The organism is Halioglobus maricola (assembly GCF_009388985.1).
In the GTDB taxonomy this organism is placed as follows: Bacteria; Pseudomonadota; Gammaproteobacteria; order Pseudomonadales; family Halieaceae; genus Halioglobus; species Halioglobus maricola.
Window position 1 is genome coordinate 4,101,571 of the sequence record NZ_CP036422.1, and the last position, 57,671, is coordinate 4,159,241.

Genomic DNA, 57,671 nt, shown 5'->3' on the forward strand with positions numbered 1-57,671 from the left:
CCAGCGCATCAGGCACCGTGAGAATATCGGAAAAGAGGATAGCCGCATCCATTGGGTAGCGGCGCAGCGGCTGCATGGTCACTTCACAGGCGAGCTCAGTGTTTTTACACAGGTCCAGGAACGAACCCGCCTCCTTGCGCGTGGCCCGGTATTCAGGCAGATAGCGGCCGGCCTGGCGCATCATCCATATCGGCGTGCGATCGACGGGCTGGCGCAACAGTGCGCGGAGAAAACGGTCGTTCTTGAGTTCAGTCATCAATGTGTCCTGATAGGAATCGCCGAGGCGGATTAAACGTCCAGGTAATCGAGAATACCTTCAGCGGCCTCACGACCTTCCCAGATGGCAGTCACGACCAAGTCGGAACCGCGAACCATGTCGCCACCGGCAAATATTTTCGGGTTACTGGTCTGGAACTTGTAGGTCTGGTGCTCCTGGGCAACAACACCGTTCCAACTATTGAGTTCGACGCTGACATCATCCAGCCAGCCGGGAGGACTGGGCTGAAAACCAAAGGCGATGATCACCGCATCCGCTTCCAGCACCTCTTCGGAACCGGGAATTGGCTGGGGGCGACGGCGGCCGTCGGCATCGGGCTCACCGAGTTCAGTGGTAACCACTTTGATCCCGCACGCCTGGCCGAAGTATTCGACAACTTCCACGGGCTGGCGATTGTAGAGAAACTCAACCCCTTCCTCATTGGCATTCTTCACCTCGCGACGGGAACCGGGCATGTTTTCCTCATCGCGACGATAGGCGCAGATAACTTTGTCAGCACCCTGACGCACAGCTGTACGCACGCAATCCATAGCAGTGTCACCGCCACCGAGCACGATGACGCGCTTGCCGCGCAGATTCACATAAGCCTCGGAATCCTGCTCAAAACCCAGGTTGTGGTTCACGTTGCCGACAAGGTAAGGGAGCGCCTCGTAAACACCTGGCAGGTCTTCACCCGGGAAGCCCCCCTTCATATAGGTGTAGGTACCCATGCCCATAAACACGGCATCGTACTGATCCAATAGCTCGCTGATCTGCACATCAGATCCGATCTCGGTATTGAGGCGGAATTCAACACCCATACCCTCGAACACCTCTCGGCGACGCACCATGACCTCTTTTTCCAGCTTGAATTCGGGGATCCCGAAGGTAAGCAGACCGCCGATTTCCGGATAGCGGTCGAATACCACAGGTTTCACACCGTTGCGCGCCAGGATATCGGCGCAACCCAATCCCGCAGGGCCAGCGCCAATGATCGCGACCTTCTTGCCAGTGTCGACCACATCGGACAGATCAGGACGCCACCCCATCGCCAGCGCGGTGTCGGTAATATATTTCTCGGAAGCACCGATGGTAACGGCACCAAAGCCATCATTCAGGGTACAGGCTCCCTCACACAGGCGATCCTGGGGACACACCCGGCCGCAGACCTCCGGCAGGGTATTGGTCTGGTGCGAGAGCTCAGCTGCCTCGAACAAATTGCCCTCGGATACCAGCTTCAACCAGTTCGGAATAAAGTTGTGCACCGGGCACTTCCATTCACAATAGGGGTTGCCGCACTCAAGACATCGATGCGACTGCTCAGCCACCTGATCCTTGGTAAAGGGCTTATAGATTTCGACATACTCGGACTGGCGCGACTGAATCGCTTTTTTGTCCGGGTCATTACGACCCACATCGATAAACTGAAAATTGTTTGCCAGGCGATTACTCATAATCAATTACCACTAGTCGGTGTTACGCAGACGGGACAGCAGGCGATCGAACTCAGCTGCCTTGGGCTTAACCAGCCAGAACTTGCCAACGTAATCTTCAAAGTTGTCCAACAGATGGGAGCCCCACTCGGACCCTGTCTCTTCCACAAACTCGCGAATATTATTGCGCAGGTGGTTTCGGTACGGCTCCATATACTCAGCACTGACCCGATGGATTTCCACCAGTTCACTGTTGTACTTGTCAATAAACGTCCGGTCCATATCCAGCACATAGGCGAAGCCGCCGGTCATACCCGCACCGAAGTTCACACCTGTGGGACCAAGCACTGTCACGTTTCCGCCGGTCATATACTCACAGCAGTGATCACCCGCGCCTTCCACTACCGCGTGGGCGCCGGAGTTGCGTACGGCGAAGCGCTCGCCGGCGATACCTGCGGCAAACAGCCGGCCGCCAGTCGCACCGTAGAGGCAAGTGTTACCAATGATCGAGGTTTCCTGCGACTTGAACTCGCTGACCCTGGGCGGGTAGATAACCAGCTTGCCACCTGCCATGCCCTTGCCGACATAGTCATTTGAGTCGCCTTCGAGGTACATGTGCAGGCCGCCGGCGTTCCACACACCAAAGCTCTGGCCAGCGGTGCCGGTCAGGCGCAATACCAATGGGTTCTCTTCCATGCCGGGATTGCCATAGCGGCGAGCGATTTCACCTGACAGACGCGCGCCGATAGAACGGTCACAGTTGCAAACCTCGAACTCAAACTCGCCACCCGTGTTTGCTTCGATGGAAGCGAGGGTAGCGGCTACCATTTTCTCGGCAGTCTCGCCCTTGTCGAAAGGATCATTGGAGGAGACCTGACAGAACTCGGGCTGGCCAGCGGCGGCCTCATCCTTGTGCAGAATCGGCGCCAGGTCCAGGCCTGCCTGTTTGTCAGTATCACCCGGTAGAATCTCGAGCAAATCGGTGCGGCCAATAAGCTCTTCCAGAGACCGCACACCCAGCTTCGCCAACCATTCGCGGGTCTCTGTAGCGATAAAGGTGAAGAAGTTCACCACCATCTCCACGGTGCCGTTGAAGTGATCGTCGCGCAGCTTCTGGTGCTGGGTGGCAACACCCGTGGCACAGTTATTCAGATGACATATACGCAGGTATTTACAGCCCAGGGCAACCATTGGGCCGGTACCGAAACCAAAACTTTCCGCGCCCAGGATCGCAGCCTTGATAACATCCAGGCCGGTTTTAAGACCACCGTCTGCCTGCAGGCGAATCGCACCGCGCAGATTATTACCACGCAGGGTCTGCTGAACCTCCGCCAGGCCCAGCTCAAAGGGTGAGCCAGCGTAACGGATAGAGGTGAGTGGGCTCGCCGCGGTGCCACCGTCATATCCTGAGATGGTAATCAGGTCGGCGTATGCCTTGGCTACACCTGCGGCAATGGTGCCGACGCCGGGTTCGGATACCAGCTTGACCGACACCAGCGCCTGGGGGTTGACCTGTTTCAGGTCAAAGATCAATTGAGCGAGATCTTCAATCGAGTAAATATCATGGTGCGGCGGCGGTGAAATCAGGGTCACGCCTGGCACCGAGTAACGCAGACGGGCAATCAGGTCGTTCACCTTACCGCCTGGCAGCTGGCCGCCTTCGCCGGGCTTGGCGCCCTGAGCCACCTTGATCTGCAGGACTTCGGCATTCACCAGATAATGCGGAGTCACTCCGAAACGACCGGAAGCGATCTGCTTGATCTTGGACATACGCTCGGTGCCGAAACGCACCGGGTCCTCACCACCTTCACCGGAGTTTGAACGCGCTCCCATGCGGTTCATCGCCGCTGCCAGCGCCTCGTGAGCCTCTGGGCTAAGCGCGCCCAGGCTCATACCAGCAGAGTCGAAACGCGGCAGGATATCTTCCACCGGCTCTACATCTTCAATGCTGATACCGCTGCCCTCAACCGGGCGCAGCAGGTCGCGCAGGGTAGCGACAGGGCGTTCATTCACGAGAGCGGCATAGCGTTGGTAATCTGCGTAATCGCCACTGGCTACCGCCTGCTGCAGGGTCATCACGACATCGGGGTTATAAGCGTGGTACTCCTGACCGTGAACATACTTGAGGAGCCCGCCCTGCTCGATGGTCTTGCGAACACTCCAGGCGCGCTTGGAAAGCAGCTTCTGTTCAGCTTCAAGCTGAGCAAACCCGGAGCCCTCTATACGGGAAGCAACACCGCAGAAGGACAGGTCGACAACTTCGCGCGACAAGCCCACCGCTTCAAACAGCTGTGCACCGCGGTATGAGGCCACCGCCGAAATGCCCATCTTGGACATGATCTTCAGCAGGCCTTTGTTGATACCTTTGCGGTAGTTCTTGTAACAGATACTGGGCTCGCCCAGCACTTCGCCACAGCGAATCAGCTCTTCCAACACGCTGTAAGCCAGGTAGGGGTATACGGCTGTCGCACCGAAACCCAGCAAGCACGCGATCTGGTGAGAGTCGCGCGCACTGGCAGTCTCAACCACAATATTGCACTCGGCGCGCAGGCCCTGCTTGATCAGGTGGTGGTGCACGGCGCCGGTGGTCAGCAGGCTGTGAATCGGCAAGCGACCACTGGCAATGTCCCTGTCAGACAGCACCAGAATAGTGCTCCCGCTATTCACCGCCTGTTCAGCTTCGGCAACCACCGCGCGTACACCCTGCTCCAGGCTCATCTCGTCCTGGTTGTAGGTGCAGTCAATTTTCTGCAACTGGAAGCCAGGGCGGTCCAGGTTTAACAGGCTTGTGAACTTACCCTGAGATAGCACAGGGGACGTCAGGATCACTCGATCGGCGTGCTCGGGGCCTTCATGAAACAGATTTTTTTCGCCACCGAGATCAGTCTCCAGCGACATAACGATGGTTTCGCGCAGGGGATCAATTGGCGGGTTGGTCACCTGGGCAAACTTCTGCCGGAAATAGTCGTACAGTGAGCGCTCCTTGCGCGAGAGCACTGCCATGGGAGTATCGTCACCCATGGAACCAACGGCCTCATTGCCCGACTCTGCCAGCGGCCGCAACACCTGGTCGCGCTCCTCATAGCTGACCTGGAACATCTTCATATAAGCATCGAGCTGCTCTCGCTCGATACCGGAAATCATCTCGCTACCGAAGGTCCCCTCGATACGCTGGGCCTTTTCCTTGAGCCAGCGCTTGTAGGGCTGGGCGCTCTTGAGGCGATTGTCGATATCTTCAGTTTGCAGCAACTCACCCGTCTGGGTGTCGACCATGATCATCTGCCCGGGACCGACCCGGCCTTTCGCGACCACATCTTCCGGCTTGTAGTCGTAGGTGCCGATCTCGGACGCCAGGGTGATGAAGCCATCTTTCGTCTTCACCCAACGCGCCGGACGCAGGCCATTTCGATCCAGCATGCAAACAGCGTAGCGGCCATCGGTCAGTACAACCCCCGCGGGGCCATCCCAGGGCTCCATGTGCATGGAGTGATATTCGTAGAACGCCTTGAGGTCCGGGTCCATCAGCTCCATGTTCTGCCATGCGGGTGGAATGAGCATGCGCAGGGCACGAGCCATATCCACACCGCCAGTGAGCAGCACGTCGAGCATATTGTCCATGCTGGACGAGTCTGAGCCGGTGCGGTTTACCAGCGGGGCGATGTCCTTGATATTAGGCAGGCGATCGGTTTCGAAACAGGCGGTGCGCGCCTCTGCCCAGTTGCGGTTACCCGCGATAGTGTTGATCTCGCCATTGTGCGCCATCAACCGGAACGGCTGGGCCAGCGGCCACTTGGGCATGGTATTGGTAGAGAACCGCTGGTGGAACACACAGATCGCAGTTTCCAGTCGCTCGTCGGCCAGGTCGCCGTAGAACTTCGGCAGATCCACTGGCATGACCAGGCCTTTATAGGAAATGACGCGCCCGGAGAGACTACAGATGTAGTAGTCCTCATCTTGTTCACAGGCCATCTCGGCCTTGCGCCGCGCGACAAAGAGCTTGGTGGTGAGTTCTATCTCGGACACGCCAGGGGCATCAATGAATACCTGCTCAATCCGCGGCAGTGATTCAAGTGCGATTTCGCCACAGACGGAATCGTCAGTAGGCACTTCGCGCCAGCCAAGCACTACCAGGCCCTGGTCAGTCAGCGCAACTTCCGTCGCCTCTCGGGCCGCTTTCGCTGCAGCCTCGTCGCGGCTGAGAAAAATTTGACCGACTGCAAACAGGTCGGATAAAGACGCACCGAAACACTCATCGGCCAGCGTGGCCATGAACTGGCGGGGCATTTGCAACAGCAGGCCGCAGCCGTCACCTGTCTTGCCATCCGCGGCAATACCGCCGCGGTGGGTCATGCAGGTGAGGGATTCAATCGCCGTCTGCAGCAGGCGATGGCTGGCATCGCCCGATGTGTGGGCAATCAAGCCAAAACCGCAATTGTCGCGGAACTCTTCAGGTCTATACAGGCCTGCGCTCATAGTCAGTCCAGAATATCTATTGAAAACAACAAGTTACACCGAAACCCCAGCCATGAAACTCAGCTCGGGGCAAAAGGGGGAGCTTATTTTACACAGATGACCTGTGGTGAACAAACACCCTGCTTTTGGGGTCAGGAAGCGCGGGGGAAGGTCTCCAGCAGAGCGGTCAATTCAGACTCGCTGGCATCATCAACAATAGCCGCCTGACCTATGGCTGATAGCAAAACAAGACGCATGCGGCCGTCGATCACCTTCTTGTCGCGACCCATTAAATCGAGAAACTGCCCCGGGGTCATATCGGCCGGCTGCGCTACCGGGAGCTGCATCTTTAGCAATAACTCGCGAAACGCCTCAACTTCAACGCGATCTATCGAACCGCGTCGGGCCGACATTTCTACTGCAAGCAGCATGCCAGTCGCCACCGCCTCACCGTGCAGCCAGTTGCCGTAGCCCTGGGCTGTCTCTATGGCGTGGCCAAAGGTATGGCCAAGGTTGAGGATGGCTCGCAGCCCGCCTTCGCGCTCGTCCGCCGCCACCACGGCGGCCTTACTCGCACAACTGCGCTCTATTGCTTCAGCCAACGCGGCCTCTTCCCGCGCCAACAGCTTGGCAATATGCTCCTGCAGCCAGCGATAGAATGGTTCATCGCATATCAGCCCGTATTTCACAACTTCGGCAAGCCCGGCGGCAAATTCACGGGGCGGCAGGGTCTGCAGGGTATTGGTGTCGATGAACACAGCCTGCGGTTGATAGAACGCACCAATCATATTCTTGCCCAACGGGTGGTTCACCGCCGTCTTGCCGCCGACCGATGAGTCCACCTGCGCCAGCAACGTGGTGGGCACCTGAACAAAGTTAACGCCGCGCTGATAGCAGGCAGCGGCAAAGCCAGTGATATCACCCACAACGCCTCCGCCCAGCGCAACCAGCGTAGTACTGCGGCTGTGGCGATCCGCCATGATCCTGTCGAATATCTCATTGAGGGTCGCCAGCGATTTATGCGCCTCCCCATCAGGCAGGATGATCTCGGTCACGAGGTCACGCTCGCCGATAGCTGCCCGCAGCTTATCGAGATAGATCGGTGCCACCGTATCGTTACTGACGATTACCACCTGGCTGCCGTTGATGTGCTGCCCGATCAGCGCTGCATCGGACAGCAAATCGCGCCCGATGTACACGGGATAGCTGCGTTCGCCCAGGTCGACAGAGAGCGTATGTATGATCAGGGACACGGCGTCACCTCAGAAGATTACATCAGGGAGGGGCATGATAAGCCCCGCAGGCGCGACTGCCTAGCGGCTTGTCAGTTCCCGGACCAGCCGCTGGGCAACCGTGCGGGGGCTACAACTGTCGGTTTCGATGACATGGTCGGCAATTTCACGGTAGAGCGGGTCGCGAATCGCGAAGAGATCGCGCAGTACTTGCTCGGGTTCACCCTTTTGCAGCAACGGGCGCTTGCGATCCTTGCGGGTGCGACGCACCTGCTCCTCCAGAGAGGCATACAGGTAGATAACAAAACCACGGGAACCAAGCACACGGCGATTGTCCGGGCGCATCACCACGCCTCCGCCTGTTGCCAGTACCGCGTCGTCCCACAGGGTCATTTCCTCGACCACTTGTTGCTCTCGATCGCGGAAGCCCTCCTCGCCCTCGACATCGAAAATCCAGGGAATATCCGCGCCAGTGCGCGATTCAATTTCGGTATCGGTATCGGCGAACTGGAGTTTCAGATGGTCGGCGAGGTATTTGCCAATGGTAGACTTGCCGGCCCCCATAGGGCCGACAAGGAAAACTCTATTGAGGGTCATTAGTCCAGCAGAGTGTCCGCGAGGATCTTCGGCGTGATGAAGATCAGGGTCTCTGTCTTGGTCTTGGAGATTGAAGAGCTGCGGAAGAAGGCCCCGATGTACGGGATATCGCCAAAGAACGGCACCTTGTTCACTGACTCAAGATCCTCGGTCTTGAACACACCACCGAGCACCACGGTCTCACCGTTACCGACAAGCACCTGGCTGTTCAGCTCAGTCGTATCGATCGAGGGAATAAAGCCACCGCGACCAGAAGGCACGAGATCACCAACGGAGTCCTGCTTGATTACCAGATCGAGCATGATGCGGTCATCCGGCGTGATATTCGGGGTCACATCCAGCTCCAACACCGCCTCTTTAAACGAGGTCGAGGTGGCGCCAGATGCGGAGGCTTCCTGATAGGGGATCTCGGTACCCGACTTGATATTGGCCTGCTGCTTGTCACCGGTAATCACTTTCGGCTGCGATACAACTTCACCTTCACCGGCAGCTTCCAGGGCGGAGAGCTCGGCAGTCAGGAACAGATCGTCGCTGGTAAAGCCCACCGCAAAGCCACTGGTGCTGGCCACGCCCAGATCTACCAGGAGGGCTCCTGGGTAAGAAACGCTCGGGGTAGTGCCATTGATCACAGATTGATTCAGGCCGGCCACATTAGCGGTATCGCCAGAGATAGAACCAATGTTGCCATTCAGGTCGGGCTCAAGGTAGCCGCCACCCCATTCGATACCCAGGTTGTGAGTGAGGTCAGATTGCGCAATCACAATGCGTGACTCAATCATGACCTGGCGCACAGGGATGTCGACCAACTCAATAAGATCGCGAATCTCTTCCAACTTGGTCGCTGTATCGGTGATGATCAGTGAGTTGGTGCGAGCATCAACAACAACAGAGCCCCGCGACGAGATAAGGCTCCCGCCTTCCTCGGAACCGGCCTTGAACAGCTTCGTCACCTGGCTGGCCTTCGCATAGCGTATGCGCACGAACTCAGACACAAGCGGAGCCAATTCAGCAATCTGTTTGTTCGCTTCAATTTCCTGGCGCTCACGCTCGGCAATCTCAGCCGCAGGAGCAACCATCAGCACGTTGCCCACCATACGTTTGTCCAGGCCCTTGGTCTTGAGGACCAGCTCCAGCGCTTGGTCCCAGGGCACGTTTTGCAGACGCAGGGTAATGCGCCCGCGCACCGTATCACTGGCAACGAGGTTCATTTCGGTAAAGTCGGCGATGAGCTGTAGCACCGCTCGCACCTCGATATCCTGGAAGTTCAACGAGATGCGGTCGCCCACATAGGCAAACTCTTTACGGCGCTCTTCCATCTCCCTGGCACTGAGGGGCTTGACGCTGAGCACGTATTCATTATTCGTCTGGTAAGCGAGGTAATCGAAATCACCGGCCGTCTTCAGCGTCAAGGTGGCGCCACGCTCAGTGGTATTCACATCAACACTCTGCACGGGTGTCGCAAAATCTGTGACGTCGAAACGACGCATCAGGCGTTCGGGCACAGCAGTGTCGATAAACTGTACCTTGATATCGCCGGCCTCACTGAAGACGTTCACGTCCACCGATGGATCAGTCAGCTCGAGCGTCAGACGGCCTTCGCCATCACCCGTGCGCTGGAACTGCAGGTCGCTGATTTCGGACTCGACTTCTGCCACAGGTGTGACCTGAGTCGGCAGGGCAGTAGGATCCGTGGCCGGCTTGACATAGTCGTCGCCATCCTGACCCACGACGAGGAACATGCTGTTCCCCTCAACGCGCGTCTCGTAAGGCACCAGCTTGACAAGATTTACCACCATGCGCGTGCGATCACCCGATTCGAGCACAACAACACCAGTGGCGTTGCCGTAGGGTAAGGAATAGCGTTTGCGGTCCAGTTCCGAACTCGCCCCCGGGAAGTCCATCGCAATACGCGCGGGTTTTTCAATGGTATATGCCGTGGCTTCGGGCGGAGGTTCGTTGAAATCCAGTCGCACCTCGAACTTGCTGCCCGGCCGCGAGCTGAACTCGATATCTTCTATTACCGGCTCCGCCTGGACGGCCAACGCAAACACACCTAATACGGTGCCTGCGATAGGCCGCAACCATTTCCCTGTTGTGATTCTTCCTTTGCCCACGGCCTTTGTCCCCAAGATATGTTTTTTAATTGACATGGCAGTCACTCATGGCCCCGGCTCAAATGCCGGATAACTTTATTGTTCGCGGCCGTTCTACCCAGCCGTCTGCACTACCATCACTCACGATCTCGATCACAGCGACATAGGTGTCGGTGGTTTCAGTGATCTTGCCATGATGACGGCCCAGATAATTCCCGATCGACACGCGATGCACACCCCCACTGGGATCGCGAATCAACACCCAGTTGCTTTCGCGACCGTCCAGGGTGCCGACCATCCGCAGAGAGTCGAAAGTAAATTGTTCCAGAAATTCCTTGGCGCGATTTTCATCGGGCTTGATCGCACTGACTGCCTGAAGCTGGGCGATATCGCGCACTTCAACCGGTCGCTCAAAGGGGCTTCGCAGTGTCGTAGCACTGTAGCCAAAGGCCTCGTAGGCCTTGAAAGTCGGAATCGGCTCGATGACACCACCCGGACGAGCGCGTTTTTGCGCCATAAACGTATCCAGATCAGAAAAGTCAGGCCCACCACAACCAGTCAAAATTAGTGGCAGAACGACGAGCGCGGCATATCGTTTCAGGGAGTTCATCATTTACTGCCCCCATCCCGATAGCGATAAGTCTTCGCAGTAATACTCATTTTCAGGTTATTCGCATTTCCACTGATGGCAAAGTCATGCAGAGTCACGATCCTGGGCAAAGCCGCAAGGCCACTCACAAAGGCCCCCAGATCGTGGAATGAGCCCGAAGCCTGGATAGCGATAGGAAGCTCGACATAGAACTCGCGAGCCCGCTCCGCTTTGAGATCGATGCTGGAAATCGCGAGGCCATTCAACAACCCCTTGTTGGTGATATCTTCCAACAGGCCAGGCACCTCGGTATTGCTAGGTAGCTGACTAACAAGAGCGCCGAAGGTCTCTTCCATCTCCGCCAGCTGTTTGCGATAGGCATCGAGGTTCGCTGCCTGAAAAGCCTTCTTCTCGAAGTCTTTCTTCAGCTTCTGTTCTTGCTTCTCAACCTTGACCAATTGTTTTTGGAGATCTTCGATGTGGTAGTAGTAGCCGCCAGCCAATACCGCGACAAGCACTACGGCCCAGACGATAAACTTGATCGCAAACGGCCAGCTGCCCACGTTCTCGAAATCGAGGTCGTTAATATCAAACTCGCGCAGGGAGCGCATGGTATCTTCAAAAGCCATGATTACTGCTCCCCCTCGTTATCGGTCTTGGGCGGCTGCACCCGGACCGTCAGATTGAATCTATTGGCCTGACCACCAAATTTGGCGGCGGCATTTACTTTGTCCAGATTCGGAGTTGTTAGCCAATCGGAACCGTCGAGCCGGCGCATCAGGCTGGATACCCGGTTATTCGACTCGGCCACACCAGAGATGGAAATCTTTTTCCCCTTGGCATTGAGGCTCGTGTAGAAAACGCCGTCCGGAACGGTACGCACTATCTGGTCAAGCACTCGCACGATCAGAGGCCGGGTGCCCTGCAACTCCTGAATCACGCGCATCCGGTCTATCAGTTGGTTGCGACGTTTTTGCAGCTGGCGAATTTCCCGCACCTGCTTGTCGAGCTCCTTGATGTTCTGGGTCAGGTAGCCATTGCGCGCTTTTTGGTTATCGATCTGATTGTTCACAATCCGATCACCCAGCAGCAATAAGCCAGCCCCGAACATGGCCACCAGGGCCAGGGTCACAAGAAAATCTCGCTTGAGCTCGGCGCGGCGTTCGTCTCTCCAGGGGAGTAAATTAATCTTCGCCATCAGTCAAAACTCCGCAGGGCAAGGCCGCAGGCAATCATCATGGCAGGAGCGTCGCTGCTCAATGCCACGGCGTTTACCTTTGACGAAATTGACATGTCAGCGAAGGGGTTCGCTACCTTGGTGGGAGTGCCGAGCTTGTCCTGAACCAGTTCCGACAGGCCTTCCATCGAGGAAACCCCACCGGCGAGAATAATGTAGTCGACATCGTTGTACTGACTGGAAGAGAAGAAAAACTGCAGTGAGCGCGCGACCTGCTGCACCACGGCGTCTTTGAAGGGTTCCAATACTTCCGGCTCATAGTCGTCTGGCAAGCCGCCCTGCTTCTTGGCAAGGCCGGCCTCTTCAAGGGGCAGGCCGTAACGACGCATGATTTCGTCCGTCAGCTGTTTGCCGCCGAAAAGCTGTTCCCGTGTATAGATCGTCTGGCCGCCATGGAGCACGCTGAGCGTGGTCATGGTGGCGCCGATGTCGACGACCGCAACAGTGGCGTCGTCATCGAGGTCCAGCTGGCTGCTGATAAGCGAGTATGCCCGCTCCATCGCATAAGCCTCGACATCCATGATTTTAGGTGCGATGTCGGCGCCGTCTATGGCGTCGACCCTGGCGTCAATCGTCTCCCGCCTGCAAGCGGCGAGCAGAACCTCTACCTGCCCGGCATGCTCAGGTGACTCGCCCTGCACCTCGAAGTCGATCGCGACTTCCTCAAGCGGGTAGGGGATGTACTGGTCGGCCTCCAGCGTGAGCTGGGTCTCCATGTCATCCTCACTGAGCCCCTCAGGCATATCAATCATCTTGGTGATGACCGACGATCCCGAGACGGCAGCAGCCGCTGTTTTGAGTTTGGTTCTGGACTGGGCAACGACGTTGCGAATAGCGTTAGCAACGCCATCCACATCGTTCACGTTTTTTTCGATCACCGCGTCCTGCGATAGCGAACTTACCGCATAACTTTCTACGCGGTAGCGATCCCCTGAGTAGCTCAACTCTAGCAACTTGACCGTAGTCGAGCTGATATCAAGCCCCAGAACCGGTGTCGCCTTTCTTTTCCCTATTAGACCAAGCAACTTTTTTCCCTATCAGTATCACTAACTTAGGATGTTTTTATACACCGATACATTAATTGGTAGTTATAACACTGTCGTAAATATATCCAAACGAAAAAAAGGCATATAATTACCAAATGAATGCCCACCCCTGCATACAAAAATATAACAAGCCCCTGTTTTGTAAAGAGATTAAATGAGCTTTCTCCACTTTATTCTAAGAATGACTGTTCTTGGGGCCTTTGGCGGGCTCTGGTTACTGGCCGGTGTGTATCTCTACCTAAGCCCCAACCTACCTGACGTAGAGACACTTCGTGACGTCAAATTACAAACGCCTATGCGGGTCTATACCCGGGAAGGTGACCTGATAGGCCAATTCGGCGAGCAGAAGCGCAATCCGCTACCCTTTGACGCCATCCCCGACCAATTTGTCAAAGCGTTGCTCGCGGCAGAGGATGACAGCTTCTTCCGCCATCAGGGCATCGATTTAATGGGGCTGGCTCGGGCTGTATCCGAGCTGGTTCTTACCGGCCAGAAAGGTTCCGGCGGCAGCACTCTCACCATGCAGGTGGCGCGGAACTACTTTCTTTCGCTGGAAAGAACGTTCATGCGCAAATTCAACGAGATTCTGCTGGCAATTGAAATCGAGCGCGCGCTGGACAAACAGGAAATCTTCGAACTTTATTTCAACCGCGTATTCCTGGGCCACCGGGCCTACGGATTCGAGGCCGCGTCCCGCGTGTACTATGGCAAGGGCATCGCTGATCTCAGCCTGGCGCAGCACGCCATGCTCGCCGGCATCCCCAAGGCCCCTTCCCGCAACAACCCTGTAAGCGGCCCCACGGCGGGCAAGGAGCGCCGCAACTGGATTCTTGGCCGCATGCTCGAGCTCGGCTATATCAACCAGGAGAGCTACACCGAGGCGAATGCAGAGCGTGACCCCGCCAAATTGCACGGCGCGCAGTTAACTTTCTCGGCCCACTATGCTGCGGAAATGGCGCGCCAGGAAATGCTGGATCTGTATGGCATGGCCGCCTACAACGACGGCTTCCACGTCTACACCACGATCAGCAGCGAGCTGCAAAAAGTGGGCCGCGACGCCTTGATCAACGGCCTCATTACCTACGATCAGCGCCACGGCTATCGCGGCCCCGAACAGCGCTTCCCTCTGCCTGAGAACAATGAGGTCGACGCCGTCGAATTCTGGCTGGACGCCCTGGGCAACATCGCGGTGATCGCTGGACAAACGCCAGTGATCGTCACCGAAGTCCTGGAAGACAAGGCGCTCCTGCTGTTGGCTGACGGCACCCAGGGAGAGCTTTTCTGGGAAAACGGAATGTCCGATGTTCGCCCCTACATCACCGAAGATAGACGAGGATCGAAACCGGAAGCGCCGTCAGACCTCTTCAAGCCAGGCGATATGATTCGCGTCGTTGAAAACGAGGAAGGGCTCTGGCAACTCTCCCAGGTACCCGCCGCCCAGGCCGCACTTGTGGCCCTGAACCCAAACAATGGCGCCATCGTCACCATCGTCGGCGGCATGGGCTTTGAACTCAGCAAGTTCAATCGGGCAACCCAGGCCCAACGCCAGCCCGGCTCCAACTTCAAACCCTTCCTCTATGGTGCTGCAATGGAAGCTGGATTCACTGCCGCGAGCATCATCAATGACGCCCCGGTGGTACTGGAAGACAGCTCGCTGGAAGATATCTGGCGACCCGAAAACGACGGCGGTGTGTTTCATGGCCCCACTCGTTTGCGCTGGGCCCTCACCAAGTCGCGCAATCTTGTGTCGATTCGGCTGTTACAGCAGTTGGGGGCTCGCAACCTCATCACAGCAGCTGATCGCTACGGCTTCGACACATCCGATTTTACCCCGGACCTGTCGCTGGCCCTGGGCACCCACGCCATGAGCCCACTTGATGTCGCCACGGGCTACGCCATGCTCGCGAATGGCGGCTACCGAGTCGAACCTTTCCTGATTGACAGAATTGACGATTTTCACGGCGAAACAGTGTTCGAGGCCCGCCCTCTGACAGTGTGTCGGGATTGTGAACAAGAACCGAGCCAGAACGAGCAGGCCGAAGAACTCAGCATGGATGAGATCCTGGCCCAACAGACGGCGAACAAAGATCAATTCCCTGCTGCACCGCGAGTGATGGAAGAGCGCGTCAATTACATCCTCAACAGCATCATGGAAGACGTTATCACCCGCGGCACCGGTCGCCGCGCACTGGTTCTGGAACGCAGCGATATAGGCGGCAAAACCGGCACCACCAACGGCCCCATGGACGCCTGGTTCTCGGGCTTCAACCAGGATCTTGCCACCACCACCTGGGTGGGCTTCGACAACTACACCCCGCTGGGTCGGCGAGAATTTGGTGGCACCGCGGCGCTGCCAATCTGGATAGACTTCATGCGCGAGGCGCTGGTTGATAGCGAAGACCGGGAGCGCCCCCTGCCCACCGGCATCGTCAACGTAAAGATTGATCCGCAGACAGGCCTGCTGGCAGGCTCACGCCAGAGCAATGCGATTTTTGAATACTTCCGCCAGGAACACGTGCCGGCCAGCGGTAAAGACAGCAGCAGCCAGAGCCCCGGCAACCAGGGCACCGACGATCTGGTACAAGATATATTCTAGCGGCCGCGGCCGACCGCCCACGGACGACCAGCCACAGAATGGTCGATCAAAGCGTGGGCGCGTAGCCTTCTGGCAATGCGACCCGAGCGACTCCGGATTCGACTGCCGCACGGGCAACCGCCGGCGCGAGACGCCCCAGCAAACGACTGTCCATGGGCTTGGGGATAATGTAATCGCGGCCAAACGCCAGCGATTCGACGTTACAGGCCACCAGAACCTCAGGCTCTACAGGCTCCCGGGTCAATTCGCACAACGCACGCACGGCTGCGACCTTCATCTCTTCATTGATCGCACTGGCCCGGACATCGAGCGCGCCGCGAAATATGAAGGGGAAACCCAGCACATTGTTGACCTGGTTAGGATAGTCCGAGCGGCCGGTCGCAATAATCAAGTCATCACGGGTCGCAAGCGCGAGTTCGGGCTTGATTTCCGGATCGGGATTGGAACAGGCAAACACCACCGGCCGATCGGCCATTGATAACAACATTTCCTGGCTCAGCAGGTCGGCCCCGGAGAGACCGATAAACACATCTGCTCCATTGATGGCATCTGCCAGGCTGCGCTTGTCGGTGTCGTTGGCAAATTCCTGCTTATAGGTGTTCACGCCCTCTCTACCCTGGAAAATAACACCGCGGCGATCGAGCATGTAGATATTCTCTCGGCGAGCCCCAAGGCTCACCAGCAGGCGCATGCAGGCGATAGCTGCTGCACCAGCACCGAGACATGTGACGACGGCGTCCTCGATACGCTTGCCCTGAATCTCAAGCGCGTTAACCAGGCCTGCAGCCGTGACAATCGCGGTGCCGTGCTGGTCGTCGTGAAATACGGGGATATCACAGCGCTCGATCAGCGCTGCTTCAATCTCGAAACACTCCGGCGCTTTGATGTCTTCGAGATTGATACCACCAAATGTAGAAGCGATCCGCTCAACCGTGGCGATGAATTCATCTGCGTCCTCTGTCTCCACCTCGATATCGATGGAGTTGATGCCGGCAAAACGTTTGAACAGAAGCGCCTTGCCTTCCATCACGGGCTTGCTCGCCAGCGCACCGAGGTTACCCAGACCCAGCACAGCCGTACCATTGCTGATAACAGCGACCAGGTTGCCCTTGCCGGTGTAGCGATAGGCGGCGTCCTGATCGGCCGCAATTTCACGACAGGGCGCGGCGACTCCCGGGCTGTAGGCGAGAGCGAGGTCGTGCTGTGTAGCGGCCGGTGTAGTCAATTCCACACTGATTTTACCCGGCGTTGGCAAAGCATGGTAATCCAACGCATCTTGCTTTAGCTGTTCAGACATGGAAAGTCCCCGGAGAAAAAGGATTGAGAGAATAGAGAAAAGCCCCAGACCGGGCAAGGTGATAATTCACGCTAGTACTGGCCTGGATCAAGCATGGTGGAATGCCCCAGGTTTAGCATCCACCAATCGCCGTCCATGGGTATGATCCATCCACGCACTTCTACCTCACGACCCTCCAGGGCCATTAGCTCATGACGCGAGAAGGAGGCCTGGTCACGCGACCGGATTTTCACCCCCAGCTTGCCCCCGAGCTGCACCCACCAGCCATTGTCCTTGAAGGACACTCGCGTGACCTCATCACGTATCAGGGCAAAACCGCCCTGTCCTGAGCGCAAATCCCGCACCGGCCTGGAATCAAATTGCGACTCTGCCCACACACCCGCAGACGCCGAACGAGCCAGGGACTCTGCCGCCGCCAGACACTCGGCGTAGTCAGTATTGGGCGAGATCGCGACATGGAAACCCATACCGCGACGCAGCAGTTCGGCTGACAGGCTTTCCCCGTCAGCGTTAAATGCGTAGGCCAGTAAACGCCCATGCCGATCCCGGGGTTCCGCGCCCTGCTCCAACCAGACGTGACCACTGCTGGTCAGCGCTTGCAGTGCGCGACGAGCGTCCTCCGCCAACGGCTCGTCCGCGCGGCCTTGCCGGCCGAGCTCAGGCGTATTGACGCCCACCAGCCTGAGCCTGTCACCGCCTCGCAGGCGCAGGGTGTCGCCATCGTGGACATGCTCTACCGCCACCTTGCGCAGGGAAGCGCTGTCACGCGCACTGCAGGCCGCCGAACTCGATGCCGGTGCCGGTGCCGGGGCCGCGGCGTATCCTGATAGATCGCAACCACTGAGAGACAGGCATAAAAAAAGCGCCAGGCTCGCATGGAACCGGCGCTTTTCTTGGTCTGCGGCCTGACTTGCGACAGGGTGCAGCACGTTTTGGGCCTTAGCTTTTCTTGGTGCTACGGCTGCCAAAACGCTTCTTGAAGCGGTCTACACGGCCGCCGGAATCAACGATCTTCTGCTTACCGGTGAAGAAAGGGTGGCACTGGGAGCACACATCGACGTGCAGGTCCTGGCACAGGGTAGAGCGAGTTTCGATCTTGTTACCGCAGCTGCATGTCGCAGTGACGGCTTCGTACTTGGGATGTATTTCAGCTTGCATGGTATAGCTCCTTGGTGATGCCGCCACCCGATCTCTGTCGGGCACCGCATCCGGTTACTGGAGAAAAAAGAGGCGCGCATATTACCAGACCCAGCCCGATTAGCAAGTCACCAATTCTGGGGGTTTTCACGGCTCTCAAGCTTCTTTGTCGCCGCTCGCACAGGATTGGTACACTGCCCGTTTTCCCCGGAGAACTATCCCCAGCCATGACTGTCCTGCGCCTGGCCATGCCAACCCCTCTGCGCTCGCTGTTCGATTACCTGCCGCCGGCGGGGATTGAGCTTGCGCAATTGCAGCCAGGGCAGCGCGTCAGCGCCACTTTCGGCCACCGGGAGCTGTGTGGCGTACTGGTTGAAGTACTTGAAAACGCGGCGCCCAGCGAGTACGAAATTAAAGCCGCTGGAGCCATCCTCGATACCAGCCCTCTGTTAACGCCTGGGCTGCAACAGCTGTGCCTGTGGGCCGCAGACTACTATCAGCACCCAATAGGCGAAGTCATGACCGCCGCCTTCCCCACCCGCTTGCGCAAGGGCGGACAGCACCAGAGTCTGGCGATCAAAGCCTGGCAGCTCACGACCCACGGCAAGGGCCTCGCCGAGGGCGCTCTGGCGCGCTCACCGCGGCAAGCTGAGGCCATTGCTGCTCTCAGGCGCGACGGCCCCACCAGCCAGGGAGACCTCGCTGGGGCAGGTATCAAACGCCCGGCCCTCAAAGCCCTTGAAGATAAAGCGCTGGTCGAAACCTGCGAACTAAACCCAGTCCCAAGAGAGGGCCGTGCCCGCCCCGGCCTGACACTCAACCAGCAGCAGTCTCAGGCCCTGAGCGCTATTGCAGCTGCTGGCGACAACTTTACGTGCCACCTCCTGGAAGGTGTCACCGGCTCGGGGAAGACCGAGGTTTATCTGCAAATGATTGCAGCCTGCCTCGCGCGGGGCAAACAGGCCCTGGTCCTCATCCCTGAAATAGGCCTCACCCCGCAAACCGTCGCCCGCTTCGAGCAGCGCTTTGACGCAGAACTGGCCGTGCTGCACTCGGGCCTGGGGGAAGCTCAGCGCAATCGCGCCTGGGAAGCCGCTCGCACCGGTATCGCGCATATTGTGATTGGCACGCGGTCAGCAATTTTTACGCCGCTCGCCCAGCCCGGCCTGATCATTGTCGACGAAGAGCACGATGGATCGTTCAAGCAACAGGACGGCTTCCGCTACTCAGCCAGGGATGTCGCCGTAAAACGGGGGCAGCTGGAGGCCTGTCCGGTCGTTCTCGGAAGCGCCACTCCGTCGCTGGAATCGCTGCATAATGCACTCCAGGGTCGCTATCACCACCACCGCCTTACCGAGCGCGCTGGAGGCAGCAAATTGCCCAAACTGTCGATTCTCGATGTGCGCAAACAACCCTTGCAGGCTGGCATGTCGGAGGGCCTCCTCAATGCGGTCGAAGACACTCTCAGCCGCGGCGAGCAAAGCCTCCTATTTCTCAATCGCCGCGGCTTCGCCCCTACCCTGCAATGCCACGATTGCGGCTGGATTGCAGACTGCCAACACTGCGACGCCAGGCTGACAATGCACCGTCGCCAACGGCGTCTTCGCTGCCACCACTGCGGGCATAACCAGCCGATACCCTCCGCGTGCCCCGAGTGCAGAAGTGAGCAATTACTTACTCTCGGAGTAGGAACAGAGCAGGCTGAGGGCGTTCTAAGGGAGAAATTTCCAATGACAGCGCTGTACCGCGTAGACAGTGATTCCATGCAGGGCCGAGACGCCATGCAGGCTCTGGTCGACCAGGTCAATGGCGGCGAGCCCTGCATCCTGCTTGGCACCCAGATGCTGACCAAGGGGCACCATTTTCCGACGGTCACCCTGGTCGGTGTTATCGACATGGACGCGCTACTCTTCAGCGGGGACTTTCGCGGCGAGGAGCGCGCAGCACAACTACTGACACAGGTAGCGGGCCGCGCGGGGCGCGCAGACCGGCCCGGCCAGGTGATTGTACAAACCCACCACCCGGACCACCCCGGTCTGCAGGGTGCGCTGACCAAAGACTTTCACAATCAGGCTATCGAAATCCTCGCTGACCGAACCGCCAGATCACTGCCGCCCGCCGGCAATATGGCCCTGTTGCGCAGCGACTGCACCGACGCCGCCCAGGGTGAACAATTCCTGCGCGACCTGCGTCTTGCGGCGCAAGCACATATGCCCACCGGGGTCACAATCATTGGCCCTCTACCCGCACCCATGCAACGTCGCGCGGGCCGCTTCCGCGCCCAGATGCTGGTCCACGGAAAAGGTCGACGCGAGGTCCAGCAGGCTACACGACGGCTAATCTCACTGGCCCAGCAACAAAAATCGGGCCGCAATCTGAACTGGTCTGTCGATATCGATCCACAGGATATGTTCTGAAATAGCTCGCCGTCTGGCCATCGGCGCGCCAAGCGGCGATAATACATCCCTCGCGCCGGTCGCGGCACCCGAACAAAACAAGCAGGTACTCTCCCCCGCAATGAAGGAACAACTCTCCCAGCTGATCGAACAGGCGCTGGCGGCACTGGTCGAGCAGGAACAGCTCCCGGCCGACATCGCCCCGCGTATCCAGATCGATCGCACCAAAGACAAGAGCCACGGCGACCTCGCCAGTAATATCGCCCTCACCCTGGCCAAAAGCGCCGGAATGAAGCCGCGTGATCTGGCGCAATTGATCTGTGACGCCCTGCCGGCTTCAGAGATAGTCTCCAGGACCGAGATCGCAGGCCCAGGCTTTATCAATGTCTTCCTGTCCGAGGACAGCAGCCAGGCAGTCATACGCAATATTCTCGACCAGGGAGAGGCCTTCGGCCGCAGCGACACGGGCGCGGGCCGCCGGGTACAGGTCGAATTCGTGTCCGCCAACCCCACCGGTCCCCTCCACGTGGGTCACGGCCGCGGGGCAGCGGTGGGCGACAGTATCTGTCGACTGCTGGCCGCCACCGGCTGGGATGTTGCCAGCGAGTTTTACTACAACGACGCCGGTGCCCAGATCGACAACCTCGCCCTATCCGTGCAGGCGCGCTGTAAGGGCCTGACACCCGACGGCCCTGGCTGGCCGGACGACGGTTATCGCGGCGGCTATATCCTCGATGTGGCGAATGCCTACCTGGCTGGCGAAACCGTGGATGCGACAGACAAACACGTCACCGGCGCCAGCGACCCTGATAATCTTGAGGCAATCCGCCAGTTTGCCGTGGCATATCTGCGGCGCGAACAGGATCTGGACCTGAAAGCATTTGCGGTCAACTTTGACCTCTACTTTCTCGAGTCGTCTTTGTACGAATCAGGCGCCGTCGAAGAGACCGTGGCCAGATTGATCGAACAAGGCCACACCTACGAAGACGGGGGAGCCCTGTGGCTCCGCACAACCGAATTCGGCGATGACAAAGACCGGGTGATGCGCAAAACCGACGGCGGCTACACCTACTTCCTACCCGATGTGGCCTACCACCTCAATAAATGGCAGCGCGGCTTTGAGCGTGTCATCAATGAACAGGGCGCCGATCATCACAGCACCGTGACCCGTGTACGTGCCGGCCTCCAGGCCCTGGATACGGGTATTCCCGAAGGCTGGCCGGATTATGTACTGCACCAGATGGTCACCGTGATGCGCGATGGTGAAGAGGTGAAAATTTCCAAACGCGCAGGTAGCTATGTGACCCTTCGCGACCTGATTGACGAGGTTGGGCGCGACGCTACGCGGTACTTCCTGATCGCCCGCGGCCCCAGCTCACAGCTGACGTTCGACATTGATCTCGCCCTGTCGCAGAGCAATGACAATCCGGTGTACTACATCCAATACGCCCACGCCCGGGTATGCTCTATCATGCGCAAACTCGCTGAAGAAGGCGGAAAATGGGATCGTGAGGCAGCACTCGATAATCTCGATCCGCTGCATGAAGAGATGGAGAAAGCGCTAATGCGGCGCCTTGATCGCTACCCGGAAGTAGTCAGCAACGCCGCCCGCGACAGCGAGCCACATGCCGTGGCTAACTACCTGAAAGACCTGGCTGGCGATTTCCATGCCTGGTACAACGGCCACAAGACACTGGTAGATGACGCAGCACTGCGCAATGCGCGCCTGGCCCTGAGTCAGGCCGTCCGGCAGGTGCTTGCCAACGGACTGGACCTACTCGGCGTCTCAGCCCCGGAGAGCATGTAAACGCATGGCCCAGGATTTTGCTAAAAAGAAGAGCGCTCCGCGCAAGAAGGCACCAGCCCGCAAAAAGCAACCCGCCAAGAAAACCGGCGGCGGTTTCGCGAGTGGCATCAAATGGTATGGCGCAGGCACGTTTACCGGGATTTTCCTGAGCTTTTTGTTCTATCTGGGTACCCTCCCGCCATCGAGCGGCCCGCAAACAACAGGGGCGGAGTCGTCCGCTGCAACCGAAGAACAAGGCCCACCCAAGCCACGTTTCGACTTCTACACCATGTTGCCCGAGCAAAACATTGAAGAAGATATGCCAGCGCCCCCGCCCACAGACACGCTGGCGGAAGCCAACAAGCCGTCGGAGTACTACCTCCTACAGGCGGGCTCCTTCCGCCAGCAGGAAGACGCCGACCGACGCAGAGCCCAGCTACTGCTGTTAGGCCTGGAGCCCAGCATCCGCGAGAGTGACGGCGACAATGGCCGCTGGTTCCGGGTTTACCTCGGCCCCTTCGAAACACGCTCAAAGATGTCCAAGGCCCGCGGTCTGACCGCGGCACAGAATATCGATACGCTGGTCCTGAAACGCAGCGGCTAATCCCACACCCGCGTTCTTGAATTTCTCCATCAGCATCCCCATATCTGCATAACTACTGCAGGAGACTCCGCGTGAAACAATTCGACGGCACAACTATTCTGTCCGTGCGTCGCGGCAACACCGTCGTGATCGGCGGCGATGGCCAGGTGACCATGGGCAACACGGTGATGAAGGGCAATGCCCGCAAGGTGCGCCGACTGTACAAGGGCCAGGTGATCGCCGGATTCGCCGGTGGCACCGCCGACGCCTTCACCCTGTTCGAACTGTTTGAGGCCCAACTGGAAAAGCACCAGGGACACCTGGTACGCGCCGCGGTGGAGCTGGCGAAAGCCTGGCGAACTGAACGCTCCCTGCGTCAGCTTGAGGCTCTGCTCGCGGTAGCCGATCGAGAAACGTCACTGATCATCACCGGCAATGGCGATGTCATTGAACCTGAAGACAACCTCATTGCCATTGGCTCCGGCGGTCCTTTTGCCCAATCGGCGGCTCGCGCCCTGCTGGACAACACCGACCTGGACGCGCGCGATATTGTCGAAAAAGGCCTCGAAATCGCCGGCGATATCTGTATATACACCAATCACAACCGCACCATCGAAGAACTCGATTGCGGTGACACCGACTAGGCTGCACCCCATGTCCAATATGACCCCCCGGGAAATTGTCTCGGAACTCGACAAGCACATCATCGGCCAGCACGAGGCCAAGCGCGCCGTCGCCATCGCCTTGCGCAACCGCTGGCGGCGCATGCAGTTGGCGGAAGAGCTGCGCGCCGAGATAACCCCCAAGAATATTCTTATGATCGGCCCCACCGGGGTCGGCAAAACCGAGATTGCCCGCCGGCTGGCGAAGCTGGCCAATGCGCCCTTCGTGAAAGTCGAAGCCACAAAATTCACCGAGGTGGGTTATGTTGGCCGCGATGTAGAGTCGATTGTTCGCGATCTGGTGGACGTCTCCATCAAGATGCTGCGCGAACAGGAGATCACCCGGGTTCGCTTCCGCGCCGAGGAGGCCGCCGAAGAGCGTATTCTCGACATTCTTCTGCCACCAGCTCGCGACGCGCAGGCCAGCACCGGCGAGAACACTCGCCAGCTACTGCGCAAGAAGCTGCGCGAGGGCGACCTGGACGACAAGGAAATAGAAGTAGACATCAGCACCCCCGCCATGGGCATGGAAATCATGGCGCCTCCCGGCATGGAAGAAATGACCAACCAACTACAGGGCATGTTCTCAAACATGTCCAAAGGTCAGCGCAAAACCCAGAAAATGCCGGTAAAAGCGGCATTTACCGCCCTCTGCGATGAAGAGGCCGGCAAAATGGTGAATGAGGAAGAGCTCAAACAAAAAGCGGTCGAAGCGGCCGAGCAAAATGGCATCGTCTTTATCGATGAACTGGACAAAGTCGCCAAGCGCACCGAAGGAGCTGGTGCCGATGTGTCCCGCGAAGGTGTGCAGCGCGACCTGCTGCCGCTGATCGAAGGGTCCACTGTCAGCACCAAGCACGGCATGATCAAGACCGACCACATTCTATTCATCACCTCTGGTGCGTTTCACCTGGCCAAGCCTTCAGATCTCATTCCTGAACTGCAGGGTCGCCTGCCCATCCGGGTGGAGCTCAGCGCCCTCACACCGGAAGATTTTGAGCGAATTCTCACCGAACCCAACGCATCCCTGACTGAGCAATACCAGGCCCTGCTGCAAACCGAGGGTTTGTCTGTGGAATTTACCCCCGAAGGTTTGCGCCAGATTGCGGAGACGGCCTGGCAGGTAAACGAGAAAACAGAGAACATTGGCGCCCGGCGCCTGCACACGGTCATGGAGCGGCTGCTGGACGAAGCGTCATTTGAAGCGGCCGACGCCGGCCTCTCCGACGATGCCGTGACCGTGGATGCGGCTTACGTTAGCGATAAGCTCGAGGCGCTCAGTGCCGACGAAGATTTGTCGCGTTTCATCCTGTAAGCATGAGCGACTCCACGCGCCCAGAGGGTATCCAGTTGCACACGCGCTCACGCGAGCTTGAGCTGAGCTATAAAGATGGCCAGAACTACCGCTTGAGTTGCGAGTTCCTGCGGGTGCTATCCCCCTCAGCTGAGGTCAAGGGGCACGGCCCTGGCCAGGAAGTCCTGCAAACCGGCAAATTAAACGTCGCCATCACCGCTATCCGCCCGGTCGGAAACTACGCTCTGCAACTGGTCTTCGACGACGGCCACGACAGCGGTCTCTACTCCTGGGACTACCTGCACCAGCTCTGCACCGAGCATGATCAACTGTGGCAAGCCTATCTCGACAAACTCAGTGCCGCCGGCGCCAACCGGGACCCAGACGTTCAGGTCGTGCAGCTCAAGCTCTAGACTGACGGCGGCCGCCCTCTCGGGGTACAATGCCCGCCCTCAGGAGGATTCATGAGCGAGAAACAAAAAACTCATTTCGGCTATCAACAGGTCGATACAGAAGCCAAAGCAGGTATGGTGGCAGACGTGTTCCACTCGGTGGCAGCGCGCTATGACCTGATGAACGATCTGATGTCGGGTGGCGTTCACCGCATCTGGAAACGTTTTACGATCGAGCTCTCTGGCGTACGCAAAGGCCACAGCGTCCTCGACATCGCAGGCGGTACCGGCGACCTCGCGGCCAAGTTTTCCCGCATTGTGGGAGATGACGGTCGAGTGGTGCTCGCCGATATTAACGATTCCATGCTTAAAGTCGGGCGCGACAAACTGCTGGATACTGGCCACCAGGGCAACATCGAGTTTGTCCAGGCAGATGCCCAGTTCCTGCCGTTTCCCGACGATAGCTTCGATTGCATCACCATCGCTTTCGGCCTGCGCAATGTGACCGCCAAGGAAACTGCGCTTCGCTCGATGCTGCGGGTGCTCAAGCCCGGTGGCCGCCTGCTGGTGCTGGAATTTTCAAAACCCGAGAATGAACTGCTCAGCAAGGCCTACGACACTTATTCTTTCCGCCTTCTGCCATTGATGGGCCAACTGGTCGCCGGCGATTCCGAAAGCTACCAGTACCTCGCCGAATCGATCCGTATGCATCCTGACCAGGATACGCTGAAAGATATGATGGAAGATGCGGGCTTCGCCCGGGTGGAATACCACAACATGACCGGTGGTATCGTCGCCCTGCACAAAGGCATCAAGGCCTGAGATGACCGGGGAGATCAATCCCACAATCCACACTGCGGGCCTCGCGGCGTTGGAAGCAGCTGCCAACCGCGCACTGAAGCTGGCACCGGAAGCCGGTGCGCGCCTGGCACCTTTGCACGACGAAGTATTCGCCCTGCACTGTACGGCACCCGCGGTAGCGATCTACCTTCAGCCCAGGGACGACGGAATTGCCTTTATGGGCATCTACGACGGACCCGTCACAACCAGTATCAAAGGCGAAGCCAATGATTTCGCTGAACTCGCCGCCTCCAGTGATCCCGCCGCCACCCTGATCAACGGCAAGCTGGAATTACAGGGTGACAGTGCCCCGCTGATTGAATTGCAGAAAGTGCTCGCAGGACTGGACCTTGATTGGGAAGCACCGTTGGTAGAAGGGCTTGGCGATGTAGCTGGCCACCAACTCGCCGCTGTCCTGCGCGCCACATTCAACTGGGGTCGCCAGGCCGGCACCAGCCTTGAACGTCAGTGGAGTGAATTCATCCACGAGGAAGCGAGACTCACTCCACCGCGATTGGAGTTGGAAGATTTCTACCGCGATGTACAGGAGCTTTCACTGCAGGTGGAGCGTCTGGAATCGCGCATAGCACGCATAACACGCAAAATAGCGGCTGCAAAAACAAACACACAGGGGCGCGGCTAGTATGTCTCGCGCCCTGCGCCTGGCCAAAATCCTGCGCACCGCTGGCCGCTACCGACTGGACGAGTTGGTCGACGCAGACCGCCTTCCCAAATCGCTTCGCTGGGGGCTCAAGGTTTTCCCCTGGCGCCTGGCGAGCAGCCCAAATCTGTCGCGCGGTGAGCGCCTGCGCAAGGCGCTGGAAGAGCTGGGGCCCGTGTTTATCAAGTTCGGCCAGATGCTCTCTACCCGACGCGACCTGCTACCGGAAGACATTGCCTCTGAGCTCGCCAAGCTGCAAGACGATGTACCGCCTTTCCCGGAGGCAGAATCGCTTGCCATTATCGAACGCGCTCTCGGGAGCCCCATCGACAAGCTCTACGCCAGCTTCGAAACCACACCCATGGCGTCGGCCTCCGTCGCCCAGGTACACGCTGCCACACTGCATAGTGGTGAAGAGGTGGTGGTGAAAGTAGTGCGGCCCGATATTGAGCCGATCATCCGCCAGGACCTGGCTCTTATGTATACCCTCGCCAGAGCAGTAGAGCGCTATGTGCCCGATGGGCGACGGCTGCGTCCGGTGGAAGTTGTCAGCGACTACGAGCTGGTCATTCTGGACGAGCTGGACCTGGGTCGGGAAGCGGCCAATGCCTCGCAACTGCGGCGCAACTTCGAAGGTAGTAACCTGGTGTACGTTCCCCAGGTGCACTGGGACTACAGCTGCCGCCAGGTGTATACCATGGAGCGCATCTCGGGTATTCCAGTGACGGACATGGATACCCTGCGCAACCTCAATGTCGACCTTAAACTGCTGGCCGAGCGAGGCGTGGAGATTTTCTTTACCCAGGTACTGCGCGATAGTTTCTTTCACGCAGACATGCACCCGGGCAACATCTTTGTCGACGCCACCGACCCGCAGAACCCAGGCTATATCGCCGTGGATTGTGCAATCATCGGCGCGCTGTCAGAGTCGGACCAGTACTATCTCGCGCGCAACCTGCTCGCTATTTTCCGCCGCGACTATCACGAAGTGGCCCAGCTCCACGTCGAATGTGGCTGGGTGCCACCCAACACAAGGGTGCAAGATTTCGAATCTGCTATGCGCGCCGTGTGCGAACCGATCTTCGAACGTCCCATCAGCGAAATATCCTTTGGCGAGCTGTTGATCTATCTGTTTCGCACGGCCCGCCGTTTCGACATGGAGGTCCAGCCCTCACTGGTACTGCTGCAGAAGACCCTGCTCAACATCGAGGGTCTGGGCCGTCAGCTGTATCCAGAGCTCAACCTGTGGGATACCGCCCAACCCTTCCTTGAGGAGTGGGTGGCGGAACGCTATTCACCCCAATCGATGCTCAAGCGGCTGCAGCGCCACGCCCCCTCCTGGCTCGAGCAATTGCCTCAATTACCCGACGTAGTTATGGACAATCTGCAGCACGCCCGGGAGCTGGAGCAACGCTTCGATCTGCAGCAGCAAAGGGTACAAAAATTACAGCAGGAAACTCAAAAGGCAGTGCGTCAAAGGCGGCGATTCCTGGCGGCCGCACTCGCCTGTGGCGCGGCAGTACTGTTTGCGATCCCCGGTGCCTGGAATCAGCTACTGCAAGCGCCACTCGCCACCTGGCTGCTCGGGGCCCTGGGCCTTGCGCTGCTGTGGCCGCGGGAGTCGTGAGCAAGAGTACCCTGTGCCATAATGGTGCACCCCGATGGAATAATCGAAATGTTCACGCAACAAGTTAAATGGAACGAAGACGGCCTGGTACCGGCTATCGCCCAGGACTGGCAGACGGGCGAGGTGCTGATGATGGCGTGGATGAACGCCGAGGCGCTCGAGCTTACCGCCCGCGAGGGGCGAGGTATCTACTGGTCCCGCTCGCGAGGCGCACTCTGGCGCAAGGGTGAAGAGTCCGGCAATATCCAGCATTTGAAGGAACTCCGCCTGGATTGTGACGGCGACACCGTGCTGCTGAAAGTCGAACAAGTTGGCGGCATTGCCTGTCATACTGGCAGACGCCACTGTTTCTACTTCAAGTATGACGAAGGCGAATGGCGCACAACAGAAGAAGTGTTGCGCGACCCCAGCGAGCTATACGGGAGCAAACAATGAGTGACGTCCTGAGCCAGTTGGCAGTGACCCTGGAGCAGCGCAAGTCCGCGGCGGCGGATGAGTCTTACGTCGCCAGCCTCTATGCCAAAGGGCTGAACAAAATTCTGGAAAAAATCGGTGAAGAAGCCACCGAAGTCATCCTGGCGGCCAAGGATCTTGAAAACGGCGGCAGCCGCGAGGAACTGGTCGGCGAGGTGGCGGACCTTTGGTTTCACAGTATGGTCGCCCTCGCTCAACTCGATGTGGAACACAGCGAGGTCCTCGATTGCCTGGCAGAGCGGTTTGGCCTGTCGGGCCTTGAAGAAAAAGCCTCCAGAGCACCGAAGTAATCGCTAAATTGAATCAACAGAAAGTAGTGGAGTAAGTCATGGGAATAGGTGGAATTAGTGTCTGGCAACTACTGATCATTCTCGCCATCGTTGTAATGCTTTTTGGTACCAAGCGCCTGCGTACTCTCGGTTCCGATCTGGGCAGCGCAGTAAAGGGGTTCAAGAACAGCATGACCGAGGAAGGCGCAGCCGACCCGGAAGAGAAAGCCCCCTCTGACGAAGAAGCGAAGGACAAGTAAGCACCGATGTTCGACATTGGCTTCACCGAACTGGTCATTGTCGCCATCGTCGGCCTATTGGTTATTGGCCCGGAGCGTCTGCCCGGGGCTATCCGTACCGGTAGCGCGTGGCTCGGCCGCATAAAACGCGGCTTCAGCGACATAAAGCGTGAAGTAGAGCAGGAACTGCACAACGACGGCGTCATGCAGGAACTGAAAAAAACCCAACAGCAGCTGAGCGATGAAGCCTCCGGCCTCGCCAAAAACGTGCAGCGAGCGGCCGAAGATCTCAACCCCCTGAGTGAACCCGAAGACCAAGCCGGTGCCGCTAGAAAAGCTGGCCCTGACAACACAGCAGATAAAGCCGAATGAGCGAAGCTGATATCGACGACCAGCCCCTGCCGCTGGTCGCCCACCTGACCGAACTCCGCGACCGCATCTTACGCGCGTTGGTAGCCGTGCTGGTGGTGTTTATCTGCCTGTTTCCGTTCGCCAACGAAATCTACACTTTCGTCTCCGAACCGCTGCGGGCCCTGTTGCCCGAGGGCGCGACTATGATCGCCACCGAGGTAGCCTCGCCCTTTCTCACCCCGTTCAAACTGACCCTGGTTACAGCGGTATTCGCAGCCATTCCCTACATCCTGTATCAGATCTGGAGTTTCGTGGCCCCAGGGATGTACAAGCACGAAAAGCGCTTTGCCATTCCCATGCTGGTGTCGAGCATCGCCCTGTTCTACGCGGGTGCGGCATTTGCCTACTTCGTGGTGTTCCCGCTTATCTTTGCCTTCTTTACCAGTGTCGGCCCGGAAGGCATCACTATCATGACGGACATCAACAGCTACCTGAATTTTGTGCTCAAGCTGTTTTTCGCATTCGGGGTTGCCTTCGAGATCCCGATCGCTGCCATCATCATGATCTGGGCCGGCATCACCGATGCCGACACGCTGGCCAGAAAAAGGCCCTACATCATCGTAGGGTGCTTCATTTTTGGCATGCTGCTCACCCCACCGGACGTGATCTCACAGTCTCTGCTGGCCATCCCCATGTGGATTCTATTTGAGTTCGGCGTGTTCTTCGGTCGCTTCGTACAAAAACGCGAAGAAGTGGACAGCGCCTAAACCGCCGCTTTGCGCTACCATGGTGCCTCGAGCATCAGGACCTGCCCCATGTCGACAACCATCAAAAGCTTTGCCCTCGCTGTACTTTTCGCCCTGCCGGTCAGCTACGCTGCCGCCCAGATCGATCAAACAGACCCCGATGTCTCAGCTCGAGAGCTGATCGAGGCAGCGCAGAAATCCGAACAACTGGTAGAGGAAATATCCTCCACTCATCCAGATGCGCTGCAAGAGCAGGCCTCGCCACTCGCGGCCATGCTCGGACTACGCGAAGCGGTGAAGAAGAACGACTTCGAAGCGGCCAGCAAATTTCTCGATCGACGCTATATCGAAGACGACATCGGCGACTTCAATGACGAGCAGCTGCTGAGAGCACTGGGCTATGTCTGGAACCGCCAGAACATTCTGGATATCACGTCTATCAGCGATGCACCGGACGGCGACCTGGACGACGGCCTTCCCAGTTATCGCGACCAGGTGGGCCTGGTGTCCCTCAAGGAAGAAGATGTTCCCATCTACGTACAGCGTGTTCCCGACGGCAAGGGAGGCAGAATCTGGAAGCTCTCGAACGCCACCGTCGCGCGCATTCCGGATATGTGGGATGAACTCGGTTATGGCGAAACGGCCATCCAACTGTCCGGCATCCTGCCTGAGTTCACATTCCTCGGGATGCAGAACTGGCAAATCGCTGGGGCAATTGTATTTTTCCTGCTGGCCTGGCCTGCGGCGGTCCTGATCAGCTATCTACTCATGCGAATTGCGCTACTGATCCCGAATCGCTTTCCTCTGGGCATACAACGCTTCTTCCGCGGCTCTTTCCGCTTCTTTTTGTTCCTGCATATTGCCCGCTATTTCATCGGCGAGCTGGGCTTATCCCTGACCTCGCGAATACTGATCGAATCCGCCGGCTTCGATTACATCGCCTGGACCGTGTTGCTCATGGGCCTGCTATCACTGTTGCGGGATTACCAGATTCGCAAGATGCAGTATGCCGGCAATACGCACTATGTCGCGCTGCTTAAACCGTTTACCACCATCATCAAGGTATTCGTGGTCACCATCATAGCCCTGTTCTGGGCGAAGCAGGCCGGCTACGACATGTCCACCATTCTCGCCGGTCTCGGCGTCGGCTCGCTGGCTGTCGCACTGGCAGCGCAAAAAACCCTCGAGAACGTGATCGGTGCGATTACGCTCTACACCGCACGACCGGTCAGCGCAGGCGATTTCTGCCGCTTCGGGAATGTCACCGGCACGGTAGAGGAGATCGGTCTGCGCTCCACCCTGATCCGCACCCTCGATCGCTCCATGTTGGTCATCCCGAATTCCGTGTTCTCTTCCGTTGAAATTGAGAACTTTACCGAGCGCGACCGAATTCGCTACTTCCGTCGCTATCAGATGGTGCTGCCCTCGCGAGAGCAGCTCGAGCACGTCCTTGAGGCCGTGCGAAACTTGATGGTGGCGGAAGAGAAAGTGCTGAATGAAACCATCAGTGTCCGTTTCGAGAATATTCAGGAAGGGACCGCTGTCCTGCGCCTGGATGCTGGCGTGGATACAACCAACTATCAGGAATTTCTGTTGGTCGCGGAGCAACTTAACCTGGGCATCGTCGAAATAGGTGCGAGCTCTGGCGCGCGCTTTGGTGGGCCGCGCCAGCTCATCGAATTCGAGAACACAGACGAACACAACGCCAGCTCATGAACCGGCCCAAGGGGCCCATTGGCTCCCTGCTCCCGGTGTTCCGGCTGTTGTGGCCCTATAAGGCCCGATTGCTGGGCGCGAGCCTCGCCCTCCTGTTCACCGCAGGAGCAACACTGGCGCTCGGCAGGGGCCTCCAGGTACTGATCGATGAGGGAATCGGTGGTGGCACCAGTGCCGATCTCAAAGCGGCGATCGCCCTGCTCCTGACAATTGCGGCTGCCATCGCGGTGGGCACGTTTGTTCGCTTCTACCTCGTGTCCTGGCTAGGTGAAAGGGTCAGCGCAGATTTGCGCAAGGCGGTTTTTGACAACATCGTCCGGCTGCATCCCGGTTATTTCGAAACCAATCGCTCCGGCGAGATCATGTCGCGGATCACAACCGACACAACACTGCTACAGACCATCATTGGTTCGTCATTCAGTATGGCTCTGCGAAGCAGCCTGACCACCACCGGCGCTCTGGTCATGATGTTTATCACCAACCTGAAGCTGAGCCTCTATATCGCGGTAGGCGTGCCTCTGGTTTTGTTACCGATCATCGTTTTCGGCCGCAGGGTCAGGCGCCTCTCCAACCAGAGCCAGGACAGCATCGCCAACGTGGGCAGCTATGCCGGCGAGGTTGTCCAACACATTCGCGTAGTGCAAAGCTACACCCGCGAGAAGTTCGAAAGCGAGGCGTTTGCCGGTGAAGTCGAGCGCGCCTTTGCAATCGCAAGAAACCGCATTCGCCAGCGCGCGCTTTTGATCTGCGGGGCGATTTTCATGCTCTTCGCTGGCATGTCCGCCATGATGTGGGAGGGCGGCCAGGACGTTATCAGCGGCAGGATGAGCGGCGGCGAACTTGGCGCCTTTGTGTTCTACGCGGTCATGGTGGGCATGGGCGTGGGAACAATCTCTGAAGTCTGGGGTGAACTGCAGCGCGCCGCCGGCGCAGCTGAGCGACTGGTGGAACTGCTGAATACCCGGAGCCTGATCGCCGATCCGGGTGAATTGACCCTGCCCGACCACCAACAACAACCGTCCCTCGCGCTGGCAAATGTCCAATTCAGTTACCCGACCCGGCCTCAGGTGCTGGCGCTGAAAGATTTCAACCTGGATATCCAGGCAGGCCAGAGCCTCGCTCTCGTCGGCCCCTCTGGTGCGGGAAAATCTACCGTACTCGAACTGCTGCTGCGCTTCTACGATCCACAGCAGGGCAGCGTTACCCTGGACGGGCGCGATATCCGCGAACTCGGTCTGCAGCAATTGCGCTCACACATTGCCCTGGTGCCACAGCAGCCCACGCTTTTTACCGGGGACGTGCGCTATAACATCGCCTACGGCCGGCTGGATGCGGGGGAAGAGGAGATTGTCGCTGCGGCCAAAGCCGCCCACGCCCACGAGTTCATCAGCCAGCTACCCGAAGGTTACGCCAGCCACCTTGGCGAACAGGGCGTTCGACTTTCCGGTGGCCAGCGCCAACGTATTGCCCTGGCACGGGCAATACTCAATGACCCGCAAATTCTACTGCTGGACGAAGCCACCAGCGCCCTTGATACCGAGAGCGAGTACCAGGTACAGCAAGCGCTGGAGGAACTGATGAAAAATCGAACCACGGTAATTATCGCCCACCGCCTGTCGACGATTCTCCACGCCGATCGTATCGCCGTTCTCGATCACGGCCAGGTAGTCGCCACAGGAAAGCACGAGGAGCTGCTGCAGACCAGCGATCTATACGCCCGTCTGGCCAGTCTTCAGTTTCGCGAACCGGGCTAGCGCGCCAGTTTTTTCAGCCGCTGCAAGCGCTCACCGTTAAGTTCGGCAAGGTCGTCAATGGCATCCCGCGACAGCGCCACTACCTCTTTTGCGAAGGAAACGCTCAATCGGGTGTTGTTCGCAACACAGCGCAGAGGTGCCGTCAGCGGCTCCTCCTGGAACATACTGCGGGCGTCTTCCACTGCTGTATGAAAATGATCGCTGGCACTGGCACCAGCTGATTCATAGGCCCGCGAGACCACATCAAGCGACTCCATCAGCGCCTCTATCCCGATCAATTCAGCGACGGCCCCTTTCTCCGCGGTGTGCCGCACGCGGCGACGCAGGCGCCGGGTGAGGGTGCGAAACTCGCGCTGCACAGCCGGCCCGAACACAGGTACAGACACCGATTTGAGCTGGTCATCCGCGGCAAGGTCACGCCAGTCGTCCAGAGACAGTACTTCTTCGATATGAGGGAACACGAGCTTCTCTTCGACGTTCATATGCTCGTAGCAATGCTCTACATAGGCACGTCCGGCCGCCACCAGCTTTTCGTCCGCCAGATCACCCTTGCGCCAGGCACGAATATCCGCCAGTAACTTACGCCCGTTTTTGGCCGTGCGATCGTGGTCTCGCTGCAGCGTATCCACCTCATCAGCAGCCTTGCCATCAAGCTCGGCGACGCGGCTGTAAATCAGGTCTTCCCGGGGATGGTGATACTCATCGGGCCAGCTCACCATATAGTCCATGATCTCGTAAATAACATGAGCATCAGCGTCTCCCCCACTCTCAATCAGCTGCAACTGATCGAGAAACAACTGCATCACACCCGCCATATGGCGGTGTTCGGCGCGCAGGGCTTTCATCAATGGTGGCTCGGGGGCACTTTCAGCGGCTTTACTGGGTGCGGCCATGATCATCCTCTCTCTGTCTTATTGTCAGGATAAGGCCACAGGCTAGCGTGTCCACCGTTTGGCGGCATTGATGCCGCTCATGGGTTCTACAATCTCTCGATGGGTTGATTTTTCAGACTTGCGTTGGGTCTCAATGGACCGGATTGGTGGCCTGGACCGAGATGAGGCCGTGGAGAGGGAATACAAACAAAAACGCCGACCAAAGAGGCCGGCGTTCGAGTGGAATCAAAAGGTCTATCAGCTGAATTCTCGAATCAGCCCGCCGATGGATTCCTTGGCGTCACCAAACAGCATCCGGGTGTTCTCTTTGTAGAACAGCGGATTCTCGATGCCGGCAAAGCCGGAGGCCATGGAGCGCTTCAGTACGAATACCGTGCGCGCGGTATCGACATTGATCACCGGCATGCCGTAGATGGGGCTGCCCTCGTTCTCGCGAGCCGCCGGGTTAACCACGTCGTTAGCGCCGATCACAATAGCCACATCCACAGTTTCCATACGTGGGTTGATGTCGTCCATCTCCAGCAGCTGGTCGTAAGGCACATCGGCCTCAGCCAGCAGCACGTTCATGTGACCCGGCATACGGCCCGCAACCGGGTGAATACCAAAGTTCACTTCCGCGCCGTTTTGTTCCATCAGCTCGGTGAGCTCTTTTACCACGTGCTGGGCCTGCGCAACTGCCATGCCGTAACCGGGAACAATGGCCACAGAAGAAGCCGCTTCCAGAACATAGTAGGCGTCTTCGACCGAGATGGGCTTGATCTCGCCTTCGACCTCGGTAGTGTCCTGTACGCCACTGCCGAAGCCAGAGAACAGAACATTGGAGAGCGAGCGGTTCATCGCTTTACACATAATCTGGGTAAGAATGATGCCGGAGGCACCCACCAGAGAACCGGCGACGATCAGGATATTGTTGTCCACCGCAAAGCCAGCCGCGCAAGCCGCAAGGCCAGAGTAGGAGTTCAACAGCGAGATGACCACAGGCATATCGGCACCGCCGATGGGGATCACAGCCATGATGCCAAAGGCCAGCGACAAGACCACTACCAGGAAGAGCCAGAACGTGGCGTCGGGATTGTTCACAAACATCACGCCGCTGAGGACAATACCGGCCACAATCAGGCCATTTACCATTTGCTGCTTGGCAAACATGACCGCAGCACTGGAAATGCGCTCGCTCAGCTTGCCGTAGGCAACGAGCGAGCCGGTAAAGGTCATGCCACCGATCAGGATCGACAAAACAATGGTGGTGAGGGTAAAGGCATCTGCACCAGGAGCGATGGCAGCCATGCCCACCAGCAGGGAGGCCATACCGCCGAAGCCGTTAAACATGGCCACCATTTCAGGCATCGCGGTCATTTCGACAGTGCGGGCAACATAAGCGCCAATAGCACCGCCAACAACCATGCCGATGACAATCATCTGATAGTCAAGAATGCCCTGATCCAGCAGTGCGGCGACAATCGCCAGCAGCATACCGGAAGAGGAGATCATATTGCCGCGACGCGCAGTCGCGGCGGAGCCAAGTTGCTTCAGGCCAAATATAAACAGGGCCGCAGCAACTACATAGGCGTATTGAATCAAGTTGTCCATGATGCCTTAGCCCTCCTTCTTCTTGAACATGGCGAGCATGCGATCGGTCACCAGGTAACCACCCACCACGTTAATGGAGGCGAGGGCCACAGCGAAGAAACCCAGCCATTGGGCCAGGTCGCTCTCACCGGTACCTGCCAGCGCGATAGCTCCCACCACGGTGATGCCGGAAATCGCATTAGCGCCAGACATCAGCGGTGTGTGCAGGGTGGCCGGCACTTTGTTGATCAGCTCAAAGCCCAGGAAAATGGACAGCATGAGAATGAACGTCAGGAATACTTCTGCGGGAATCATGCTCAACCCTCCCCTTCAATGATGTTCTTGATGGTGTCGTTGGTGATCTCACCGCCGTGGGTGATGATGCAGCCGGGAAGAATGTCGTCATTGAAATCCACAACGAATAGCTTCTTCTCCTCGCACCAGTTGTCCTCGACCAGATTAAACAGGTTGGACGAGTACATCTGGCTGGCATCCCGGGGGACTTCGCCAGCCCAGTTACCTGTGCCAACAATAGTGACGCCGGACCACTCGACAGTTTCGCCGGGGACAGAGCCCTCGACGTTGCCGCCGCTCTCCGCCGCCATATCGACGATCACTGAACCGGGCGCCATGCGCTCAACCACATCCTTGGTAATAAGAACCGGAGGCTTGCGGCCAAACAATTGGGCGGTGGTGATCACCACATCAGACTTGGCGATAATATCTGCCTGGGCCTGCTGCTGCTTTTCCACCTGCTCAGGGGTCAGCTCCTTGGCGTAGCCACCGGCGGTTTCGCCGGTTTCACCCAGGTCGATCTCCAGGAACTTGGCGCCCAGAGACTGTACCTGCTCGGCTACTACCGGGCGGGTATCGAAGGCGGTTACCTTGGCACCGAGACGCTTGGCGGTCGCGATAGCCTGCAGGCCTGCGACACCGGCGCCGATCACGAATACGTTGGCGGGCTTCAGTGTGCCAGCCGGGGTCATCATCATCGGGAAAATACGCGGCAGCTCGGATGCCGCCTTCATTACCATCACATAGCCCGCGAGGTTGGCCTGGGAGCTCAAAGCGTCCATCTTCTGGCTGCGTGTGGTGCGGGGAATCATCTCCATGGAAATAGAGGTTACTCCCGCATCCTTGAACGCATTCACGAGCGCGTGCTCGTTAAATGGGTCCAGGTAGCTGATGTGGATAGCACCACGCTGCATTAGCGCGATTTCTTCTGCAGTGGGTTTGTTCAGGCGCAGCAGCATGTCTGCGCTGGAAAACAGCTCATTCCGGTCAGAGACGATGGTAGCCCCTGCCTCAGTGAACTGCTCGTCGGTGAAACCTGAACCGGTGCCCATTCCGGACTCCACTTGCAGGTTTGCTCCCATGCGGACCAACTTCTTGGCCACATCCGGCGTGATGGGAACCCGGTTTTCACCCGATTGTGTTTCCCTGGGTATTGCGATGCGCATAACGGTGATTACCCCCGATGCTTGTTTGTGTGTTTTCGGCCCTGTGTCGGCTCTTCCGGATGGCGCCTCTGCGGGCCCTGTCCCTACTGCTTTTTACTACCCCGTTTTCGAGGGGGCGCCCACTCTAGCATACGGAGAAAACCGCCGGAACAATGACCACTATTCACGACCTGAATTACCTTCCCGTTCTCCATTGATAGAGAACACCCTGCCATTTTCGGAGCACACCCTAGCGCAGCCGCGCGGGGACTGGCCAATTTACCCAAGTCACCCTGTCAAACAATGACAGAAGAGCCCAATTAAATAGACCGAAGAAACACACCCAGACATGCCTCCCGGCAGCAATCGGGCCGTTTAGTCGTGATATTTCCACCAGGGCGGCAGCAGATCACGGTACTGCTTCCAGGAATAGCGCGCATCGACCAGCAGAGCCCGGCCCTGGTCCTGTGCCGTGCGTACGACCCGGCCCAAGGCCTGATCGACTTTCTGCATGCCCGGGTAAAGGTAGGCGTACTCGAAACCCTGGCCATATTTCTGCTGGTACCACGCCCGCAGCCGCTCGCGCTCTCGTCCCACCTGGGGCAGGCCAACCCCGACCACGGCGACACCGCGAAGTTGGTCGCCGGGCAGATCGATACCTTCACCAAAAACGCCGCCGAGAATACAAAAAGCAACCAGATCTCTCTTCTCGGTAAAGTCCGTCAGCAAGGCCTCGCGCGCTGAATGGTCCAGCCCGGGCTCCTGCTGCCACAAGCTTCGAGCGCCGATATCAATCAATGCCAGGGCATCGCGCATATAGGCATAGGAGGAAAAATAGACAATACAATTGCCCTCGGTGCTCTCCAGCCAGCGCTGGATGTGCTCAGCAAGAGAGTTGAGGCTCCCGGCCCGGGCGCTGTAGCGAGTATCCACGGTGCTTACAAGCTGCACGTCCAGCTGGTCAGGCTCGAACGGGGAATCCAGTCGTCGGCACACCGCGTCATCACCAAACCCCAGCATCTGCCGCATCCAGTACGCGGGTGAAAGCGTGGCAGAGAACGCCACACTGGCGTGCAACCGGTCGTGACCACCGGCCAGAAGCCGCGATGGATCGAGACAATTCAGGCTCAGCATCAGGCCCTGCTCTCCAGCGCCACGTTGCAGCTCGAAAACGAAATCATCGCCCCAATGCTCTGATACGCGCAGCCAATGCAGGACCTTGAAGTAAAAATCACCGTGCTCGGGTACGCGCTGGAACAGGGCGGGCTCCTCCGCGAGTTGTTCGCCGGTGGCGGCCACAAAATCCAACAGCGTGAACTCCAGTTTGTCGGGCAGGGTCTGGCGGTAGTCGCAATCTTCCTCTGCCCATTGTTCTTTCTGCAGGGCCAGCAGGCAGCGATTAAGTCGCTCAAGCGCACGTCGCACAGGTTTCGCGGCTCCCTTTTTTACCCGCATCAGCTGCGATTTAGCCAGCGCCGCACTGTACATACCGCGGGCGCGCTCCGGGAGGTTATGGGCCTCATCCAACAGCACGGTGAAACGCCTGCCCTCTTGTTGCGCCAGCAGGCCCAGCCGAGGATAGAGGCTGTACAGGTAGTGGAGATCGGCGACAACCATATCGACCCATGGCAGCAAGTCGTCTGCCAGCTGATAGGGGCAGACTGAATGTTCGCGCGCGATGTCCTCAATCCCGGCGCGGGACAAAGCCCCGTGCGACACCGCTGCTCGCAAGGCGTCTCCCAACCGATCGTAATAGCCATCGGCGTAGGGGCAGTCCTGGGCATGGCAGGCTTTACCGGGCGAGAAGCATATGCTGTCTTTGGCCGTAAGGCTCAGCCAGGGCATCTCCAACCCCGCATCGGCCAGCAGCTGCAGGCATTCCTCGGCGGCCCGCCGGCCCACAGTGCGAGCCGTGGCGAACACCACGCCCTCATGCTTACCCCGCTCCAGCGCCCGCAGTGCCGGATACATTGCTGCAGCGGTTTTACCAATACCTGTCGGCGCTTCCACCATCAGCTCGCCGCCCTGATCGACGCACTTATAGACGAGTTCGGCAATGTCCCGCTGACCAGGGCGAAACTCCCCATGGGGAAACGCCAAACCTGCCAGGCTGACGTCGCGCCGCCGCCGCGAACGCGCTAGCAAGGTGAGCCAGCTGGCGAAGTCACGCAGGGTTTCTTCAAGAAAGACGTCGAGCTCGCCACGAGTGCAAGTTTCATCGATCCGGGTCTCTTCATCGCGATCAATGTCGAGCCAGCTCAAGCGCACCTTGAGAGCGTCAACATCCTCGGCACGGGCGATGATCGCCGCATACGTTTTCGCCTGAGCCATATGCAGCTGCGAGATGGTTGCCGGAATGTCTTCGGGGTCCACACGGCAGGTTTTGATCTCTTCCACCAGCCCAATGTCGGGGTCATAGCCATCCGCCCGCCCGCGCACCAGCAGGCTGATATCGCCAAACTGCCTGCGATACTCGACCGGGAACTCGCGCCGATAGCTTTCTGGCCGCCGTCGATAGATCCGCTGATGCCCCTCTATACCCTGTGCCGCGGTTGGCGAAGGCGTGAAGCGATGGTCGATGTCACCCCGACGGTGACAGAAGGCCACAAGATCGCGAACTGTCACTGCGATCTCAGTCATCGCGCCACTTAACCCAGGCCACTTGCGCTGGGATCTGCTGCGCACCGAAGAATCGCAGCCAACGTTTCTGACTGTGCTGCAAGGCATCGCCAGGCCCCTTCACTTCGATCATGCTGTAGTCGCCCGGGCTCTCACCCAGCGCAATGAGATCGGGAAAGCCACGCCGATTTTCGCCGGGGTCAAACAACATGCGCTCCCAGATGGCCAACAAATGTTGTGCGGGGATAATCTCCACCGCGCGATCCACCAGCGCCTCGTCGAGGCTGCGCCAGTTGATCCAGCGACACTGGTAGCCCTCACAGCGGCGCCACGCAGCGCGGACTTCACCGGCGAGATCCGACTGCAATGCAGCGAATCGCGCTGCCAAATGCCGCTCTCGACGCAGGGCAAAACCCTGGTCATACATATCGGCGGGCACGGCCTGAAACGGGTTGTGAAATGCGCCGGGGACAGGCGCGAAAATCTGCTCCCAGAACGCCAAACCGAAAAGACCGTTCATCAAACTGTTCTCAACGTAATGCACCTCTCGCCATTCGGCTTCGAGTGCTTGCGCCGCCAGTCGCTCCACTGAGGCCTCACCCCGCTCAAGGTTTAGTTGCACTTCGGCAAAGCTATCTCTCACCCGGGCCTGCCGGGTGCCGTGCACCGCGCGCTGCAGCCGCGGCATGATGCGTCCCGCAGCGTCGCGCTCCTCCTCTCCCCATGGCTCTGCCAGAATCGTTTCGCACAGGCTTATCGCCTCATCATATTTCCCCGCCCGCTCAAAAATCCGAGCGCTTCTTTCTCGCGCCGGGTGGAGATCACTGCGCTGGTACAAGGCCAGCGCAAGATCGCCTTCGCCAGCCCGCTCCAGCTCGCGTGCCAGGCTGTTGCACAAGCGCGAATAGCGCCGAGAGGTGCTTGCGTATTGCGGCACAAATTCCAGGGCCAGTTCGGCCAGGGTACTCAAATCAATCTCTCCCCCACCGCCTTCCCGCAGCGCCCACCAACTGTCAGCGATAGCGGCGCAGACCAGGTACTCCTCCAACGCTGCGCGATCAGGAAAAAGGCGCTGACTACGATCCAGCGCATAGGGATAGTGGCGCGCCACCCCCAGGTCACTGAGCACAAAATCAGTCAGCCCCTGATGGCGGTTACCAAAGAACAACAGCGAGAATATCTCCACCTCCTCCTTGCAGAGCGGCCCAACGATCCGTCCCTCGCCCATGCCTTCGAGGTCTAGCGGTGCTTGTTCCTCGGCTGCCGCCAACAACTCGGCCTTGCTCTTACTCGCACTAAGCCCCAGCGCAGCAGCGAGTTCAGGACGGGTAAAGAGATTCGCTATTTCGGCGCTGGAAGCAGCCTCAGCCATCAGGCCAGCCGCCAGTAGCTCATCAATTGCCTGAGCGAGATCGCCAAGCTCCGGATAATCGAGATTCGCTTCTCGAAACCACGGGCCGACACGAGAAACCAGGCGCACGTAGAGACATTGCGCCGCAAAACCGAGGGCGCGATAGGTGCTGAGTAATTCGAGCTCCGCCGGCGCCAGCAGATCGCTGTAGCAGGCGTCTACTGTGTCGAGCAGGCGCTGAAAATTGTCGCGGTAGTAATGCGGCGCCAGATCCACAGAGGGAGGAGTCGCCATGTCCGGAGGCCTAGTTTAACTCCAACCGGATCAGGCGGCTGCGATCGGCCAACAGGTAAACGAGCCCATCGGGGCCAACCTGTACATCGCGAATACGCATATTGGCATTACCCAGTAGACGAGTCTCCCGGCCGACACCGGCGCCATCGAGCTCCAGCCGGTTCAGGCGCGTCAGCCGCATACCCGACACCAATAGGGATTGCTCCCACCCGGGATACGTGTCTGCGGTGTAAAAATCGATGCCGCCAACGCCCAACGACGGTGTGTAATAAACCATTGGCTGCGCCATGCCCGCTTTATGTGTGCCCTCCCCTATTTTGCCGCCGCCGTACTCCTCACCATAGGTGATGATCGGCCAGCCATAGTTGGTACCGGCCTTGAGTATATTGATCTCATCCCCACCCTGGGGGCCGTGTTCCGCCACCCAGATAGCATCGGAGCCGGGGTGCTTTGCGATGCCCTGGGGGTTGCGATGGCCATAGCTGAAAATTTCCGGGCGCGCACCAGCCGTGGCGACAAAGGGATTATCCGCTGGCACTTCACCGCTCTCCTTCAGGCGAATGACTTTACCGTTGTGGGTAGACAGGTCCTGCGCCAACTTCCGATTTCCGCGGTCGCCCACTGTGATGTAGAGATAACCTGAATCGAGCAACAAGCGCGAACCGTAGTGCCGGCGTTCACTGTAGGCGGGCAAAGCAGTAAACAGCGTCTCAAGGTCTTCCAGCTTGTCTGCCACCAGTCGAGCACGCGCAACCTGAGTGGTTGAACCATCATCAAGCGGCACGCTGTAACTCATATAAATGAAACTGTTGTCAGCAAAATCCGGATGCACCAACACATCCATCAAACCACCCTGGCCCTCGGCGAAAACCTCCGGCACACCAGATATCTCCACTGTGGTCCAGCTATGCGGGCTGATCAGCTTCAAACCACCCTGCTTTTCGGTGACCAGCAATCGGCCATCGGGGAGGAAATCCATACCCCAGGGCTCGCGCAAATACTTGATCAAGGTCTTTGCTCTGAGATCCGTTGGATCTCCCGGTCCGGCTTTTTCTGCAGCACCCTCTAGCAGAGGTTCAGAAAGCGCCGCGCCACCATCGGAGGAAGCACAGGCAGTGACAAACGTCAGGGAGAAAACCGTTGCCAGAAAGGCAAGACAGCGGCGCAAATTGCACATAGAAGATTTCCGTAAGCGAGATAAGAGTAACAACCCAATGTTACGTGATCACCACGCGGATGTCAGATGGCGCGAGCCACACCTGTACCCTCAAGCGCATTTAGGGCATTCTGCGCTAATTCAGATGCACTGGAACAGTACATTGACCGACAGCGAAAGACCCCTGATCGAGATGAAGGCCTGGATGGCCCTGACCCCCATCGTATTCCTGGTAAGCCTGCTCGGCTGCTCGGTATATCTATTCGGTGCAGATTCATCCTATGGCGCTAACCAGATCGCCCTCGTTCTGGCCACCTGTGTCGCGGCTCTGGTAGCGAAGCGCAGCGGACTGGGCTGGAAGGACGCCCAGGAAGGGATCGTCGATGGCATTGGCGTTGGCCTGGGCCCAACCCTGATTCTCCTCTCAGTGGGCATGCTGATTGGGACCTGGATTCTCTCCGGCACGGTGCCGGCAATGATCTACTACGGCGTGCAGATCCTGAACCCCTCGGTGTTCTATGCCGCCAGTGCCGCCATTTGCGCGATTGTCGCGATCAGCATCGGCAGCTCCTGGACCGTGGCCGGCACCCTGGGCATTGGCCTGATGGGTATCGCCAGCAGCTTTGACCTGTCACCTGCGATCACCGCGGGCGCCATCATTTCCGGCGCCTACTTCGGCGACAAGCTGTCGCCAATGTCGGATACAACCAACCTGGCGGCAGCTGTAACCGGGGTAGACCTGTTCGACCACATCCGCCATATGTTGTGGACCACCGTCCCGGCCTTCTGCCTCGCCATACTGCTCTTCGCCCTGATCGGCAGCGGCAGCGGCGGCGCTACTCCCGAGGAAATAGAAGCGCTGCAACTTGCGCTCACTGACCAATTCAATATTGGTCTGCACCTGCTACTCCCACTGTTGCTGATGCTGGGCCTGGTATTCAAACGCTTCCCGGCCTATCCCTCTATTGTGATCAGCGCGCTTGCCGGCGCGCTCTTCGCCGTTATTTTCCAGCCAGCCCAGGTCGCCCGTCTGGCCGGCGAGGCCAACGAGCTTTCACCATTTTTTGTCCAGTTCAAAGGGGTCTGGATTGCGCTCTTCAACGGCTATGAATCGATTAGCGGCAACGAGAATCTCGACGACCTTTTGAGCAAGGGTGGCATGAGCAGCATGCTCAATACGGTCTGGTTGATCATATCCGCCCTGGGTTTTGGCGGTGTGCTGGAACGCACCGGCATTCTCGGCTATCTGCTTGATCTGGCGCTGCGCGGCGTAAAAAGCGTGGGCTCACTGATCACGACCACCGTGTTCACCTGTATCGGCACCAATATCCTGGCAGCAGACCAGTTCATCGCCGTGGCCCTGCCCGGGCGCATGTACCGGGACGCGTACAGCAACAAGAACCTCTCGCGGCTGAACCTCTCGCGCACCCTGGAAGATTCGGCCACCCTGACTTCAGCCCTGATTCCATGGAATACCTGTGGGGCCTATATGTCAGCAACGCTGGGCGTCGCCACCTTTACCTACGCGCCCTACGCATTCTTCAACCTGGCCTGCCCTGTTATCGCCATGATCTATGGCTATACCCATTTCGCCCTGAAGCCCGCCAGCTATGACGACGATGAGGCCGGAGCAGCAACCAGCCATGCCTGACATTGAGTGGGACTTCCCCGAGCCCCATGTTCTCGAAGTGGCCGTCCAGGCCAGCGATATCGACGGGCTCCAGCACACCAACAACGCGGTCTATGTGCAGTGGTGTGAGCAGGTGGCATGGTCACACTCCACTGCTTTGGGCCTGGATCTGGCGTGCTACCAGCGCCTCGACCGGGCGATGGCTGTTATTCGTGGCGAGTACGACTACCTGCAGGCATCTCGCGAAGGCGATGCGCTGGCAATAGGCACCTGGATTGTCGCCTGGGACGGGCGCCTGAGTATGCAGCGACGCTTCCAGATCGTCCGCATAGCGGACGGAGTAACGCTGTTGCGCGGCCTGGTGCGGTTTGCCTGCATCGAGTTGAGCAGTGGTCGACCCCGGCGCCTGCCGCAGGAATTCATCGACGGCTATGGCCCCGCTGTACTGGACCTGGAAAGCTGAAGCCGTCAGCAGTGCTGCCAGTCCAAGGCCAGAACATTGCGTATATCCCGCTCACCGCAGACCAGCATCAACAGGCGATCAAGACCCAGTGCGACCCCCGCACAGTCCGGCAGGCCAGACTCCAGAGCCGCAAGCAGATGTTCGTCCAAAGGGCGCTCTGCCAGCCCGTATTCCCTGCGCCGGGCATTATCCGCGTTGAAGCGCTGCCGCTGTTCAACCGGATCTGACAACTCCCAATAGCCATTCGCCAACTCAACCCCGTCTACGTAAGCCTCAAAACGGTGCCCCACCTCAAGCCCAGCACTGCTGCCAATTCGCGCCAGCGCCGCCTGAGATGCAGGGTAATCATAGACGAAGCATATTCCCCGCTGGGCGAGTTGCGGCTCCACCAGATGACTCATCAGCAGATCCAACCACATGTCGCGATCGCCACTCAATCCGCCGACATCCATCGCCTCTCTGGCCCTCTGGGCCAGTGCAACCGTGTTGGCTGTAAAGGGATCGATGTCCAGGGTCTCAATAAAAAGTGCCCGGTAGCTGAAGAAGTGCACCTCTCGCTTCCCCAGGCAGCACTGGAGTAACTCCGCGACTTCGGCCATAAGCGCATGATGATCGAAACCGGGGCGATACCATTCCAGCATCGAGAATTCCGGGTTGTGTCGCGCTCCCGCCTCGCCATCGCGAAACGCGCGCGCGATCTGGTAAATAGCACCACTGCCCTCGCTCAGCAGGCGCTTCATAGCGTACTCGGGGGAGGTCTGGAGATATCTCGGTGCCGCCAGCGATTGGCCGCGCTCAACGATCAGGGGTTCAATAGAAGGGTCGGTGACACCGCTGGAACACAGCAGCGGTGTCTCCACTTCCAGCACCTCACGGTGCTGGAAAAAATCGCGAATCCGCTGATACAGCGTCGCCCTGGCGCGAAGAAGCGCAAGCAGGGAGAGGCCGGATTCGCTCAAGAGGAAATCAGGACTTGCCGGCCCGGCCCTGGTATTCACCGGTACGGGTATCGACGCGCACCACTTCACCCTCACTGAGGAACAAGGGTACTTTTACCACAGCACCGGTGCTCAACTTGGCGGGTTTGTTGCCGCCCTGAGCGGTATCGCCCTTGAGGCCGGGATCAGTCTCGACAATTTCCAGTTCTACGAAATTAGGTGGCGCAACTGATAGGGGCGCACCGTTGTAGAGGGTTACTTCGCAGCGGTCCTGCTCCTTCAGCCACAGGTGGGAATCACCTACCGCTTTTTCATCAGCCTGAAACTGCTCGAAAGTGTCCGGCTCCATGAAATGCCAGAACTCACCATCGGTGTACAGGTATTCCATGGTGCGATCCATGACATCGGCGCCCTCGAGGGATTCGCCGGATTTGAAAGTGCGCTCCCAGACCCGGCCACTGTTCAGGTTGCGCAACTTAACCCGATTAAAGGCCTGGCCTTTACCCGGTTTGACGAACTCGTTGTCGAGAATAGAGCAGGGTTCGCCGTCGAGCATGACCTTCAGGCCAGAGCGGAATTCATTGGTGGAATAGTTCCCCATGGTGCTTGTCCGTTACGTTTCAAAAAAGGGCGCTAATCATACCGCACCGGACCCTCATTGGGGAGCGCCACCCGTGTGCTGGCGAGGTACAGGATTTGTGACCATAATGTAGGCTCTAGGTCGTATCCAGTGGGCAAGGAGAGCCTATGATCAATGATGCCCCCATTCGCCTGCATCTACCTGCGCAGGATCTCGAACAACTGAGTGTCTTCAGCTCCCGCGAAGACAGCGCCCGAGAGTGGGCGGCCCAGTTGCCCGTGGCCAACCCTGAGGTTGTGGCCGAGCAGTTGAGCACCACCCTGGACGAAATCAGCCGCTGCGCCATGGCGCCAGAATTACGCTTTAATATCCTCGACGCCTTGCAAAACAACCTGCACATTGCGTGCACCAGCCTGTCACGCCGATTCCTCAATCAGCCGCTGGTCATGCCGGAAGAACCGCGCCGAGTAGCCGCCTTGATTGACACCCTGTACGCCCGCTCCATCACCGCATATAGCTGCACCGCCATCGAGGCCTTACAACAGAGAGACCGTATCCGCGGCGTTAACCCTGCCCGGCTGGTGTGCGAAGCCCTGCTGCGCGCGCTCGACTTTTGCAGCCGGAAGCTGCTCCTCGGTTTTCAGCTCCACAAACCCGTGGAGCCCAATGGTTGGCTGACCCTGCATCAGCTATACGCCCTGGGAGAACGCCAGGAGCTGGCCAAGATCACCCTGCCGGGAATCGGCAAAGCAGAGACCAGTATTCGCCGCAGCTACCTCGTTGCGATGCTCACAGGGTGCTGCAAACCCAATCAATTGCGTCAGGCTGATCTGGCTGCGGTACACCAGGCACTCGCAGAGTGGGCAGACCTGGTCGACATCGGCACCGATGACGGCCTCTTCCTGGTCGATCTCGACCGCGACCAGCCCCCTCTCTACGCAACACTGTTCCGCGATTCCGCCCCGGCCACGGCGCGCAAGGTAGACACGGCGCGCCTGGTGGCGCATATGAAGAATATGCTGGTAGCGAATAAGGGCAATAGCCGCTCATTCGTCCCTCTGGACGATGGTAGCCGGCTCGCCCCCGGGCTGCTGTCTCATATGATCGACGCACTGGGCACTGTCAGCGTGCGCAATTTCGTGCGCAAACCGGCCGAGGGCCCGCTCGCCGTCAGTATTGGCCTGAGCGCCGCCCACTATCACGCCGCCGGCGACCTCAATTTCGCCGAGGCCGTATATGGCAGTGATCACCTGATGAAAACGCCCGAGCAAGCGTCCGTCAATCCATTCAAGGAGAAAAGCGCCAGCGATATCTGGAGCCAGGCCAACCCGGAAGAGGATTTCCAGCGCCCCAGCAGCAACAGCGAAGCAGAGGCCTATCTGGACCATCAGGTGCAGCTGGATGCCCGGTCCAGTGCCGCGATTCTAAGCGGGGAAGACAACCCGCTATTGGAGCGCGCCTATGCTGTTTATCAGCCACAAATGGTCAATGCGAGCCCCGGTGGATACTGTCTCGACTGGCAGGGAGACTTACCGGCTGAATTGAAAGTGGGCGACCTGGTCTCTGCCCAGGAAGGCCAACACGACCAGTGGGTACTCGCGGTTATCCGCTGGATCAGCCAGCTGGAAAACAGCCGCACACTGATGGGTATCGAGCTACTGAGCCCCAAGGTGAAAGCCTTTGGCGCAATCACGCGGCAAAAGACCGGCGAGGAATCCGAGCCCCAGAGAGCGCTTCTGCTCCCCGAAATCAAACTGGTAGGGCAGCCCCCTACCCTGATTACCCCCCGGGCCGGCTTTCGGGAGAATCAGAAGATCACATTGCAGCGCCCGGGTGAGCAACTGCACCTGCAGCTGCACCGGCAACTGGCTGCCACCGGCAGTTTCTCGCAATTCGATTTCCGCTACATCCGCATGCTTGGCGACGTTATCGCCGAGGACAAGAGCGGCCCCCTGGACGCATCTTACGACTCCGTCTGGAGCAATATCTAGGCTGGCTCAGTGGTCCTGCTGGTAGCGATCACTGAACCCGAGCAGATAGAGGATAGCATCGAGCCCAAGCGTGGAAATTGACTGCTCGGCAGATTTCTTCACCAGCGGCTTTGCGCGAAATGCGATACCCAGGCCTGCCGCACTCAACATGGGCAGGTCATTGGCGCCATCGCCCACAGCGATCACCTGCTGCAGATCCAGACCCTCCTGCTCAGCCAGTTGACGCAGCAAATAGGCCTTGCGCTCACCGTCGACGATCGTACCCGTGACTTTGCCCGTGACCTCGCCGTTCTCTATGTCGAGTTCATTGGCGTGGACATAGTCGATACCCAGGCGTTGCTGCAAATCGCGGGCGAAGTAGGTAAAACCACCGGAGAGAATGGCGGTTTTGTAGCCCAGCTTACGCAGCGTCCCGATAAGATGCTCGGCGCCCTCGGTAATCCGCAGCTCACCGGCTATTTGTGCCAGAGCCTCTTCACCCAGGCCCTCCAGCAAGGCCACCCTGGCGCGAAAACTTTCAGAGAAATCCAACTCACCGCGCATTGCTCGCTCGGTTATCTCACTGACCTGCTCACCCACGCCTGCGCGCGCCGCCAGCTCGTCAATCACCTCAGCCTCAATCAGGGTGGAATCCATGTCGAACGCAACCAGCCGTCGGTTACGACGGAACATATTGTCCTGCTGGAAGGCAAGATCCACATCCAGCGCGCCGGCAACCTCCAACAGGTCACGGCGAAATGCGCTGGAATTTTCTAGCGGACCCCGAACTGAAAATTCAACACAGGCCTTGCTCAACGCCGGAAGGTCACCCAGTGGGATTCGACCGGACAATCGATTGATGCTGTCGATGTTGAGACCGTGCCTGGACACCACCTCAGTGACTCGCGCTAGCTGGTTCGCGGTGATCTTGCGGGCTAGCAAGGTGATGATATAGCGCGCACGGCCCTGAGCTTCCACCCACGCGTCATATTCAGCGCTTCCCACAGGACTGATCCTTGCTCGCATGCCCTGAGCTGCGGCCTGCGCCTCAACCTCATTGACTACCGTGGTCTTGTCGCAGCCGGCGGGGACCTCAATCAACATACCCATGGACAGGGTGGCGTGAATGACCGCTTGACCGATATCCAGAACATTCACGCCGTGTACCGCGAGAATTGCAGTCACACCGGCGGTAACGCCTGGATGGTCTTCACCGGAGATAGTGATCAGCAAAATGTCGTTCAATGGATGTCCCAGAGTCAGTGAAAGCGCCGCTATTCTACCTGTTTGCCACGCGTGCTGAAAACTTGCTCTGGCATTCAACAAAAGCCAACGCCGCACGCCGCACGTGGTTTATACTGGGCGCAGACCCCCTGCAGATAGCACAGCTGTGATTGATCGCCTGAAGAACGCCCCGCTCAGCCAACAACTCGCCACGTTTGCCGCCGGCCTTTGCCTGACAGTGAGTCTTGCTCTCGTCACCCTGGGCGGAATTTCCAGCAAGCATTTGCAGCGGCAACAGCAGGCCGACTTTGGCAATGCCCTGGCCCACCAGATCGCGCGCCGGATAAGCACCTCCCTTGAGACCGGTGACCTGCTAAGCGTGTCGGCCTCCCTGCAACGCTTTGTCGAAACATCATCAGCGGCTCGTGTGGCCATCTTCGATGTGGAGGGCAAAGCGCTCGGCCAGGCCGGCACCGCCATGGGCCAGAATCTCTTCGAATACCGCGCACCACTGCGTATTGAATCGGATGTCGCCGGTGAGGTGGTTATCACCGTCAACACCGATACCGCGAGTGCCGCACACCTGCGCTTTGTGCTCAGCCTGCTGGGTCTGGCCGTGCTGCTGAGCCTCACGGTCTACGGTGTAGGCCTGCATCTGGGAAAACGAGTCGGCAGCCGGGTAACCGCCCTCACCAAAGCCGTCTCCCTGGAAGGCCAGGCCCCCCCGCCGGCAAATAACGAGCTAGAGGTGCTCGCGGCACGTATCGACAACTTGCCCATGGAACTGCTGCGCACCAATAGCGACCCCGTGGCACAGGACGAAAACTACCGCACCACCGCCGTGCTCTACCTGCAACTCGACAGCCTGATGGCCTATGTCGACACCCTGGATGAACAATCCCTGCATCGCTACACCGATCGCCTGCATCAGGTGGTATACGCCTCGGCAGGCTTTTACGGCGGTGAGATCCAGGTCACCCGGCAGTTTGCATTAGCCGTGTATTTCTCTGGCCCCGGCAATGCGGGCAGCGCACCTTTCCGCGCCGCCTCCTGCGCCTGGCTGATCCATGCGGTCACTGCCGAGATCGAGAAGCACATGCCCCTGTCGCTGAACATATCCATCGCCGCCTCGCTTAGTGAACTGGGCATCGGCGACGAGAAGGATATTTATCCCGGCTTATACATGCAGTCGACGCTGGATGAATTACAGACTGTGTGTGCGAGCAAACCGCCTAAAATCCTGCTGTCGCCGGCGGTTTGTGAAGATACGGATGTTGCCGGAAGAGTCCAGCAACAGGCGACTGAAGTGATGGATTATACCATGGTTGAGGGGTTTGCAGGCCCCTATGACGACCTGCTGGAACGCCAGTTGCAGCTAATCCTGAAGCGCCTGTTGAACCCCGCCCTGCTCTAGTTGCACCAGAGCGTTAGCCGGGGTTCAGCAAGGATCAGGACTCCACTACCATGGCATCAACCTTCTGGAAGCCGCGAGGCAACTTATTGCCTCGCCGGCCACGCTCGCCCCGGTAGTGTTCGAGATCAGAGAACTTGAGTTTGTGGTGACGCTTGCCAGCGTGGACCACCAGGGCATCGCCCTCCCTCAATACCTGCACTGACACCACCCACTCCCCGCGCGCCTGCACCCGAGCAGGTGGAATCCCGATAATTTTGTTGCCCTTGCCGCGCGCCATCTGCGGCAGGTCCGCCAGTGGGAACACCAGCAGGCGGCCCTCATTCGAAACAGCGGCAACCCAGGCGCCTTCAGTTTCAACAATCTCCGCAGGCTGCATCACCTTACCGCCCTTGGGCAGGGAAATCGCAGCTTTACCCGCCTTGTTCTTGGTCTGCAGATCAGCGAGCTTGCCGACAAAACCGTAGCCGGCGTCTGACGCCAGCAGGTACAACTGATCGTCGCCCCCGGTCATCATGCCCTCGAAGGTAGCACCGGACGGGGGATTGATGCGCCCCGTCACCGGCTCGCCCTGGCCTCTGGCTGAGGGCAGGTTGTGCGACGGGACAGTGTAGGCTCGGCCGGTGGAATCGAGAATGACAGTCGGCTGATTGCTGCGTCCGCGGATGCACATCTTGAACCCGTCGCCGGACTTATATGAGAGGCTGGTGGGATCTATGTCGTGGCCTTTGGCCGCGCGAATCCAGCCCATCTGGGACATGACCACAGTGATGGGATCGGCGCTCATCAATTCCAGTTCGCTGAAGGCTTTCGCCTCTTCGCGCAATACCAGAGGCGAGCGGCGTTCGTCGCCGTATTCTTCTGCAACCGCCAGAAGCTCTTTCTTGATCAGGGTCTTGAGACGGGCGGCACTACCGAGAATTTTCTCCAGCTTGTCACGCTCTAGCGCCAATTCATCCTGCTCGCCGCGGATCTTCATCTCCTCGAGCTTGGCCAGATTGCGCAGCTTCAGTTCAAGGATGGCTTCGGCCTGAACGTCGGTGATACCAAAGCGGTCCATCAACGCCTGTTTTGGCTTCTCCTCGGTGCGAATAATATGGATGACTTCATCGATATTCAGGAACGCAACCAGATAGCCTTCCAACACATGCAGCCGGCGCAGCACCTTCTCCAGCCGATACTCGAGGCGGCGGCGCACTGTTTCGGTACGGAACTTGAGCCATTCCTGCAGAATACGGGCGAGGCCTTTCACCCCGGGCCGCCCATCGATGCCGATCATATTCAGATTGACGCGGTAGCTGCGCTCGAGATCGGTTGAGGCAAACAGGTGGTTCATCACCCCTTCCACATCCACCCGGTTGGAGCGCGGCACAATCACCAGTCGAGTCGGGTTTTCGTGGTCGGACTCGTCTCGCAAGTCAGCCACCATGGGCAGTTTTTTGGCCTGCATTTGTTGGGCAATCTGCTCCAGCACCTTGGAGCCGGACACTTGATGCGGCAGGGCATTCACCACGATGTCGCCGTCTTCTTTCTCCCAGCGAGCGCGCATTTTGAGCGCGCCACGACCACTTTCATACATTGCCACGATGTCTTCGCGCGGCGTGATGATTTCTGCCTCGGTGGGGAAGTCCGGCGCCTGCACGTACTCGCATAGCTCAGCCACCGTGGCCTTCGGGTTCTCCAGCAAGTGAACGGTGGCAGCGACGACTTCAGTGAGATTGTGAGGCGGAACGTCAGTGGCCATACCCACGGCAATACCGGTGGTGCCGTTGAGCAGCACATTCGGCACCTGAGCCGGCAAAACCGAGGGCTCCTCAAGTGTCCCGTCGAAATTGGGGGCCCAATCCACCGTTCCCTGACCCAATTCGCCAAGCAACACATCGGCGTAGGCGGTCAGCCGTGATTCGGTGTAGCGCATCGCGGCGAAGGATTTCGGGTCGTCTGGCGAACCCCAGTTTCCCTGACCATCCACCAGTGGGTAGCGATAGCTGAAATCCTGGGCCATAAGGACCATGGCTTCATAGGCGGCGCTGTCACCGTGCGGGTGGAACTTGCCGATGACATCGCCGACTGTCCGCGCAGATTTCTTGAATTTTGCCGAGGCCTTGAGCCCCAGTTCGCTCATTGCATACACGATCCGGCGCTGCACCGGCTTGAGGCCGTCTCCCACATGGGGCAGAGCGCGGTCGAGAATCACATACATGGAATAATCCAGGTAGGCCTTCTCGGTATAGTGCTTCATCGACACCTGTTCGATGCCGTCGTCGTCGATTTCTATTGTGTCTGACATGATGTTCCGTTTGTTGCGTAGGATCACCTGCGGCGCAGGCGATTGATCAGCCTCTCAAGCCAACCAGCTGTTCATTGAGATTAACGATGGAATTGGCCATATCGATAAGCAGGCTGTGAATAGTAGCGGGGTTGCGTTTGATGAGCTCGGTAAATTGCTCTTTGGGCACCTTCACCACCGAACAGTTCGTCTTCGCTCGTACCGTGGCACTGCGATCAGCCTGGGTCAAAGCGGCCATGGCGCCAAAAATCTCGCCCTCAACGATTCGGCCCACGGGCACATCGTCGACAACGACTTCGGCGATTCCGGCTGACATATTGAATACATAGTCAGCCCGGTCACCCTGGCGGATTATCACTTCACCGGGTTCATACACCTCAAACCCTGGCGTAGCACCTGCCTCGTCCTCCACACTGCCAGAAGTAATGCGCAGCATCAGGCCGGAATAGGTGATAAGCAGCCGCGTCCAGAGACGCGTGGCAGCCGGGTCGTCGAATACCTGGCGCATAAACTCGAGCGCGGAATACGACGTCACCCTGGCACCGGCGTCGCTGCTGAAATGCACTGCCGCCGACTCTTCCTGAGTGCCGGCTATATCGGGCAGCAACAGCTCGCCCTCTTCAAGTACATAGATCAACTTGCCCTGATAGCGTGCGCTCAGGGAACCGCGTTCCACAACGTAGAAATGATTGCCATCAAAGCCGCGGAAATTGCCGCGATCGTCCGGGGACACCTCCATCGGTATGCCGGGCATATTGACCACTTCAAGCAGGGCGGCAACCAGTTTTTTGTACTGGCGCCCGAGAATGGTGAAATCCTGGGAGAGCTCAGCTTTCGCCAGCATCGAAAAACCTCTTGCGGAGGGGGCCGTATAGTGCCCCGAATATTCTTGTCGTCAGCGGTAGCCAGGCTTTGCCTGCCACGCGATGACGCCTATAGTAGCAACTTCTCAGCGCGGCGAGAACGCCGTGAGCGACAATTGTGACGGAAGAAAACGTGAATCTCGAATGGCAGACAGTGGGCTTTGACGAGCTCAGCATTGGGCAGCTCTACGAAATCCTGAAACTACGTCAGGAGGTGTTTGCCGTAGAACAGAACAGCATCTACCTTGACCCGGACGGCCTGGACCAGCAGGCGATTCATGTGAGCGCCTGGGAGGGAGCCACACTAGTGGCCTATGAACGCTGCCTGCCGCCTGGATTGCAGGAAACCGAAAGCACGCTGGGCCGGATTGTGGTCGCGCCCGCCGCGCGGGGGCGCGATCTGGGCCGCGAGCTGGTGCGCCGGGGCATTGCCCACAATCTGGCACGCTGGCCGGGGCACGACATTCGCATGCACGCCCAGGCTCATCTGGAGCCATTTTATAACGCGTTTGATTTTCACACCGACAGCGATGTCTACGACCTGGATGGCATTCCCCATCTGGAGATGGTGCTCAAAGCTCCAGCATAAAGGTGACCGGGCCATCGTTGGTCAGGCTGACCTGCATGTCGGCGCCAAATCTGCCCGCCGCAACCGTCGAATGCTTTTCTCGCAATAATTCGAGCGTGCGATCGTACAGTGCCTCAGCATCGGCCGGCGGCATGGCTGAAGAAAAGCTGGGCCGGGCGCCTTTGCGCGTATCCGCAGACAGCGTGAACTGGGACACCAACAGCACACCGCCATTGATGTCGGCGACAGAACGATTCATCCGCCCCGCCTCATCGGCAAAGACCCGATATGAGAGAAGCTTGTCCAGCATGCGCTGACCCAACTCTTCATCATCGCCCTTGTCCAGCCCGAGCAGCACCAACAGGCCCTGCTCAATCTCGCCGACGATTTCCCCGTCGACCTCGACCTTCGCTGCCGACACCCGCTGGAGCAGCGCTTTCACCCGTATTAACCGCGTGAAGCGCGCTTGCGTTCGTGCTCCTGCAGCAGTTTCTTGCGCAGGCGGATGCTATCCGGCGTCACTTCAACCAGCTCATCGTCTTCGATGAACTCCAACGCCTGCTCCAGCGTGTGCCGCACTGGCGGTGTCAGGGTGAGAGCTTCATCGGTACCAGAGGCACGCACGTTGGTAAGCTGCTTGGCCTTGGTAGGGTTCACTACCAGGTCATTGGCGCGGCTATGCAAGCCGACAATCTGACCCTCATAAATTTCAATATTGGGGTCGATAAACAGACGGCCGCGGTCCTGCAGGTTGAACAGTCCATAGGCCAGGGTCTTGCCCTTCACCATGGAAACCAGCACACCGTTAGTACGGTGAATAATCTCAGCATTCTTGACTGGGCCGTAATGATCGAACACATGAGTCATGATGCCGCTACCGGACGTCATGGTGAGGAACTGGGACCGGAAACCGATCAGGCCGCGAGCAGGAATAACAAACTCCAGACGAACCCGACCCTTACCGTCGGGCACCATGTTTTCCAACTCGGCGCGACGCAGGCCCAACTCTTCCATCAGCGAACCCTGATGCTCGTCTTCACAATCGATCACCAACTGCTCATAGGGCTCCTGCAGTTCACCGTCGATTTCCTTCTGGATAACCTCCGGGCGTGAAACACCCATTTCAAAACCTTCCCGGCGCATGGACTCAATCAACACCGACAGGTGCAATTCGCCACGGCCCGACACCTTGAACTTATCGGGGCTGTCGCCCTGCGCCACCCGCAGCGCAACATTGTGGATCAACTCGCGATCGAGCCGCTCCCTGATGTTGCGGGAAGTCACATACTTGCCTTCCTTACCTGCGAAAGGTGAGTCGTTGACCTGGAAGGTCATGCTCACGGTAGGCTCATCGACGGTAAGCGCTGGCAAAGCCTCCACCGCATCCTGATCACACAAGGTGTCGGAAATATTGAGGCCGTCGATGCCGGTAATACAGACAATGTCGCCCGCCTCAGCACTGTCGACATCAACGCGCTCTAGCCCCAGGTAACCCATCACCTGGAGCACCTTGCCTTTACGGTATTCACCGTCAGCTCCTACAACGACCACCTGGGTATTAGGCTTCAACTTACCGCGAGTGATGCGGCCCACGCCGATCACGCCAACGTAGCTGGAGTAGTCCAGTGCACTCACCTGCATCTGCAGAGGTCCGTCGATGTCGACTTCAGGAGCAGGCACTTTCTCAACCACGGTTTCGAACAAGGGCTGCATATCGCTCGCCATGTCCTCGTGATCAAGACCCGCGATGCCCTCAATGGCCGAGGCAAAAATTACGGGGAAATCGAGTTGTTCCTCGGTGGCACCGAGGCGGTCGAACAGGTCGAACACCTGGTCGACAACCCAATCCGGGCGTGCGCCGGGGCGGTCTACCTTGTTGACCACCACAATCGGATTGAGACCCTGCTCAAACGCCTTCGACGTCACAAAACGGGTCTGGGGCATGGGCCCATCCACTGCGTCGACCAGTAGCAGCACTGAATCCACCATGGAAAGCACCCGCTCCACCTCGCCACCAAAATCAGCGTGTCCGGGGGTGTCCACGATATTGATGTGGTAGTCGTTCCACTCAATCGCGGTGTTTTTGGCCAGAATCGTAATGCCGCGCTCTTTCTCCTGGTCGTTGGAGTCCATGACGCGCTCAGCGCCCTCATTGCGACGGTCCAGGGTGCCCGATTGCTGCAGCAAGCAGTCCACGAGGGTAGTCTTGCCATGGTCAACGTGGGCGATGATGGCGATGTTACGTAGTTTGTCTCTCATAGGGCTCTCATAGGGCTGCGCTTAGTCCCAACCACACCCGGGACATAAAAAGGGCGCGGATTATACACCAGTACCTGTGACAAATGCTGGTAGTTTTACGGAGCGTAGACCTTGACGTTGAGACGTCCGGACTCGACCAGATGGCTGGCATGCAGGCGGCTCATGACGCCCTTGCCACAATAGAGCATGTAGGTTTTGGCCGAATCCAGCGTATCGCCTTTGGAATGCAGCTCATAGAATGGGATTTTCTCCACCGGCACATGCACATCAAGGGGCGCCAGCTCCTCTTCGTCCGGGTGGCGGATATCAATAATCACACTTTCAGCCAAAGGCACTGACAGCACCTCAACATCACTGCGCTCCAGGTCTTCATCGGCCAGGCGATCGATCCGAGTGCGG

At 58.4% G+C, this 57,671-nt stretch carries 50 protein-coding genes (2 of these 50 only partly in view); 22 read left to right on the forward strand and 28 right to left on the reverse strand.

Translation table 11 applies throughout. From position 1 onward, the window contains the following. The 10 genes from hemE to EY643_RS18620 form a co-directional block, all read right to left on the reverse strand. Nucleotides 1–256, reverse strand: partial view of a uroporphyrinogen decarboxylase gene (gene hemE / locus EY643_RS18575; RefSeq protein ID WP_153240656.1) — the beginning only. It extends 815 nt beyond the left edge of the window; only the first 256 of its 1,071 coding nucleotides appear in the window; its start codon is at nt 254–256; its stop codon lies beyond the left edge, outside the window. A 32-nt stretch (nt 257–288) separates the two neighbouring features. Beyond that, nucleotides 289–1,710 (reverse strand): FAD-dependent oxidoreductase, encoded by a 1,422-nt coding sequence (locus tag EY643_RS18580; RefSeq protein ID WP_153240657.1) that lies wholly within the window; start codon nt 1,708–1,710, stop codon nt 289–291. Nucleotides 1,711–1,722: 12 nt separating this feature from the next. Next, complete coding sequence (gltB, locus tag EY643_RS18585; protein ID WP_153240658.1) at nt 1,723–6,162, reverse strand: glutamate synthase large subunit; 4,440 nt, start codon at nt 6,160–6,162, stop codon at nt 1,723–1,725. 131 nt (nt 6,163–6,293) lie between these two features. After that, nucleotides 6,294–7,382: a 3-dehydroquinate synthase gene (gene aroB, locus EY643_RS18590; protein WP_153241122.1), complete on the reverse strand. Its 1,089-nt coding sequence runs from the start codon at nt 7,380–7,382 to the stop codon at nt 6,294–6,296. A gap of 72 nt (nt 7,383–7,454) precedes the next feature. After that, the gene (gene aroK / locus EY643_RS18595) at nt 7,455–7,970 is read right to left on the reverse strand and encodes a shikimate kinase AroK (protein WP_153240659.1); all 516 of its coding nucleotides are present in this window, start codon (nt 7,968–7,970) and stop codon (nt 7,455–7,457) included. Further along, nucleotides 7,970–10,084, reverse strand: a complete 2,115-nt coding sequence (locus tag EY643_RS18600) for a type IV pilus secretin PilQ (protein ID WP_240732762.1) — start codon at nt 10,082–10,084, stop codon at nt 7,970–7,972. The genes aroK and EY643_RS18600 overlap by 1 nt, the downstream gene beginning before the upstream one ends. 58 nt (nt 10,085–10,142) lie before the next feature. Further along, entirely contained in the window at nt 10,143–10,676 is a 534-nt protein-coding gene (locus tag EY643_RS18605) for a pilus assembly protein PilP (RefSeq protein WP_420841629.1), read from the reverse strand. Further along, nucleotides 10,673–11,281, reverse strand: coding sequence for a type IV pilus inner membrane component PilO (locus tag EY643_RS18610; protein WP_153240661.1), 609 nt, complete (start codon nt 11,279–11,281; stop codon nt 10,673–10,675). The genes EY643_RS18605 and EY643_RS18610 overlap by 4 nt, the downstream gene beginning before the upstream one ends. A 2-nt stretch (nt 11,282–11,283) precedes the next feature. Further along, nucleotides 11,284–11,850 carry a PilN domain-containing protein gene (locus EY643_RS18615; protein WP_153240662.1) on the reverse strand — a complete coding sequence of 189 codons (567 nt, stop codon included), beginning with the start codon at nt 11,848–11,850 and terminating at the stop codon, nt 11,284–11,286. After that, on the reverse strand, nt 11,850–12,914 hold the full coding sequence (locus tag EY643_RS18620) for a pilus assembly protein PilM (RefSeq protein WP_153240663.1): 1,065 nt from the start codon (nt 12,912–12,914) through the stop codon (nt 11,850–11,852). Before EY643_RS18620 ends, EY643_RS18615 begins: the two co-directional genes overlap by 1 nt. A 175-nt stretch (nt 12,915–13,089) precedes the next feature. On the opposite strand from EY643_RS18620, the gene EY643_RS18625 reads away from it, so the two are divergent. Continuing rightward, nucleotides 13,090–15,531 (forward strand): penicillin-binding protein 1A, encoded by a 2,442-nt coding sequence (locus EY643_RS18625; protein WP_153240664.1) that lies wholly within the window; start codon nt 13,090–13,092, stop codon nt 15,529–15,531. Nucleotides 15,532–15,577: 46 nt separating this feature from the next. Here the strand turns inward: EY643_RS18625 and EY643_RS18630 are convergent, their stop codons facing one another. The 3 genes from EY643_RS18630 to rpmE form a co-directional block, all read right to left on the reverse strand. Next, nucleotides 15,578–16,828, reverse strand: a complete 1,251-nt coding sequence (locus EY643_RS18630; RefSeq protein WP_153240665.1) for a malic enzyme-like NAD(P)-binding protein — start codon at nt 16,826–16,828, stop codon at nt 15,578–15,580. A 71-nt stretch (nt 16,829–16,899) separates the two neighbouring features. After that, entirely contained in the window at nt 16,900–17,757 is an 858-nt protein-coding gene (locus tag EY643_RS18635; protein ID WP_170287471.1) for a thermonuclease family protein, read from the reverse strand. A 10-nt stretch (nt 17,758–17,767) separates the two neighbouring features. Further along, nucleotides 17,768–17,986 carry a 50S ribosomal protein L31 gene (gene rpmE / locus EY643_RS18640; RefSeq protein WP_153240667.1) on the reverse strand — a complete coding sequence of 73 codons (219 nt, stop codon included), beginning with the start codon at nt 17,984–17,986 and terminating at the stop codon, nt 17,768–17,770. Between the two features lie 206 nt (nt 17,987–18,192). Here rpmE and EY643_RS18645 point away from each other — a divergent pair, with 206 nt between their 5' ends. From EY643_RS18645 to EY643_RS18720, 16 genes are all read left to right on the forward strand, one after another. Next, on the forward strand, nt 18,193–20,382 hold the full coding sequence (locus EY643_RS18645) for a primosomal protein N' (RefSeq protein WP_153240668.1): 2,190 nt from the start codon (nt 18,193–18,195) through the stop codon (nt 20,380–20,382). 100 nt (nt 20,383–20,482) lie between these two features. Then, nucleotides 20,483–22,168 (forward strand): arginine--tRNA ligase, encoded by a 1,686-nt coding sequence (gene argS / locus EY643_RS18650; protein WP_153240669.1) that lies wholly within the window; start codon nt 20,483–20,485, stop codon nt 22,166–22,168. 4 nt (nt 22,169–22,172) lie between these two features. Next, the gene (locus EY643_RS18655) at nt 22,173–22,751 is read left to right on the forward strand and encodes an SPOR domain-containing protein (protein WP_153240670.1); all 579 of its coding nucleotides are present in this window, start codon (nt 22,173–22,175) and stop codon (nt 22,749–22,751) included. A gap of 71 nt (nt 22,752–22,822) precedes the next feature. Then, the gene (gene hslV, locus EY643_RS18660; protein ID WP_153240671.1) at nt 22,823–23,374 is read left to right on the forward strand and encodes an ATP-dependent protease subunit HslV; all 552 of its coding nucleotides are present in this window, start codon (nt 22,823–22,825) and stop codon (nt 23,372–23,374) included. A 10-nt stretch (nt 23,375–23,384) separates the two neighbouring features. After that, nucleotides 23,385–24,707 carry an ATP-dependent protease ATPase subunit HslU gene (gene hslU, locus EY643_RS18665; RefSeq protein WP_153240672.1) on the forward strand — a complete coding sequence of 441 codons (1,323 nt, stop codon included), beginning with the start codon at nt 23,385–23,387 and terminating at the stop codon, nt 24,705–24,707. Between the two features lie 2 nt (nt 24,708–24,709). Continuing rightward, a complete protein-coding gene (locus tag EY643_RS18670) occupies nt 24,710–25,099 on the forward strand; it encodes a gamma-butyrobetaine hydroxylase family protein (protein ID WP_153240673.1) in 390 nt (129 codons plus the stop codon). A 51-nt stretch (nt 25,100–25,150) separates the two neighbouring features. Continuing rightward, a complete protein-coding gene (gene ubiE / locus EY643_RS18675) occupies nt 25,151–25,900 on the forward strand; it encodes a bifunctional demethylmenaquinone methyltransferase/2-methoxy-6-polyprenyl-1,4-benzoquinol methylase UbiE (protein WP_153240674.1) in 750 nt (249 codons plus the stop codon). A 1-nt stretch (nt 25,901) separates the two neighbouring features. Beyond that, nucleotides 25,902–26,561 (forward strand): ubiquinone biosynthesis accessory factor UbiJ, encoded by a 660-nt coding sequence (locus EY643_RS18680; RefSeq protein WP_153240675.1) that lies wholly within the window; start codon nt 25,902–25,904, stop codon nt 26,559–26,561. 1 nt (nt 26,562) lies between these two features. Further along, a complete protein-coding gene (gene ubiB / locus EY643_RS18685; RefSeq protein ID WP_153240676.1) occupies nt 26,563–28,206 on the forward strand; it encodes a ubiquinone biosynthesis regulatory protein kinase UbiB in 1,644 nt (547 codons plus the stop codon). Nucleotides 28,207–28,254: 48 nt separating this feature from the next. Beyond that, complete coding sequence (gene hisI, locus EY643_RS18690; RefSeq protein WP_240732763.1) at nt 28,255–28,641, forward strand: phosphoribosyl-AMP cyclohydrolase; 387 nt, start codon at nt 28,255–28,257, stop codon at nt 28,639–28,641. Further along, on the forward strand, nt 28,638–28,970 hold the full coding sequence (locus EY643_RS18695; RefSeq protein WP_153240678.1) for a phosphoribosyl-ATP diphosphatase: 333 nt from the start codon (nt 28,638–28,640) through the stop codon (nt 28,968–28,970). The genes hisI and EY643_RS18695 overlap by 4 nt, the downstream gene beginning before the upstream one ends. A 38-nt stretch (nt 28,971–29,008) precedes the next feature. Further along, nucleotides 29,009–29,209 carry a twin-arginine translocase TatA/TatE family subunit gene (tatA, locus tag EY643_RS18700; protein WP_153240679.1) on the forward strand — a complete coding sequence of 67 codons (201 nt, stop codon included), beginning with the start codon at nt 29,009–29,011 and terminating at the stop codon, nt 29,207–29,209. Nucleotides 29,210–29,215: 6 nt separating this feature from the next. After that, nucleotides 29,216–29,560 (forward strand): Sec-independent protein translocase protein TatB, encoded by a 345-nt coding sequence (tatB, locus tag EY643_RS18705; RefSeq protein ID WP_153240680.1) that lies wholly within the window; start codon nt 29,216–29,218, stop codon nt 29,558–29,560. Next, entirely contained in the window at nt 29,557–30,306 is a 750-nt protein-coding gene (tatC, locus tag EY643_RS18710; protein WP_153240681.1) for a twin-arginine translocase subunit TatC, read from the forward strand. The genes tatB and tatC overlap by 4 nt, the downstream gene beginning before the upstream one ends. A 48-nt stretch (nt 30,307–30,354) precedes the next feature. Further along, nucleotides 30,355–32,001: a mechanosensitive ion channel family protein gene (locus EY643_RS18715; RefSeq protein ID WP_153240682.1), complete on the forward strand. Its 1,647-nt coding sequence runs from the start codon at nt 30,355–30,357 to the stop codon at nt 31,999–32,001. Then, a complete protein-coding gene (locus EY643_RS18720; protein ID WP_153240683.1) occupies nt 31,998–33,755 on the forward strand; it encodes an ABC transporter transmembrane domain-containing protein in 1,758 nt (585 codons plus the stop codon). The genes EY643_RS18715 and EY643_RS18720 overlap by 4 nt, the downstream gene beginning before the upstream one ends. On the opposite strand, the gene EY643_RS18725 is transcribed toward EY643_RS18720, so the two are convergent. The 7 genes from EY643_RS18725 to EY643_RS18755 all read right to left on the reverse strand — a co-directional run bounded on the left by EY643_RS18725 (nt 33,752) and on the right by EY643_RS18755 (nt 43,097). Then, on the reverse strand, nt 33,752–34,648 hold the full coding sequence (locus EY643_RS18725; RefSeq protein WP_240732764.1) for a hemerythrin domain-containing protein: 897 nt from the start codon (nt 34,646–34,648) through the stop codon (nt 33,752–33,754). The genes EY643_RS18720 and EY643_RS18725 overlap by 4 nt on opposite strands. A 237-nt stretch (nt 34,649–34,885) precedes the next feature. After that, nucleotides 34,886–36,238, reverse strand: coding sequence for an NAD(P)(+) transhydrogenase (Re/Si-specific) subunit beta (locus tag EY643_RS18730; RefSeq protein ID WP_153240685.1), 1,353 nt, complete (start codon nt 36,236–36,238; stop codon nt 34,886–34,888). Nucleotides 36,239–36,244: 6 nt separating this feature from the next. Then, on the reverse strand, nt 36,245–36,532 hold the full coding sequence (locus tag EY643_RS18735) for an NAD(P) transhydrogenase subunit alpha part 2 (RefSeq protein ID WP_153240686.1): 288 nt from the start codon (nt 36,530–36,532) through the stop codon (nt 36,245–36,247). Nucleotides 36,533–36,534: 2 nt separating this feature from the next. Beyond that, nucleotides 36,535–37,677: a Re/Si-specific NAD(P)(+) transhydrogenase subunit alpha gene (locus EY643_RS18740; RefSeq protein ID WP_153240687.1), complete on the reverse strand. Its 1,143-nt coding sequence runs from the start codon at nt 37,675–37,677 to the stop codon at nt 36,535–36,537. A 354-nt stretch (nt 37,678–38,031) separates the two neighbouring features. Further along, nucleotides 38,032–40,296, reverse strand: a complete 2,265-nt coding sequence (locus EY643_RS18745) for an ATP-dependent DNA helicase (RefSeq protein WP_170287472.1) — start codon at nt 40,294–40,296, stop codon at nt 38,032–38,034. Continuing rightward, nucleotides 40,289–41,920 carry a VRR-NUC domain-containing protein gene (locus EY643_RS18750; protein WP_153240689.1) on the reverse strand — a complete coding sequence of 544 codons (1,632 nt, stop codon included), beginning with the start codon at nt 41,918–41,920 and terminating at the stop codon, nt 40,289–40,291. Before EY643_RS18750 ends, EY643_RS18745 begins: the two co-directional genes overlap by 8 nt. Nucleotides 41,921–41,930: 10 nt before the next feature. After that, nucleotides 41,931–43,097: a PQQ-dependent sugar dehydrogenase gene (locus EY643_RS18755; protein ID WP_153240690.1), complete on the reverse strand. Its 1,167-nt coding sequence runs from the start codon at nt 43,095–43,097 to the stop codon at nt 41,931–41,933. Between the two features lie 172 nt (nt 43,098–43,269). Here EY643_RS18755 and nhaC point away from each other — a divergent pair, with 172 nt between their 5' ends. Continuing rightward, on the forward strand, nt 43,270–44,727 hold the full coding sequence (gene nhaC, locus EY643_RS18760) for a Na+/H+ antiporter NhaC (RefSeq protein ID WP_153241124.1): 1,458 nt from the start codon (nt 43,270–43,272) through the stop codon (nt 44,725–44,727). Continuing rightward, nucleotides 44,720–45,169 (forward strand): acyl-CoA thioesterase, encoded by a 450-nt coding sequence (locus EY643_RS18765; RefSeq protein ID WP_153240691.1) that lies wholly within the window; start codon nt 44,720–44,722, stop codon nt 45,167–45,169. The genes nhaC and EY643_RS18765 overlap by 8 nt, the downstream gene beginning before the upstream one ends. A gap of 5 nt (nt 45,170–45,174) precedes the next feature. Here EY643_RS18765 and epmA read toward each other — a convergent pair whose 3' ends face one another. Next, nucleotides 45,175–46,128, reverse strand: a complete 954-nt coding sequence (epmA, locus tag EY643_RS18770) for an EF-P lysine aminoacylase EpmA (protein WP_153240692.1) — start codon at nt 46,126–46,128, stop codon at nt 45,175–45,177. A 7-nt stretch (nt 46,129–46,135) separates the two neighbouring features. Further along, complete coding sequence (gene efp / locus EY643_RS18775; protein ID WP_153240693.1) at nt 46,136–46,708, reverse strand: elongation factor P; 573 nt, start codon at nt 46,706–46,708, stop codon at nt 46,136–46,138. Between the two features lie 146 nt (nt 46,709–46,854). Here efp and EY643_RS18780 point away from each other — a divergent pair, with 146 nt between their 5' ends. Continuing rightward, nucleotides 46,855–48,678, forward strand: a complete 1,824-nt coding sequence (locus EY643_RS18780) for a hypothetical protein (protein WP_153240694.1) — start codon at nt 46,855–46,857, stop codon at nt 48,676–48,678. 6 nt (nt 48,679–48,684) lie between these two features. Here EY643_RS18780 and serB read toward each other — a convergent pair whose 3' ends face one another. After that, entirely contained in the window at nt 48,685–49,902 is a 1,218-nt protein-coding gene (gene serB / locus EY643_RS18785; protein WP_153240695.1) for a phosphoserine phosphatase SerB, read from the reverse strand. 145 nt (nt 49,903–50,047) lie between these two features. On the opposite strand from serB, the gene EY643_RS18790 reads away from it, so the two are divergent. After that, nucleotides 50,048–51,295, forward strand: coding sequence for a hypothetical protein (locus EY643_RS18790; RefSeq protein WP_153240696.1), 1,248 nt, complete (start codon nt 50,048–50,050; stop codon nt 51,293–51,295). A 34-nt stretch (nt 51,296–51,329) separates the two neighbouring features. Here EY643_RS18790 and parC read toward each other — a convergent pair whose 3' ends face one another. Beyond that, nucleotides 51,330–53,582 carry a DNA topoisomerase IV subunit A gene (parC, locus tag EY643_RS18795; RefSeq protein ID WP_153240697.1) on the reverse strand — a complete coding sequence of 751 codons (2,253 nt, stop codon included), beginning with the start codon at nt 53,580–53,582 and terminating at the stop codon, nt 51,330–51,332. A gap of 46 nt (nt 53,583–53,628) precedes the next feature. Further along, complete coding sequence (locus EY643_RS18800; protein WP_153240698.1) at nt 53,629–54,426, reverse strand: cyclic nucleotide-binding domain-containing protein; 798 nt, start codon at nt 54,424–54,426, stop codon at nt 53,629–53,631. Between the two features lie 137 nt (nt 54,427–54,563). Between EY643_RS18800 and EY643_RS18805 the strand changes: the two genes are divergently transcribed. Then, nucleotides 54,564–55,034, forward strand: a complete 471-nt coding sequence (locus EY643_RS18805) for a GNAT family N-acetyltransferase (RefSeq protein ID WP_240732765.1) — start codon at nt 54,564–54,566, stop codon at nt 55,032–55,034. Here EY643_RS18805 and dtd read toward each other — a convergent pair. The 3 genes from dtd to thiI form a co-directional block, all read right to left on the reverse strand. Then, nucleotides 55,018–55,455: a D-aminoacyl-tRNA deacylase gene (dtd, locus tag EY643_RS18810; protein WP_153240699.1), complete on the reverse strand. Its 438-nt coding sequence runs from the start codon at nt 55,453–55,455 to the stop codon at nt 55,018–55,020. The genes EY643_RS18805 and dtd overlap by 17 nt on opposite strands. A gap of 5 nt (nt 55,456–55,460) precedes the next feature. After that, complete coding sequence (gene typA / locus EY643_RS18815; protein ID WP_153240700.1) at nt 55,461–57,272, reverse strand: translational GTPase TypA; 1,812 nt, start codon at nt 57,270–57,272, stop codon at nt 55,461–55,463. Nucleotides 57,273–57,367: 95 nt separating this feature from the next. Further along, nucleotides 57,368–57,671: the final stretch of a tRNA uracil 4-sulfurtransferase ThiI gene (gene thiI / locus EY643_RS18820; protein ID WP_153240701.1), read on the reverse strand. Its footprint extends 1,145 nt past the window's final position; the window shows 304 of its 1,449 coding nt (coding positions 1,146–1,449); its start codon lies off the right edge, out of view; its stop codon occupies nt 57,368–57,370.

Coding starts and splice junctions, on each gene's coding strand:
- EY643_RS18580 (WP_153240657.1), bottom strand. CDS start 1,710: ATGAGTAATCGCCTGGCAAACAATTTTCAGTTTATCGATGTGGGTCGT.
- gltB (WP_153240658.1), bottom strand. CDS start 6,162: ATGAGCGCAGGCCTGTATAGACCTGAAGAGTTCCGCGACAATTGCGGT.
- aroK (WP_153240659.1), bottom strand. CDS start 7,970: ATGACCCTCAATAGAGTTTTCCTTGTCGGCCCTATGGGGGCCGGCAAG.
- EY643_RS18605 (WP_420841629.1), bottom strand. CDS start 10,676: ATGATGAACTCCCTGAAACGATATGCCGCGCTCGTCGTTCTGCCACTA.
- EY643_RS18610 (WP_153240661.1), bottom strand. CDS start 11,281: ATGGCTTTTGAAGATACCATGCGCTCCCTGCGCGAGTTTGATATTAAC.
- EY643_RS18615 (WP_153240662.1), bottom strand. CDS start 11,850: ATGGCGAAGATTAATTTACTCCCCTGGAGAGACGAACGCCGCGCCGAG.
- EY643_RS18625 (WP_153240664.1), top strand. CDS start 13,090: ATGAGCTTTCTCCACTTTATTCTAAGAATGACTGTTCTTGGGGCCTTT.
- EY643_RS18630 (WP_153240665.1), bottom strand. CDS start 16,828: ATGTCTGAACAGCTAAAGCAAGATGCGTTGGATTACCATGCTTTGCCA.
- rpmE (WP_153240667.1), bottom strand. CDS start 17,986: ATGCAAGCTGAAATACATCCCAAGTACGAAGCCGTCACTGCGACATGC.
- EY643_RS18645 (WP_153240668.1), top strand. CDS start 18,193: ATGACTGTCCTGCGCCTGGCCATGCCAACCCCTCTGCGCTCGCTGTTC.
- argS (WP_153240669.1), top strand. CDS start 20,483: ATGAAGGAACAACTCTCCCAGCTGATCGAACAGGCGCTGGCGGCACTG.
- EY643_RS18655 (WP_153240670.1), top strand. CDS start 22,173: ATGGCCCAGGATTTTGCTAAAAAGAAGAGCGCTCCGCGCAAGAAGGCA.
- hslU (WP_153240672.1), top strand. CDS start 23,385: ATGTCCAATATGACCCCCCGGGAAATTGTCTCGGAACTCGACAAGCAC.
- EY643_RS18670 (WP_153240673.1), top strand. CDS start 24,710: ATGAGCGACTCCACGCGCCCAGAGGGTATCCAGTTGCACACGCGCTCA.
- ubiE (WP_153240674.1), top strand. CDS start 25,151: ATGAGCGAGAAACAAAAAACTCATTTCGGCTATCAACAGGTCGATACA.
- EY643_RS18680 (WP_153240675.1), top strand. CDS start 25,902: ATGACCGGGGAGATCAATCCCACAATCCACACTGCGGGCCTCGCGGCG.
- ubiB (WP_153240676.1), top strand. CDS start 26,563: ATGTCTCGCGCCCTGCGCCTGGCCAAAATCCTGCGCACCGCTGGCCGC.
- hisI (WP_240732763.1), top strand. CDS start 28,255: ATGTTCACGCAACAAGTTAAATGGAACGAAGACGGCCTGGTACCGGCT.
- EY643_RS18695 (WP_153240678.1), top strand. CDS start 28,638: ATGAGTGACGTCCTGAGCCAGTTGGCAGTGACCCTGGAGCAGCGCAAG.
- tatA (WP_153240679.1), top strand. CDS start 29,009: ATGGGAATAGGTGGAATTAGTGTCTGGCAACTACTGATCATTCTCGCC.
- tatB (WP_153240680.1), top strand. CDS start 29,216: ATGTTCGACATTGGCTTCACCGAACTGGTCATTGTCGCCATCGTCGGC.
- tatC (WP_153240681.1), top strand. CDS start 29,557: ATGAGCGAAGCTGATATCGACGACCAGCCCCTGCCGCTGGTCGCCCAC.
- EY643_RS18715 (WP_153240682.1), top strand. CDS start 30,355: ATGTCGACAACCATCAAAAGCTTTGCCCTCGCTGTACTTTTCGCCCTG.
- EY643_RS18720 (WP_153240683.1), top strand. CDS start 31,998: ATGAACCGGCCCAAGGGGCCCATTGGCTCCCTGCTCCCGGTGTTCCGG.
- EY643_RS18725 (WP_240732764.1), bottom strand. CDS start 34,648: ATGGCCGCACCCAGTAAAGCCGCTGAAAGTGCCCCCGAGCCACCATTG.
- EY643_RS18730 (WP_153240685.1), bottom strand. CDS start 36,238: ATGGACAACTTGATTCAATACGCCTATGTAGTTGCTGCGGCCCTGTTT.
- EY643_RS18735 (WP_153240686.1), bottom strand. CDS start 36,532: ATGATTCCCGCAGAAGTATTCCTGACGTTCATTCTCATGCTGTCCATT.
- EY643_RS18740 (WP_153240687.1), bottom strand. CDS start 37,677: ATGCGCATCGCAATACCCAGGGAAACACAATCGGGTGAAAACCGGGTT.
- EY643_RS18745 (WP_170287472.1), bottom strand. CDS start 40,296: ATGACTGAGATCGCAGTGACAGTTCGCGATCTTGTGGCCTTCTGTCAC.
- EY643_RS18750 (WP_153240689.1), bottom strand. CDS start 41,920: ATGGCGACTCCTCCCTCTGTGGATCTGGCGCCGCATTACTACCGCGAC.
- EY643_RS18755 (WP_153240690.1), bottom strand. CDS start 43,097: ATGTGCAATTTGCGCCGCTGTCTTGCCTTTCTGGCAACGGTTTTCTCC.
- nhaC (WP_153241124.1), top strand. CDS start 43,270: ATGAAGGCCTGGATGGCCCTGACCCCCATCGTATTCCTGGTAAGCCTG.
- EY643_RS18765 (WP_153240691.1), top strand. CDS start 44,720: ATGCCTGACATTGAGTGGGACTTCCCCGAGCCCCATGTTCTCGAAGTG.
- efp (WP_153240693.1), bottom strand. CDS start 46,708: ATGGGGAACTATTCCACCAATGAATTCCGCTCTGGCCTGAAGGTCATG.
- EY643_RS18780 (WP_153240694.1), top strand. CDS start 46,855: ATGATCAATGATGCCCCCATTCGCCTGCATCTACCTGCGCAGGATCTC.
- parC (WP_153240697.1), bottom strand. CDS start 53,582: ATGTCAGACACAATAGAAATCGACGACGACGGCATCGAACAGGTGTCG.
- EY643_RS18800 (WP_153240698.1), bottom strand. CDS start 54,426: ATGCTGGCGAAAGCTGAGCTCTCCCAGGATTTCACCATTCTCGGGCGC.
- typA (WP_153240700.1), bottom strand. CDS start 57,272: ATGAGAGACAAACTACGTAACATCGCCATCATCGCCCACGTTGACCAT.